The organism is Corynebacterium urinipleomorphum (assembly GCF_900155535.1).
Lineage (GTDB): Bacteria > Actinomycetota > Actinomycetes > Mycobacteriales > Mycobacteriaceae > Corynebacterium > Corynebacterium urinipleomorphum.
The window spans coordinates 642,116-687,219 of the sequence record NZ_LT706965.1; the positions used below are offsets into that span (position 1 = coordinate 642,116).

The 45,104-nt window shown below is 64.1% G+C and carries 45 protein-coding genes and 1 pseudogene (1 of these 46 cut by a window edge); 14 read left to right on the top strand and 32 right to left on the bottom strand.

Features of this window, described 5'->3' with window-relative positions:
• The 3 genes from CZ338_RS10205 to CZ338_RS10215 form a co-directional block, all read left to right on the top strand.
• On the top strand, nucleotides 1–436 hold the 3' portion of the coding sequence (locus CZ338_RS10205) for an ABC transporter ATP-binding protein (protein ID WP_087118086.1). 632 nt of this gene lie to the left of the window's left edge; 436 of the gene's 1,068 nt are visible here — the last part of the coding sequence; its start codon lies beyond the left edge, outside the window; the stop codon is at nucleotides 434–436.
• Complete coding sequence (locus tag CZ338_RS10210; RefSeq protein WP_087118087.1) at nucleotides 433–1,494, top strand: ABC transporter substrate-binding protein; 1,062 nt, start codon at nucleotides 433–435, stop codon at nucleotides 1,492–1,494. The genes CZ338_RS10205 and CZ338_RS10210 overlap by 4 nt, the downstream gene beginning before the upstream one ends.
• 362 nt (nucleotides 1,495–1,856) lie before the next feature.
• A complete protein-coding gene (locus CZ338_RS10215; protein WP_204211919.1) occupies nucleotides 1,857–2,480 on the top strand; it encodes a Rib/alpha-like domain-containing protein in 624 nt (207 codons plus the stop codon).
• Between the two features lie 157 nt (nucleotides 2,481–2,637).
• Here the strand turns inward: CZ338_RS10215 and dapF are convergent, their stop codons facing one another.
• Genes dapF through CZ338_RS10230 form a run of 3 tightly spaced genes read right to left on the bottom strand, consistent with a single transcriptional unit; the run spans nucleotide 2,638 to nucleotide 5,121 of the window.
• Nucleotides 2,638–3,615, bottom strand: coding sequence for a diaminopimelate epimerase (dapF, locus tag CZ338_RS10220; protein ID WP_235839532.1), 978 nt, complete (start codon nucleotides 3,613–3,615; stop codon nucleotides 2,638–2,640).
• Complete coding sequence (gene miaA / locus CZ338_RS10225) at nucleotides 3,612–4,532, bottom strand: tRNA (adenosine(37)-N6)-dimethylallyltransferase MiaA (RefSeq protein WP_087118089.1); 921 nt, start codon at nucleotides 4,530–4,532, stop codon at nucleotides 3,612–3,614. Before miaA ends, dapF begins: the two co-directional genes overlap by 4 nt.
• The gene (locus CZ338_RS10230) at nucleotides 4,525–5,121 is read right to left on the bottom strand and encodes a hypothetical protein (protein WP_087118259.1); all 597 of its coding nucleotides are present in this window, start codon (nucleotides 5,119–5,121) and stop codon (nucleotides 4,525–4,527) included. Before CZ338_RS10230 ends, miaA begins: the two co-directional genes overlap by 8 nt.
• 193 nt (nucleotides 5,122–5,314) lie before the next feature.
• Here CZ338_RS10230 and CZ338_RS10235 point away from each other — a divergent pair, with 193 nt between their 5' ends.
• Both CZ338_RS10235 and CZ338_RS10240 read left to right on the top strand, forming a co-directional pair.
• Nucleotides 5,315–6,652, top strand: coding sequence for a DUF349 domain-containing protein (locus CZ338_RS10235; protein ID WP_087118260.1), 1,338 nt, complete (start codon nucleotides 5,315–5,317; stop codon nucleotides 6,650–6,652).
• A gap of 1 nt (nucleotide 6,653) precedes the next feature.
• Complete coding sequence (locus CZ338_RS10240) at nucleotides 6,654–7,715, top strand: GNAT family N-acetyltransferase (protein ID WP_087118090.1); 1,062 nt, start codon at nucleotides 6,654–6,656, stop codon at nucleotides 7,713–7,715.
• Here the strand turns inward: CZ338_RS10240 and CZ338_RS10245 are convergent.
• On the bottom strand, nucleotides 7,712–8,050 hold the full coding sequence (locus CZ338_RS10245) for a DUF3592 domain-containing protein (protein ID WP_087118091.1): 339 nt from the start codon (nucleotides 8,048–8,050) through the stop codon (nucleotides 7,712–7,714). The two genes, CZ338_RS10240 and CZ338_RS10245, sit on opposite strands and share 4 nt — an antisense overlap.
• 171 nt (nucleotides 8,051–8,221) lie before the next feature.
• On the opposite strand from CZ338_RS10245, the gene CZ338_RS10250 reads away from it, so the two are divergent.
• Complete coding sequence (locus tag CZ338_RS10250) at nucleotides 8,222–9,796, top strand: FMN-binding glutamate synthase family protein (protein ID WP_204211933.1); 1,575 nt, start codon at nucleotides 8,222–8,224, stop codon at nucleotides 9,794–9,796.
• On the opposite strand, the gene CZ338_RS10255 is transcribed toward CZ338_RS10250, so the two are convergent.
• Entirely contained in the window at nucleotides 9,793–10,425 is a 633-nt protein-coding gene (locus tag CZ338_RS10255) for an Rv2732c family membrane protein (protein WP_087118093.1), read from the bottom strand. The genes CZ338_RS10250 and CZ338_RS10255 overlap by 4 nt on opposite strands.
• Nucleotides 10,426–10,508: 83 nt before the next feature.
• Nucleotides 10,509–11,951, bottom strand: a pseudogene (miaB, locus tag CZ338_RS10260) (tRNA (N6-isopentenyl adenosine(37)-C2)-methylthiotransferase MiaB); the annotation flags it as partial.
• 261 nt (nucleotides 11,952–12,212) lie between these two features.
• On the opposite strand from miaB, the gene CZ338_RS10265 reads away from it, so the two are divergent.
• Entirely contained in the window at nucleotides 12,213–13,109 is an 897-nt protein-coding gene (locus tag CZ338_RS10265; protein WP_087118095.1) for a transporter substrate-binding domain-containing protein, read from the top strand.
• Between the two features lie 22 nt (nucleotides 13,110–13,131).
• Here the strand turns inward: CZ338_RS10265 and recX are convergent, their stop codons facing one another.
• The 3 genes from recX to CZ338_RS10280 form a co-directional block, all read right to left on the bottom strand.
• Nucleotides 13,132–13,761 carry a recombination regulator RecX gene (gene recX, locus CZ338_RS10270; RefSeq protein ID WP_087118096.1) on the bottom strand — a complete coding sequence of 210 codons (630 nt, stop codon included), beginning with the start codon at nucleotides 13,759–13,761 and terminating at the stop codon, nucleotides 13,132–13,134.
• Between the two features lie 6 nt (nucleotides 13,762–13,767).
• Nucleotides 13,768–14,889 (bottom strand): recombinase RecA, encoded by a 1,122-nt coding sequence (gene recA, locus CZ338_RS10275; RefSeq protein WP_087118097.1) that lies wholly within the window; start codon nucleotides 14,887–14,889, stop codon nucleotides 13,768–13,770.
• 164 nt (nucleotides 14,890–15,053) lie between these two features.
• On the bottom strand, nucleotides 15,054–15,269 hold the full coding sequence (locus CZ338_RS10280) for a DUF3046 domain-containing protein (protein WP_087118098.1): 216 nt from the start codon (nucleotides 15,267–15,269) through the stop codon (nucleotides 15,054–15,056).
• 93 nt (nucleotides 15,270–15,362) lie between these two features.
• On the opposite strand from CZ338_RS10280, the gene CZ338_RS10285 reads away from it, so the two are divergent.
• From CZ338_RS10285 to CZ338_RS10295, 3 genes are read left to right on the top strand one after another with little or no spacing between them, the layout of a single operon-like run.
• Nucleotides 15,363–15,947: a biotin transporter BioY gene (locus CZ338_RS10285; protein WP_087118099.1), complete on the top strand. Its 585-nt coding sequence runs from the start codon at nucleotides 15,363–15,365 to the stop codon at nucleotides 15,945–15,947.
• A gap of 9 nt (nucleotides 15,948–15,956) precedes the next feature.
• Nucleotides 15,957–16,691: an energy-coupling factor ABC transporter ATP-binding protein gene (locus CZ338_RS10290; protein ID WP_087118100.1), complete on the top strand. Its 735-nt coding sequence runs from the start codon at nucleotides 15,957–15,959 to the stop codon at nucleotides 16,689–16,691.
• 2 nt (nucleotides 16,692–16,693) lie between these two features.
• Nucleotides 16,694–17,311, top strand: coding sequence for an energy-coupling factor transporter transmembrane component T family protein (locus CZ338_RS10295; RefSeq protein ID WP_087118101.1), 618 nt, complete (start codon nucleotides 16,694–16,696; stop codon nucleotides 17,309–17,311).
• A 9-nt stretch (nucleotides 17,312–17,320) separates the two neighbouring features.
• Here CZ338_RS10295 and CZ338_RS10300 read toward each other — a convergent pair whose 3' ends face one another.
• The 4 genes from CZ338_RS10300 to pgsA form a co-directional block, all read right to left on the bottom strand.
• Complete coding sequence (locus CZ338_RS10300) at nucleotides 17,321–18,178, bottom strand: PspA/IM30 family protein (RefSeq protein ID WP_087118102.1); 858 nt, start codon at nucleotides 18,176–18,178, stop codon at nucleotides 17,321–17,323.
• A 106-nt stretch (nucleotides 18,179–18,284) separates the two neighbouring features.
• Nucleotides 18,285–18,680 carry a helix-turn-helix domain-containing protein gene (locus tag CZ338_RS10305; RefSeq protein WP_087118261.1) on the bottom strand — a complete coding sequence of 132 codons (396 nt, stop codon included), beginning with the start codon at nucleotides 18,678–18,680 and terminating at the stop codon, nucleotides 18,285–18,287.
• An 8-nt stretch (nucleotides 18,681–18,688) separates the two neighbouring features.
• Nucleotides 18,689–19,294, bottom strand: coding sequence for a CinA family protein (locus CZ338_RS10310; RefSeq protein ID WP_087118103.1), 606 nt, complete (start codon nucleotides 19,292–19,294; stop codon nucleotides 18,689–18,691).
• A complete protein-coding gene (gene pgsA / locus CZ338_RS10315) occupies nucleotides 19,291–19,848 on the bottom strand; it encodes a CDP-diacylglycerol--glycerol-3-phosphate 3-phosphatidyltransferase (RefSeq protein WP_087118104.1) in 558 nt (185 codons plus the stop codon). Before pgsA ends, CZ338_RS10310 begins: the two co-directional genes overlap by 4 nt.
• Before the next feature lie 45 nt (nucleotides 19,849–19,893).
• Between pgsA and CZ338_RS10320 the strand changes: the two genes are divergently transcribed.
• Entirely contained in the window at nucleotides 19,894–20,178 is a 285-nt protein-coding gene (locus tag CZ338_RS10320) for a YciI family protein (RefSeq protein ID WP_087118105.1), read from the top strand.
• On the opposite strand, the gene CZ338_RS10325 is transcribed toward CZ338_RS10320, so the two are convergent.
• The 8 genes from CZ338_RS10325 to dapB form a co-directional block, all read right to left on the bottom strand.
• Nucleotides 20,179–21,354: a TerC family protein gene (locus CZ338_RS10325; RefSeq protein WP_087118106.1), complete on the bottom strand. Its 1,176-nt coding sequence runs from the start codon at nucleotides 21,352–21,354 to the stop codon at nucleotides 20,179–20,181.
• A gap of 198 nt (nucleotides 21,355–21,552) precedes the next feature.
• Complete coding sequence (locus CZ338_RS11290) at nucleotides 21,553–21,675, bottom strand: hypothetical protein (protein ID WP_268875433.1); 123 nt, start codon at nucleotides 21,673–21,675, stop codon at nucleotides 21,553–21,555.
• Between the two features lie 64 nt (nucleotides 21,676–21,739).
• Nucleotides 21,740–24,937, bottom strand: coding sequence for a DNA translocase FtsK (locus tag CZ338_RS10330; RefSeq protein WP_087118107.1), 3,198 nt, complete (start codon nucleotides 24,935–24,937; stop codon nucleotides 21,740–21,742).
• A gap of 72 nt (nucleotides 24,938–25,009) precedes the next feature.
• Nucleotides 25,010–25,636 (bottom strand): TIGR03085 family metal-binding protein, encoded by a 627-nt coding sequence (locus tag CZ338_RS10335; RefSeq protein ID WP_087118108.1) that lies wholly within the window; start codon nucleotides 25,634–25,636, stop codon nucleotides 25,010–25,012.
• Nucleotides 25,637–25,715: 79 nt separating this feature from the next.
• Nucleotides 25,716–27,842 (bottom strand): ribonuclease J, encoded by a 2,127-nt coding sequence (locus CZ338_RS10340; protein ID WP_087118109.1) that lies wholly within the window; start codon nucleotides 27,840–27,842, stop codon nucleotides 25,716–25,718.
• Nucleotides 27,843–27,844: 2 nt separating this feature from the next.
• Nucleotides 27,845–28,753, bottom strand: coding sequence for a 4-hydroxy-tetrahydrodipicolinate synthase (dapA, locus tag CZ338_RS10345; protein ID WP_087118110.1), 909 nt, complete (start codon nucleotides 28,751–28,753; stop codon nucleotides 27,845–27,847).
• Between the two features lie 43 nt (nucleotides 28,754–28,796).
• A complete protein-coding gene (thyX, locus tag CZ338_RS10350) occupies nucleotides 28,797–29,549 on the bottom strand; it encodes an FAD-dependent thymidylate synthase (RefSeq protein ID WP_087118111.1) in 753 nt (250 codons plus the stop codon).
• A complete protein-coding gene (gene dapB, locus CZ338_RS10355) occupies nucleotides 29,550–30,311 on the bottom strand; it encodes a 4-hydroxy-tetrahydrodipicolinate reductase (protein ID WP_087118112.1) in 762 nt (253 codons plus the stop codon).
• Nucleotides 30,312–30,519: 208 nt separating this feature from the next.
• Here dapB and CZ338_RS10360 point away from each other — a divergent pair, with 208 nt between their 5' ends.
• Together CZ338_RS10360 and CZ338_RS10365 are read left to right on the top strand one after the other, a co-directional pair.
• On the top strand, nucleotides 30,520–31,185 hold the full coding sequence (locus tag CZ338_RS10360) for an AMIN-like domain-containing (lipo)protein (RefSeq protein WP_143341303.1): 666 nt from the start codon (nucleotides 30,520–30,522) through the stop codon (nucleotides 31,183–31,185).
• A gap of 24 nt (nucleotides 31,186–31,209) precedes the next feature.
• Nucleotides 31,210–31,599, top strand: a complete 390-nt coding sequence (locus CZ338_RS10365) for a cupredoxin domain-containing protein (RefSeq protein WP_087118114.1) — start codon at nucleotides 31,210–31,212, stop codon at nucleotides 31,597–31,599.
• Here CZ338_RS10365 and CZ338_RS10370 read toward each other — a convergent pair.
• The 5 genes from CZ338_RS10370 to CZ338_RS10390 form a co-directional block, all read right to left on the bottom strand.
• Nucleotides 31,596–32,792, bottom strand: a complete 1,197-nt coding sequence (locus CZ338_RS10370) for a hypothetical protein (protein ID WP_087118115.1) — start codon at nucleotides 32,790–32,792, stop codon at nucleotides 31,596–31,598. The genes CZ338_RS10365 and CZ338_RS10370 overlap by 4 nt on opposite strands.
• A 100-nt stretch (nucleotides 32,793–32,892) precedes the next feature.
• A complete protein-coding gene (locus CZ338_RS10375; RefSeq protein ID WP_087118116.1) occupies nucleotides 32,893–35,199 on the bottom strand; it encodes a polyribonucleotide nucleotidyltransferase in 2,307 nt (768 codons plus the stop codon).
• Nucleotides 35,200–35,366: 167 nt separating this feature from the next.
• Entirely contained in the window at nucleotides 35,367–35,636 is a 270-nt protein-coding gene (gene rpsO / locus CZ338_RS10380; RefSeq protein ID WP_087118117.1) for a 30S ribosomal protein S15, read from the bottom strand.
• Nucleotides 35,637–35,809: 173 nt separating this feature from the next.
• A complete protein-coding gene (locus tag CZ338_RS10385) occupies nucleotides 35,810–36,766 on the bottom strand; it encodes a nucleoside hydrolase (RefSeq protein WP_087118118.1) in 957 nt (318 codons plus the stop codon).
• 43 nt (nucleotides 36,767–36,809) lie between these two features.
• Nucleotides 36,810–37,796, bottom strand: coding sequence for a bifunctional riboflavin kinase/FAD synthetase (locus CZ338_RS10390; protein ID WP_087118119.1), 987 nt, complete (start codon nucleotides 37,794–37,796; stop codon nucleotides 36,810–36,812).
• Between the two features lie 31 nt (nucleotides 37,797–37,827).
• Here CZ338_RS10390 and truB point away from each other — a divergent pair, with 31 nt between their 5' ends.
• Nucleotides 37,828–38,736, top strand: a complete 909-nt coding sequence (gene truB, locus CZ338_RS10395) for a tRNA pseudouridine(55) synthase TruB (RefSeq protein ID WP_087118120.1) — start codon at nucleotides 37,828–37,830, stop codon at nucleotides 38,734–38,736.
• 1 nt (nucleotide 38,737) lies between these two features.
• On the opposite strand, the gene CZ338_RS10400 is transcribed toward truB, so the two are convergent.
• From CZ338_RS10400 to infB, 6 genes are all read right to left on the bottom strand, one after another.
• Nucleotides 38,738–39,400 carry a 4'-phosphopantetheinyl transferase family protein gene (locus tag CZ338_RS10400; RefSeq protein WP_235839534.1) on the bottom strand — a complete coding sequence of 221 codons (663 nt, stop codon included), beginning with the start codon at nucleotides 39,398–39,400 and terminating at the stop codon, nucleotides 38,738–38,740.
• Entirely contained in the window at nucleotides 39,397–40,197 is an 801-nt protein-coding gene (locus CZ338_RS10405) for a metallophosphoesterase family protein (protein WP_087118121.1), read from the bottom strand. The genes CZ338_RS10400 and CZ338_RS10405 overlap by 4 nt, the downstream gene beginning before the upstream one ends.
• A 31-nt stretch (nucleotides 40,198–40,228) precedes the next feature.
• Nucleotides 40,229–41,566, bottom strand: a complete 1,338-nt coding sequence (locus tag CZ338_RS10410) for an MATE family efflux transporter (protein ID WP_087118122.1) — start codon at nucleotides 41,564–41,566, stop codon at nucleotides 40,229–40,231.
• Nucleotides 41,563–42,558 (bottom strand): DHH family phosphoesterase, encoded by a 996-nt coding sequence (locus CZ338_RS10415; protein WP_087118123.1) that lies wholly within the window; start codon nucleotides 42,556–42,558, stop codon nucleotides 41,563–41,565. The genes CZ338_RS10410 and CZ338_RS10415 overlap by 4 nt, the downstream gene beginning before the upstream one ends.
• On the bottom strand, nucleotides 42,559–42,993 hold the full coding sequence (gene rbfA, locus CZ338_RS10420; RefSeq protein WP_087118124.1) for a 30S ribosome-binding factor RbfA: 435 nt from the start codon (nucleotides 42,991–42,993) through the stop codon (nucleotides 42,559–42,561).
• Between the two features lie 128 nt (nucleotides 42,994–43,121).
• Nucleotides 43,122–45,104 (bottom strand): translation initiation factor IF-2 (gene infB / locus CZ338_RS10425; protein WP_143341309.1); only part of this gene is annotated, 1,983 nt, incomplete at its 5' end.

Below are 45,104 nucleotides of genomic sequence, written 5' to 3' on the forward strand. Positions count from 1 at the left end.
TGAGCTGCAGCAGGTGGCCTCCCCCGATGAGCTCTATTCTTCCCCCGCCTCCGCGTGGGTGGCCCAATTCTTCTCGGACGCGACAGTTCTCACCGCACGCCGCGACGGCTTCGAGTATGTTTCCGCCGACCCCTCCATGACCTTCCACCGCTCCAATTTGGTGACCGCCGACGGCACCGCCGCGCGGGACCTCGGCGAGGAGATCGACATCGCCGTGCTCCCCTCCGCCGTCCGCATCGTGGACGCCTCCGATCCCTCCGCCGCGCGCGGCACCGTCGAGTCATCGCTGTTCGAACTTGACGGCCACTCCGTCACCGTCGACGTGGACGGCACGACCTTCCGCGCCAAGGTCAGGGGCCGCCGCCCCCGCATCGGCGACACTGTCGGCGTGCGCACCGAGCGTGTCCTCGCCTACCCGAAAGAATCCCGCCCATGACACGTCCGTCCACACAACACTGCCGCGGCGCACGCGCCCGAATCACCGCCACTATCGTTGCGACATCCCTTCTCGCCCTGACCAGCTGCGCCGAACCGCCCGCGGAAGGCGAGCGCTCAGCGAACAACAAGAACGGTGTCACCACCATCACGCTCTACACCTCCGAACCCGAGGCGAAAGCCGACATTGCCATCCGGGAGTTCGAGCAGCTCAACCCTGATGTGAAGGTGAAGATGTACCGCGCCGGCACCGGCGAGCTAGTCGCCCGCATCGCCTCGGAGAAAGCCACCGGAAACATCGAGGGCGACGTCCTCTGGTGCGCCGACGCCCCCACGTTCGAGGTGTACAAGCAGGAGGGCGACCTCGCTGAACTGACCAACATCGACCTCACCGCGATCCTCCCCGCGGCTATCGACGACGACGGCTACTACGTAGGCACCCGCATGATGCCCACCATCATTGCGTACAACACCCAGCGCATACCCGAAAGCGACGCCCCGAAGTCCTGGGCCGACCTCACCGACCCCAAGCACAAGGGTGAGATCGTGCTCGGCGACCCAGCCGTCTCCGGCGCCACCGCCTTCAACGCCGCCGTCTGGCTCCAAGACCCCAACCTCGGTGAGGACTGGGTGACCAAACTCGGCGCAAACCGTCCCATGATCGCCCAATCCGCCGGCCCCGTCGCCGAAGAAGTCGCCGCCGGCGGCCACCCCATCGGCATTGTCACCGACTACCGGGTGCGCGACCTCGCCGACGAAGGCTCCCCTATCAAAGCCATCTACCCCACCGACGGCGCCCCCTACATCACCCAGCCCGCCGCCGTCTTCGCCTCATCTCCTAGCCAAAGCGCCGCCCAACGATTCGTGGCTTACCTCGTCTCCCGCCAAGGCCAAACCACCGCAGCCGACCTCAACTACCTCCCCGTCCGCACCGACGTGGACAGCCCCCACGGCGCCCCCACCCTCGACGACATCAAGCTCCTCGAGGCCGATCTCAGCAACATCACTCAAGAGAAGAAGGATGCCGTCGCCTTTTTCCAGAAGGCGATACGGAAGTAAATTGAGGCTGTATTTTAAATTTTCCAACATGAATATTATAAATTCTTATGGTTTTTAAGTGACACAGGTGGCGACATTGAGTTAAACAAAAGAAACTCACGATGAACTACAGATGAATACTTGGGTCCGCCTACATAAAGTGCAGTTCACCTTAACCGAGTGATCCCCTGGAGTTTCTGTTAAACCCATTCGCGACGGATTGAAGTGACATCAACTCCAATCTAAGGTTCATCCCCTTCGTAGACAGGTTTCGTGCACGTGCGCAAACATTCTCCGATCCGCTATGCCATCGCGGGTCTAACTGCTCTCAGTCTGGTGGCTGCCTCAGTCTCGCCAATCCCTGGTGCCAATCCGTTGACCAGGTGGAGGTTGTAATTCCGGTTAAGGACGACTCGGATTCCTACACCCCGACGCCCAAGCCGGCCGACCAACTCACACCGATCAAGGTCAACGACACACCGGACCCGAAGGACTACATCAACCTTCCCGCCGACGTCCCCGCTGACGCCAAGGTCACCTTCAAAGACCGCGTCGACACCTCCGCCGAAGGCGACAAGGACGCCACCGTCGTGGTGACCTACCCCGACGGCACCACCGACGAAATCGAAGTCAAGGTCCCGGTCGAAAGGAAGCCGGCCGTTCCGAACCCGGGCACGAGCACAGGCTCCAGCTGGAAGGACCTGAGCGAGAAGTGCCGCGGCTCCATCATCGGCACCAGCGTGCTGGGCGGTCTCGGGTTGTTGCTGGGCCTGATCTCCCAAATCCGCATCCCGGCGATCGAGAACGCGAACACCGAGATCCAGAAGCGTCTGGGAATCTTCAACCCGCAGGCCGCAGGTCGCGCGCAGGAGTTCAACCAGACTCTGCCGCTCATCGGCGGTGCACTGGGTACGCTCGTCGCACTGATCGCCATCGGCACCACCGCCGGCCTGTGCGCACCGGATGCAAAGAACAGCAGTGAAGGCAGGTCCGGCAGCTCTGACTAATCACTTAGAGCGGACAAGTTCTTGTCGCTGAAAGGAGGGCTCGGCTTCGGCCGGGCCTTCCTTGGGTTTTGCTTGTCTCATGTGGCTTCGTGGTGTTTTTCGCCGTGCGTCGCTGGTCGCGTGGTTTACGTGTTTGCTTCTGTTTCCGGTTGCTTCGCTAGCGCAGGGCGTTCAGGTTGACTTCACCGCGGGCCACGATGACGGAGGGGCCGGTCATGGTGGCCTCGTTGTCGGTGATGGTGATGGTGAGCGCGCCGCCGGGGACGCGGACGGTGACGGTGCCGTTTTCAATACCGGCGTCCGCGAGCGCGGCGCGGGCGGCGGCGACGGTGCCGGTGCCGCAGGAACGGGTCTCTCCCACTCCGCGTTCCCATACGCGCATGTGCACGGTGTCGTCGGTCATCTCGGTGAGAACTTCCACGTTGACGCCGTGGGGGAAGAAGTCGTGGTCGAAAGCCGGCTGGGTGAAGTCCATTGCGGCGAGCTCGCTAGGAGTCAGTCCCGGAATGACCGCCGCGAGGTGCGGATTGCCCATATCCACCCCGAGCCCAGCGAAATCGAACTCCCCCATGCGCGCTGTTGATACCCCGGTGACCTCAACGGGACCCATGCCTACTTGGACCACTGCGCGGGACGGTCCGTGCGGGCTGTCGCCCTCCAACTCGTGGAGCACGATGTGCTTGACCCCGGCGCGGGTGTCCACATCGAATTCGCGTTCCGTCTCAAGCCCCTGCGATGCCAGGACGTGGGCAAAGACGCGAATGCCGTTGCCGCACATCTCGGCGATGGAGCCGTCCGCGTTGCGGTAGTCCATGAACCAGCGGGCGGCGCCGGCACCCTGTGCACCGTCGGCGCTTGAATCAGCGCCTGCAGCCTCAGCGCTTACCGCGTCAGCGTTGTCACCGGCAGCGTCTGCACGGCCCGCGTCTGCGCGCACAACGCGCAGGAACCCGTCGCCGCCGATGCCGGCGCGGCGGTCGCAGAGGGCTGCCACGAGGTCGTCGGTGAGGACGCCGAGGGATTCGAGCTGATCGTCGACGTCGATAAGCACGACGAAGTCGTTCTCCGTGCCGTGCGCCTTGATGAACGGCAGGGAGGACAGGTGCGGTTCGGTCTCGTTGCTGTTGGTGCTCACGCGAGCGAGTCTAGCGCGGCGCGCAGGAGCTGATCCGGGGACTGATCCGCGTCGATCCACGTGATGCGCTTGTCCCGGTTGAACCAGGAACGTTGACGGCGGACGTACCGGCGCGTTCCGGTGATGGTGGATTCCACTGCGTCGTCGAGGGAGATGCGTCCACCCAAGTAGTCGAGCACCTGGGCGTACCCGATGGCGCGGCCAGCGGTGGAGTCCGCGACGAGACCATGCCCGATCAAAGTCTCCACCTCGTCGACGAAGCCTCGCTCGAACATGAGATGCGTGCGCTTCTCTATGCGCGGGTTCAGCCAGTCCGCGTTCGTGCGCAACCCGAGGATCCGTGTGCCCCAGCGAGGCGGGGCATCCTTCGGTGGCTGCGACGCCTGGAACGGCTGCCCGGTCAGCTCGATCACCTCGAGGGCGCGGACGGTGCGGCGCGGGTCATTGTCCTCGATGATGGCAGCCGCCTGAGGGTCGACATCCGCCAATTCCGCGTGGAGCGCCTGCACACCGATCTGGGAGAGCCGTTGTTCGTACTTGTCGCGGACGGAGGGGTCGGTGGGAGGGAACTGCCAGTCGTCGATGAGCGACTGCACGTACATCATTGACCCGCCGACGAGGATGGGGACCTTGCCGCGCGCGGCGATGCGCGTCACCGCCTCCACCGCGAGCTTTTGGTACTCCGCCACCGATGCCGTGCGCGTGACGTCCCAGATGTCCAGCAGATGGTGCGGGATGCCGCCGCGTTCTGCCAGCGGGAGCTTCGCTGTGCCGATGTCCATGCCGCGGTAAAGCTGCATCGAGTCGACGTTGACCACTTCCCCGCCGAGCTCGCGAGCGAGTGCGATCCCTAGGTCCGACTTGCCGGACGCCGTCGGGCCGACGACCGCGATGGGGGTGACAGGCAGATCAGGCATGATCCACCTGCCATACTGCGACAAACCTCCCGACGCCCAGAGACGCGTCCTGCGCGACAAGTTCGCATCTCGACGGGCGCAATGACGCCAGCTCATGCCAGAGCTCAGGTTCGACGACGCCGTGCTCTTCGAGACTGCCCGGCAGATCGCCGCGACCCGCCAGGAAATCCGCCATCTGCTCGTGCGCGCGGTTCGCGCCGTCGATGAGCGCCAGCGGCGCGCGGGGCGTCAGGCCCGCTGAACCGTCAAGGACGACGACGGTGAGCGCGTCCGGGTCGAGAGGGGCGAGCGCCACACGTGACGCTTCGACACCCGCCTCAGCGTCCCCCAGGCAGTACCTCGCGACGAGCTCCGCCAGGAAATTCCCGCCGCCGACGGTCACCTGCGGTGCACCCCACGCCGCGAACGAGCCGGTGAGCTCCGTGCGCCACCGCGCGTCCCGCGAGCCGACAATGTGGATCGGGCGGGCATCCTGCGCAACCAGGTCGCGGACCGCGCACACCATGGCATGCCCGGGGGTGTCCTGCGGCGCGAGCTCCGCGACGAGCGCCGGGGAGCCCGGAACGACGATCACATTGAACTGGTTCACGCCCACCACCCTATCCAGACCGCGCCGGGGCACCGCACACGCCTCCAAGGGCTGACAACTCTGCGCGCGGGCCGGTAAAGTTTCAAAGCATCACGGCAGCCGTGTCGCGCGGCACACATATGAAAGGACGTTCACCATGACGCAGCCCACCGACGGTCAGAAGCCCACCACCCCGGTCCCCTCGCCGGGTTCGATGCCTACGCGCGCGCCCAAGCCGGGGCCGCGTCCGGGGGCTCGTCCGGCCCAGCCGGGTGCTGCGTCCACTCTGTCGCCGGTTCCTGCGGCAGCTGCCGCGTCTGTGGCTCCCGCGGACACTTCCGAGGCGAAGAAGTTCGGCCGCGTCGACGAGGACGGCACCGTCTACGTCACCCGCGGCGGCACCGAGCGCGCTGTCGGTTCCTGGCAGGCCGGCACCCCGGAGGAGGGCCTCGAGCACTTCGCCCAGCGTTTTGGCGACCTGTCCACCGAGGTGGGGCTGCTGGAGAACCGCCTCGCGGCACGCCCGGAGGACGCTAACTCTGTACGCACGCAGGCGCAGCAGCTGATCGACTCGCTGGATGAGCAGGCCGTCGTCGGTGACCTGGATGCGCTGGAGGCCCGCCTGAAGGAGCTGCTCAACAACGCCGACGCCGCCGGCGAGAAGGCCAAGGAAGCGAAAGAGGCCCGCCGCGCCGAGGCCATCCAGCGCAAAGAAGCCCTCGCAGCGGAGGCTGAGGACCTGGCGGAGAACTCCACCGAATGGAAGGCCGCCGGCGACCGCATCCGCGCGATCCTGGACGAGTGGAAGACCATCCGCGGCATCGACCGCAAGACCGACGACGCGTTGTGGAAGCGCTACTCAAAGGCGCGTGACTCCTTCAACCGCCGCCGCGGTGCCCACTTCGCGGAGCTCGACCGCGGCCGCGCCGCCGCGAAGGCAGCCAAGGAAGACATCATCGAGCGTGCGGAGAAGATCAAGGATTCCACGGATTGGAACGACACCGCCCGCGCGTTCCGTGACTTGATGAGCGAGTGGAAGGCCGCCGGCCGCGCGCCGCGCGACGTGGACGACAAGCTGTGGGAACGTTTCCGCGCAGCCCAGGAACACTTCTTCGCTGCACGTAACGCGGTCAACGACGAGCGCGACCGGGAGTTCGAGGCCAACGCCAAGGCGAAGGACGATCTCATCGCGGAGTACAGCCCGCTGATCGATCCGGAGAAGGGACTCGGCGCCGCGAAGTCCAAGCTGCGCGAGCTGCAGGAGAAGTGGGAGGAGATCGGTTACGTCCCGCGCGGCAAGATCCGCGAGTACGAGGACAAGATCGGCGAGATCGAGCAGCGGGTCTCGGACGCCGAGGAGAAGCAGTGGCGCAAGTCGAACCCGGTTCAGCAGGACAAGGCGAACCAGTTCCAGGTGAAGGCCGACGATTTCCGCGCCAAGGCTGAGGCAGCCGAGGCGAAAGGCGACGCGGCGAAGGCTGCGGAGCTGCGCGCACAGGCTGAGCAGTGGCAGGAGTTCGCCGACGTCGCGGCGAAGGCGCTCGACGACTAGTTTGCAGTCCCTCCTCTACTCCCCCGCCAGCCCCGACGCCGACGACATCGTCGGGGCGTACGCCTTTTCGGCGACGCTGGCTATCCAGGACATCACCGGCGACGCGCATTCCGGGCTGACGGCTTCGCACATGAGCAAGCGCCTCGAGGGGTCCGCGGAATCCGAGGCGCTCCTGTTCGCACTCACCAGCGTGCGAACGCCTCGGCCGCTGGGTGCGCGCGGCTACCCGGAGCTGCGCGTCGAGGACCTCGGGGACATCGACGCATGGGTGTTCGTCTCGCTCCCGCTTCTCGAGGACACCGGCATCCTCGAAGCCACCGTCACGCTCGATGCCGCCATTGCGCCACTGCCCGGCGACCCCGTTCCGGAAGAGCCGTGGGAGAGCGCTTTATCGCTTATCGACGCCTTATCCCACTCCTTTTCCCGCCCCACCCGCCACATCTGGGAGACCCATGCCCCTGGCACCGGCTCCCCTGCCACCGAAATTCTGACCGCCGCCGGCTACACCCCCGCTTACCGCGAGGAGCAAGCCACGTTCGCTGTCGACGCGTGTGCGCGCCCCGCAGCCGTCGACCAGCTCCCCGTCGACTCCATTGACGTGGTGTTCAATAACGAGATTTCCGCCGACGATCTCACCTTGTTCCGAGCACTTCTCACCGCAGCGTCCGAGGGGTACCCGCGCGGGGACTTGAAGCTCGACACAGTCGAGTGGACCGAGCAGCGCCTCCGCGACGCCCAGGCGCGGCTGCTCGACCGCGGCGGCAACCAATACACCGCGATCGCGTACAGCACTGCACCCGACAGCGAGCGTCTCGCAGCCGGTCTCGCCGAAGCCGTCCACTTTGATGCCGACGAGGACTCGCTCATCGAGCTCGGCCTCGTGTACGTCTTGCCCGCCTACCGCCGCGCAGGTGTCGGCACCGCACTGGTGGAATCCGCATTGGCTGCCGCAAAGAGCCGGTGGCCGGAGGTGGAGACGGGGTACAGCTCATATCCGTCGATAAGCGGTGCTGCGCGCACAACCCCGATCTCCGCGACGACCGCCTGGCAGCGATCCCGCTAATCGACGACGAACTGCTGCGGATCCGCCGGATCGTAAAACACAGTGACCGACTGGTTGAGTCGCGGACTCTTCGACGCATTCGACGCAGGTGCCGTGATTACGCGGCCATCGGCGGTAGTGAACTCGACCACCTCGAAGGTGCGCGTCGCGTATTGCTGAATCTCGCCTGAAATCATCTGCCTGCGCTTATCTACATCCACGACGCGCCCCTGAACCTTGACTCCGTTGGCGTGCATCTCGTCGACGCCGCGTTTACGGTACGAGCGCGTATACGCGATGACCCCGATAATGACGGCAACGACTGCGACCGAAACGATGATTGATGTAGCGCTCATACCTTCATTATCGCTTCCTTGGAACCTCTCCGCTCGCCGCGAACCCGTTGTTTCCATCACGTCTGAGCTGGAACTACGGCGAGTTTCCCCAGTTTAACAAGACGTATTTTTCACGGCACCCTGGGAATTGTTTGTGATTTTCATGCAACGAGTGAATTGGTGATGTCTGGAATGAAGAAGGCCGTGTCGTCGTTTGGAAAATTCGTGGCGAAGAAACCGCGGGCAGCGATCGCAGGAACAGCCGCAGCCGCGACAGCGTCCCTGGCGGTACGAGATCTGCGTCAGAAGGACAACGCGATCTTCCGCAACTACCCGGTGCTGGGCCACGCCCGCTATCTCGCGCACCGCATCCGCCCCGAGATCCAGCAGTACTTCGTGGAGAACAACTGGGACGGCCGCCCCTTCAACTTCCAGACCCGCCAGATGATCAACCAGCGTGCCGACGGCACCGAGGGCGAAATGTCCTACGGCACCGAGCGCGACGTCATGGAGGCAGGTTTCGAATACCTCGTCCACTCCATGATGCCGGCTGAAATGCCTGCAGAACCGCCCCGCGCCCACATCGGTGGCAAAGACTGCACGAAGCCCTACGACATGTCGCTGATGAATATCTCCGCCATGTCTTTCGGTGCGCTGTCCGCGAACGCCGTCCGCGCACTCAACAAGGGTGCAGAGCTCGGCGGTTTCGCCCACGACACCGGCGAAGGCGGTCTGAGTAGCTATCACATGGAAAATAACGGGGATCTCGTGTGGGAAATCGGCACCGGCTACTTCTCCGCCCGCACCGAGGACGGCCGCTTCGACCGCGGCAAGTTCGCCGAGCTCTCCGCCATCGACCAAGTGAAGATGACGGAGCTCAAGATCTCCCAGGGTGCCAAGCCCGGCATCGGCGGCGTTCTTCCGGGCGCCAAGGTCAGCCCCGAAATCGCCCGCGTGCGCGGTGTCCCGGAAGGCAAGACCTGCGTGTCCCCGTCCCGCCACTCGGTGTTCTCCACACCGACCGAGCTCATCGAGTTCATTGCCGAGATGCGCGAGCTCTCCGGCGGCAAGCCCGCGGGATTCAAGATGTGCGTCGGCTCAATGATCGACGTGCTGTCCGTCTGCAAAGCCATCCAGAAAGTGGGCACCGCCCCCGACTTCATCGTCGTCGACGGCTCCGAAGGCGGCACCGCCGCGGCCCCGCTCGAATACGAAGACCACGTCGGGCTCCCGCTGACGGAGGGGCTCATGATGATGCACAACGCGCTCGTCGGCACCGGCCTGCGCGACCAGGTCAAGATTGGCGCGTCCGGTAAAGTCGCCGCCGCCAACGACATCGTCAAACGCCTCATTCAGGGTGCGGACTACACCAACTCCGCCCGCTCCATGATGATGGCCGTCGGCTGCATCCAAGCCCAGAAGTGCCAGACAGGTAAATGCCCGTCCGGCGTGGCCACCCAAAGCAACTGGCGCCAGCGCGCCCTCGACGTGGACTCGAAAGCTCTGCGGGTGAAGAATTACCACGACGCGACAGTCCGTCAAGCCGTGTCCATGATGGCGTCCTGCGGCGCGACCTCCCCCGAAGATCTCACCCCGAACATGCTGCGCCAGGTCATTGCGCCGGGTGTCACCCGCTCTTACGAAGCACTCTACGAGTGGCTGCAGCCCGGCGAACTGCTCGCCCAGGCGCCCGCGGCGTGGGAAGAAGCCTGGGACCAGGCGAGCCCCGATGAATTCCGGTTGCCGGTGATCACTCAGGTGCGCTAGTCCTCGCGGGCGAGGCGGTGGCGTTCGGCGGCGCGGGCGCGGCGGTCGTCGATAAGTTGGCCCGCGTCTTCGGCGCGGCGGACCGATTGCTTCCTTGCTGCGGCTTGTGCTTCGGCGACGGGGTTGAAGTCCGTCTGCTCGCGGCGCAGCGCCTCCATTTTCTGCTGTTCGGCGTCGCGGCGCATCCAGGCGGCCGTGAGGAATGGCACGGCGACGAGAACGCACGCGATGGCCAGGTACATGCCCGCGCCCGTGGAATCTCCGGTGGACCCGGTTTGACGTAGCCAGAGCCCCAGCAGCGCGGCAACGAGAGAGACGCAGCCGGCCATCCAGCCGAACAGCGCGAACGACGTGCGGCGCATGATCACCAGCAGCAGCGTGAACACCGGCAGGCATACAAACGACAGCACGGCGAAGACACGCTCGCCGATGGCCACGTCGACGGTCTCCGGCTCGGTGAACGTGAGCATGCGCCACCCGGCAGCGTCGCCGGCAAAAGGAAGCAGCAAGGCCAGCACATAGAGCGCGACGAGTGCCGCAAGCACCCAGCGGCGCGCGCCCAGGTCCACGGTGCCGGCACGCTGCTTCTCCAGCGCGGCGAGGTCAGCGGTTGCGGTGCGTTCAGTCATGGGTGCTCCTTATCCGCACGAGCCGCAGGCGCTGGCGGCGGGGGCGGGGGCTGGCGCGGGGGCGCCGATCGTCGGGATGCCCAAGCCGACGNGGGGGCGGGTGCTGGCGCGGGTGCGCCGATCGTCGGGATGCCCAAGCCGACGCCGACGGGCGCGGTGGTGGGAACCTGGCCGGCCTCGGCGTTGTCGCCGGCGAGCGTGCGGCGGTGGGCGTGGATGCCGGAATCCGCGATGAGGTAGTGCGGGCGCGAATCGGTCACCGTGACGTGCACGATGTCGCCGGGGCGCACCGAGCGGTCGATATTGCCCTCGACGGTGAAGTGGACGAGGCGGCCGTCGCGCGCGCGGCCCGACATGCGGCCGGTGTCCTTCTTGTCGTGCGTCTCCTGGACGAGGAGCTCCTGCTCCGTGCCCACGAGTTTCGCGTTCTCTTCCCCGCTGATGCGCTCCTGCAGCTCCAGCAGGCGCTCGAAACGCTCCTGGACGACCTTCTTCGGGACCTGCTCCTCCATCGTCGCGGCCGGTGTGCCCGGACGCGGCGAATACTGGAACGTGAAGGCCGAGGTGAAACGCGCCTTTTCGACGACGTCGAGAGTCGCCTGGAAGTCTTCCTCCGTCTCCCCCGGGAAACCGACGATGATGTCGGTAGTGATCGAGGCGTGCGGGAGTTTCTCGCGCACCTCGTCGAGGATGCCGAGGAATTTCTTCGAGCGGTACGAACGGCGCATGTCCTTGAGCACCTTGTCGGAGCCGGACTGCAGCGGCATGTGCAGCTGCGGGCACACGTTCGGGGTCTCCGCCATCGCGTCGATCACGTCGGAGGTGAACTCCGCCGGGTGGGGCGAGGTGAAGCGGACGCGCTCCAGCCCCTCGATGTCGCCGCAGGCGCGCAGCAGTTTCGAGAACGCCGAGCGATCGCGCTTCATCTCCGGGTCCACGAAGTTCACTCCGTACGCGTTGACGTTCTGCCCCAGCAAGGTCACCTCGGTGACACCCTGGTCGACGAGCGCTTTGACCTCCGCGAGAATGTCGCCCGGCCGGCGATCCTGCTCCTTGCCGCGCAGCGACGGCACGATGCAGAACGTGCACGTGTTGTTGCATCCCACGGACACGGATACCCAGCCAGCGTAGGAGGATTCGCGCTTAGCCGGAAGAACGGACGGGAAGTGCTCAAGGGACTCGACGACCTCGACCTGCGCTTCCTCGCTCACGCGTGCTCGGTCAAGCAGTGCGGGCAGTGCCGCCATGTTGTGGGTGCCGAACACGGCGTCGACCCACGGCGCTTTCTCAATGACCGTGTCGCGGTCCTTCTGTGCCAAGCAGCCCCCGACGGCGATCTGCATGCCGGGGTGGTTTCGCTTCACTTCGCGCAGCTGGCCGAGCGTACCGTAGAGACGCTGGTCGGCGTTCTCGCGTACGGCACACGTGTTGAAGACAACGAGGTCCGGTTCCGCGTCTGCGGCGGCAGCCTCGTACCCCGCGTCCTCGAGCAGACCGGACAAACGCTCGGAATCGTGAACGTTCATCTGGCAGCCGAAGGTGCGCACCTCGTACGTGCGCGGGACACCGTCTGCCCCGACCGCCGCGTTCACGGCGGATTCCGGGGACGCCGAGTGAGCAGTTGCTGTCGCCTGTGTCGCTGTCGTCGCTGAAGTCGCTGTCGTCACGGTGCACAAGTGTATTGCCCGCCATGGCCAAGACATAACTGCTTGAACATGAGTGGAGCACGGTAATCTGAAGTCCAGTCCTAGGGTGCCCGAGCACCAGCCCCGCAAAGGGAGGCAGCCATGTCCATCACCACGCGTCGCCGTGCAGCGTTCATTCTCTTCGGAGCGGCGGCGAGCGCCACGCTCGCAGCATGCAGCGCTTCTCCCGCAAGCGATTCAAACGGGAGTTTGCTGGAGAGCATCGAAAACGGCGACGTGACCGTCGGGGCGGCGTTCACGAACCCTGGCTTGAACTTCCGCAACGAGAACGGCAGCGTCGCGGGTTTGGACACGGACGTCGCCGAATACGTGATCAACACGATTGCCGACGAGAACGGCTGGCGCCACCCCCAAATACAGTGGCGGCACGTCCCCAACGGCCAGCGCGCCGACATGCTCAACCATGCGTACGTGGACATGGTCGCTTCGACCTACTCCATGAATCAGGAACGCGCTGCGAGAACAGCATTCGCCGGCCCCTACCTGCTCACCCACCAGGCGCTACTGGTGCGCGACGGGGCGGACGAGTTCTCCGACGTGGAATCGTGGGGCGGACGCAGCTTGTGCTTCGTCACCGGCACAACAGCGGCTGGGACGATCAAGACGAAACTGCCAGATGCCGTGCTCGAGGAGTACGACTCTTACGATGCCTGTTTGAACGCCCTGCGCAACGGCCACGTCGAGGCGGTGACAACCGACGCGGCGATCCTTGAAGGCTTCGAAGCACGGGAGCCGGACGTGTTCAACGTGGTCCCGCTCGAGGTGGACGGGCACCCGCTTACCGACGAGCACTACGGCCTTGGCCTCCGCGACAACGACGAGGCGACGATCAGGGCTGTCAACAACGCCCTGAAGCAGATGTACGAGGATGGTTCTTTCGACAGGTTCGTCACCCAGAACCTGCAGGCAGACCCTGACTCGATGAGGGATACGCCTGGTGATGTTTCTTTCCTAGACGCCGAGAACGACAAGAAATAAGCGGGACCGCGTGACGCCGGCGCTACGGCTCGGCGAGTTCCTCGCAGCGTGAGTCGAGGGCTTCCCGTGCTATCTGAAGCGCCATCGCCTGCGGGAACCCACGGCGCGCCAGCACCCCGACGATGCGGCGCAATTCCTTGTCGCGGGCCGACCTGTCAGCAGGAACAGTCTTAACGCTGCGCGCCTTCTTCCGGGCTAGTTCTCGGGCGAGCTCGCGCTCGTCCGACTCGTCGATCTGCTCAAGGGCGCTTTCACGGTCGGCGGCGGAGACGCCTTTGTCCTGTAATTCGCGTCTGAGCACCGTCGTGGATTTCCCCCGGCGTTCGAAACGCTGGCGCACCCATTCGCGGGCGAAGGCTTCGTCGTCGATCAGGCCGGAACGCGTAAGGGAGTCGAGAACATCGTCTACGAGATCAGGGTCGGGACCGTCCTCCCCTTCTTTCACCCGACGGGGATCAAGGAGGCGTTCCCGGAGCTCGTGGCGCGAGCGGGAGCGCTGGTCCAGCAGACGCAGGGCTCGCTCCCGCACTTTCGCGGCGGCCTTCTCGTACTCGTGGTCGATCAGGCCCGGTCCCTCATCGGCCGCGTACGCGTCGAGAGCTTCTTGTAGTTTGCGGAGTTTCTCCGGGTCCGGTTCACGCCGCTGCGGCATAAGTGGTTAGCTCTCTGCCCCTGCGGCCGCGTCATCGTCTTCGTCGTCGAAGTCGATGTTGGGCACCATGTCGATGGCTTCGTCGCTCAACTCGTCGTCCTTGCCGGCGAATTCGCCGACGCCGAGCTTTTCAAAGATCTTCTGCTCCAGCTCGTTCGCCAGATCTGGGTTCTCTTTGAGGAAGAGCCGGACCTTCTCCTTGCCCTGCCCCAGCTGGTCGCCTTCGTACGTGAACCAAGAACCGGATTTCTTGATCACGCCGTTGTCCACGCCCATGTCGATGATGGAGGATTCCCGCGAAATGCCCTCGCCGTACATGATGTCGAACTCGGCGATCTTGAACGGCGGCGAGACCTTGTTCTTCACCACTTTGAGGCGGGTGCGGTTACCGATCGAATCTTGACCGTCCTTCAGTGTCTGGATGCGGCGCACATCGCAGCGCACCGACGAATAGAACTTCAGTGCCTTACCACCGGTGGTGGTCTCCGGGGACCCGAACATGACGCCGATCTTCTCGCGCAGCTGGTTGATGAAGATGGCTGTGGTGCCGGAGTTGTACAGCGCACCGGTCATCTTGCGCAGCGCCTGGGACATGAGGCGCGCTTGGAGGCCGACGTGGCTGTCGCCCATCTCACCCTCAATCTCGGCCTTCGGTGTCAGGGCGGCCACCGAGTCGATGACGATCATGTCGATCGCGCCGGAGCGCACGAGCATGTCGGCGATCTCGAGTGCCTGCTCACCGGTGTCCGGCTGGGACACCAGCAGATTGTCGGTGTCCACGCCCAGCTTCTTGGCGTACTCGGGGTCGAGCGCGTGCTCCGCGTCGATGAAAGCGGCGATGCCGCCCGCCTTCTGCGCCTGCGCGATGGCGTGCAGCGCCACCGTGGTCTTACCGGAAGATTCCGGGCCGTAGATCTCCACGATGCGGCCGCGCGGCCAGCCGCCGATGCCTAAGGCGACGTCGATCGCCGTGTTGCCGGACGAGATGGACTGGATCGGCGGGCGCTTCTCGTCGCCCAAGCGCATGATGGCACCTTTACCGTAGTCCTTCTCGATCATCGCCATTGCCGCGTCAAGCGCGTTTTGGCGGTCATTCGCAGCGGAGGCAGCTTTCTTCTTCGTTGCCATGGCGTGGTTCCTTTCCTTTCGTGCGTACCCGGACGTAAGTGGGGCGAATCAGTCTCATTGAATTAGACCGCGTTCACCCGCGCCCGGTTCCCCATTCACTGAAAATCACACTAGTGGGGTCCGCGACACCACCTTCGAACATACACGCACGAATGTTCGAATAGTTATTCGCTCGGACGGTCGATCCCCAGTCGACGCTCCTCGGGGATGTCGAAGGCATCGCACAGGCGGTCCCACACGATGCGGGGGTCCACGCCGGCGTCGATAAGCTCGCCTGCCGTCTTCCCCTCACCGGGGAAAACGTGCGAGGACACGACCCATTGCCCTTTCGCGTCGCCGAATTCGTCCTCGACGAGTTGGTGGAATTCCGTCAAACGCATGCGCCCCAGCTTACGCGCGCCTGAAGCACGCTTATCGACGCCTCACCCAGCCCCCAATTGAACACCGTTCAATTGGGGGCTACTGTTTCCTCCATGACTACTTCACGCACTTCGGGCGCACGCGGTACAAGCGCCGCTACCGATATCGCTTACATCGCGGTTTTCGCCGCCCTCATCTGTGTGCTCGGTTTCGTGGCCATCCCGGTCGGCTCCGCTGGTGTGCCGATCGTGCTGCAAAATGTGGCCACGATCCTCGCTGGCCTCGTTCTTGGCGGACGACGCGGATTCCTGGCCACCGGCCTCTTCCTCCTCATCAGCGTTGCTTTCCCCGTCCTCGCCGGCGGCCGCACCCTCATCCAAGCCTTCTCCGGCCCGACCATCGGCTATCTTCTCGGCTATCTGCTCGGAGCAGGTGCCGCCGGCTACATCGCTTACCGTGCCCCGCGCAACAACAAACTCGCCATGGTGGGAATGTTCTTCCTTGGCGGCATCGTTGCTGTGCTGCTGCAATACTTCTTCGGCGCGCTAGGACTCATGTGGCGCGCGGACATGGGCTTGGGCCCGGCCATTGCAGCTCAGCTTCCCTTCATTCTGCCGGGCATCGCCAAGCTCGCCGTGATGGTCGCGATCGCGTTCGCCGTCCACTCGGCGTTCCCGCAGCTGCGCAACACGCGGTAGCCTCGCGCTGTGCCCAACATTTCCTTCGACCGCGCCAGCGTCGCATACGATTCCGACGTCATTCTGCAACCGCAGACCTTCGAGTTGTCTGAGCAGCGCATCGGGATCATCGGGTCGAACGGCTCCGGGAAATCCACACTGGTGAGGATGATCAACGGCCTCATCGAACCGTCCTCAGGCACTGTCCGTTATAACGGTCTCGACGTAGCCAAGCACGGCAAAGCGGTCCGCCGTAAAGTCGGATTCATTTTCTCCGACGCCGAAGCCCAGATTGTCATGCCGCGGGTGCGCGACGACATCGCGTTTTCTCTGCGCCGGTTCAAACTGCCCAAGGCTGAGGTGAATGCGCGCGTGGACGACATGCTCCACCGCTTCGGTCTCGCGGACCGAGCCGAGAACTCGCCTCACACCCTCTCCGGCGGGGAGAAACAAATGCTCGCTTTGGCCGCTGTGCTGGTGATCGAACCGGAGACGATCATCGCCGACGAGCCCACCACCCTGCTGGATATGCGCAACCGCCGCCGCATTATCCGTGAGCTGACGTCGCTGGAACAGCAGGTCATCGTCGTCACCCACGACATTGAGATGCTCGCGGATTTCGACCGCGTCTTGTGCGTCAACGACAGCGACATCGTGTTCGACGGTCCCCCGCGCGATGCCATCGCGTTTTACACAGACCTCATGGACCGTCTCGACGCAGAAGGCACACCTGGTGGCAACTACACCGACGGACCGGGGTTCTGACAGTGCGAATCCGAGAGCTGCCCATGGGCGTGTACGTACCCGGCTCCACGCTCATCCACCGGACACCGCCATCGGTGAAATTCGTGGCACTGCTCCTGTTCATCGTCCTGATCACAGCATTGCCCACCCGCCCCGTGCATACGATAGCTGCGGCAGCGAGCGTAGGAGTCCTGTACGCGGTCGCGCAGATTCCGTTCCGCACTGCCGTCAGGCAAGTCGCGCCCATCCTCCCTTTCATGGTGTTCATCGGCGCCTTCCTGTGGTGGCAGAACGGCTTTGACAGCATGCTCGTCACCGTCTTCGGCCTCATGGCGGCGCTCATGGCGGCAACCCTGTTCACGCTGACCACGACGATTGAAGCTCTCATGGAGGCCCTGGAAACCAGTATGGCCCCGTTACAGCGCATCGGCGTCCCCGTGGACACCGTCAGCCTGGCAATCGCGCTGACCATTCGGCAGATTCCCGTGCTCCTCGGCACAGCTAACGAGTCCCTGGACGCGCGAAAGGCCAGGGGCGCGAATCTGTCGCTCCTGGCCTTCGGCACACCGCTGGTCATCCGCAGCGTACGCCACGCTCAATTGACGGGCGAAGCGCTAATGGCGCGCGGTGCGGTGGATTAACGCACCGTTTTAGCGCTCGCCGCGCAGCTCGCGCATGCGGGCCGCCACAGCGTCCTTATCCACCTCGGAGTAGCTCGCGGCGGACGCGGAATCGCTGGAGGAAAAGGAGTTGCCCTGCTCGATCGCCGGCTTCTGGCCGGATTCGAGCTGGCCGCCCATCTCGGCGCGGATCTGCTCGAGGCGGTTGTGGCCGGCCATCTGGATACCTGCCTGCTCCACCTCGGCCATGCGGCCCTGAACGGAGTTCTGGGCGAGCTCGGCCTGGCCGAGAGCGTTGGAGTAGCGGCGCTCGATCTTCTCGCGAACCTGGTCCAGGTTCGGCTGGTTTCCACCCGTGATCGAGTTCATGGACTGCAGGGACTCGGCGACTTTCTCCTGCATCTTGGCCTGCTCGAGCTGGGACAGAAGCTTGGAACGCTCCGCGACCTGCTGCTGCAGCTTCATGGAGTTGCGCTCCACAGCCTGCTTCGCCTGCTCCGCCTGCTGGAGAGCCTGGTCGTGGAGAGCCTTCGTGTCCTCCACGCCCTGCTCCGCGGTGACAAGCTGAGCGGCGAATGCCTCGGCGGCGTTCTCGTACTCGGTGGCCTTAGCATTATCGCCCTGGGCACGGGATTTATCGGCGAGCTGCAGCGCCTGCTTGGTGTTGGCCTGCAGCTTCTCCACGTCGGCGAGACGGCGGTTGAGCTGCATCTCCAGCTGACGCTGGTTGCCGATCACGGCGGCGGCCTGCTGGGAGAGCTCTTGGTGCTGGCGCTGGGCCTCACCGATGGCCTGCTCGATCTGAATCTTCGGATCGGCATTCTCCTCAATCTTGTTGTCGAAGAGGGCCATCAGGTAATTCCAGAATTTGCTGAACGGATTAGCCATGGTCGAGAATTTCGCCTTTCTACAGCGTGGAGTTTCACCACGTCACATGATTCGTCGCTAACGGTTCAATGGTAGCGGAGCAGGGCAGGCCGTGTGGGGCGGCCGCTTAGACCTCGGCGGCCGCTGGAGGGGTCTGGGCCAGCTCGTCCTCCATCGCCTGAAGCGAGAGGTTGGCGGCTGCTTCCAGCAGCAGTTCCGACACAGTGGTGTCCAGCGCGACGCACACGGCAGCGAGGAGCTCTGACGAGACTTCCTTGCGGCCGCGTTCCAGCTCAGAGATGTAGCCGGGCGAGACACGCGCCTCGGCAGCGAGCTCTCGCAGGGTCACGCCCTTATCCGCGCGGAAAGCACGCAGTGACATCCCGAGAGCCTCGCGCAACAGCGGCTCGCGCACCCGTGTCTTCGTTGCAGGAGTAGCAGCCGACGGGGCGTTGTTCTGGGCAGAATCCGCAGAGCGGGTCGCCGGGGTGGGCTGGTAATTGAGCGTCGTTGTAGTTGCCATCACGTCGTTCAACGGTTGTCCCCTCCATTTTGTTCCCGAGCGGCGTCACGCTCGACCTCGTACAGCACCGCGTGGAGAGCAGCAGCCACCGCCAATTCGCGGATCTGCTGCCGCTCCCCGACCAGCACTCGCACGGGTTCCCGAGCCCCCGGGACAAGTGCGAACTGTGACAGCTCCGGGGCTACCGCGATATCGGCGAGGATCTCCGCGGCCGGGTGGGACACAGTGCGCGACGGGCCAGCCACCGCAATGTGCACTTCACCCACCGGGTGTCCGTCCTGCGGGTCGGGTCCAGCAACACCGGTCAGTGCCACCCCCCACGTGGCACCGCAAACGGACTGCGCGCCGCGGGCCATATGGCGCGCAGTCACGGAGGAGACCGGGCCGTGCCGGTCAAGAACCGCTGCAGGAACACCGGCCAAAGAGCCCTTCAGATCAGTCGCGTACGTGACTAACCCGCCGCGCAGGACTTTGGATGCGCCGGGCACAGTCGCCGCAGTGGCGCTGGCCAACCCCGCCGTCAGGGATTCACAGAACGCGAGGGTCTCGCCGCGCTCGGTGAGGGTGCGGACGAGGGAGGGGGCAGAGGAGACGTCGATAAGCGGGCCCGTCATGCAGTTGCCTTGTTCGCTTTAGCGCCGTCGACGAGGTACTGCACGCCGGTGACCACGGTGACCACGACCGCGATGAGCATGACCACGAGCGTCGGGATGTCCATCCAGGCGGGCAGCGGGCATAAGTACATGGCAACACCCACGGTCTGCAGGACGGTCTTGAGCTTGCCGCCCTTGGAGGCCGGAACGACCTTGCCTCCGCGCAGGAGAACCATGCGCCACAAGGTGATGCCCAGCTCGCGCACGATGATGACCACCGTGATCCACACCGGCAGCGGGCCCGCAATGTTGAGCGTGACCAGCGCAGTGATCATGAGCGCCTTATCCGCGATGGGGTCCGCGATTTTGCCAAAGTCCGTGACAAGGCCGCGGGACCGGGCGATGTCGCCGTCCAGCTTGTCCGTAATCATGAGCGCGACGAAGACGCCGAACGCCCACCACCACCGCTCCGACAGAACGAGCCACGCGAAGACAGGGATGAACAGGATGCGCAACGAGGTCAGAATGTTGGGCAGATTCCAATTCGACGGCTTTTGCTGGGTCGGAGCGTTCACGCCCTCAACCCTACATACTCGCGCCAGGCGCTAAACTTCGCGCCCATGACCTATTTCATTGTCACTTACACATACGGCGAGAAATCTCTCATCCAGGACACGCGCCCCGCGCACCGCGACTTCATCACAGGCCTCAAGGACAACGGCGATGTGATCGCGGCGGGCCCCTTCGCGGGCGACGAACAGTCCGTGATCATTGTCCGCCTGCCGGAGAACGCGACACAGGCCGACGCCCAAGCATTGCTTGCCGACGACCCCTACCTCGCCGCCGGCGCCCTCGCCGACCGGGATTTCCGCGAGTGGAACCCGGTCATCAACGTCTGGGACTAACTAGTCCTTGCGTCCGCCGCGGGCGACGTCGAGGTGATCCGTCTCCCGCGAGCCTGTGGCGGTGTGGTCGCCCTTGCCGGACGTGGCCGGGTCGTCGATCCACTCGATGTGGTGGCCGTGGTTGTCCACCTTGCGGCGGTTGCCATGGTCGTCGTAGTCGATGTGGTAGCTCTGCTCTTCGCGGGTAGAGCGGCCCGCCTTCACGTCGGCGCGCTCCTTGATGATCGAGGCGACTGCGGTGACAGCCAAGACTCCGACGATTACAAGCAGGGACGTCACAGTTCCGATCTCGGGCACATTCAGACCCTCGCCTCCGTTGATGAACGGCAGGTTGTTCTCGTGCAGGGCGTGCAGAAGCAGCTTCACACCGATGAAGCCCAGCACCACGGCCAAGCCGTACGGCAGGTAGACCAGCTTGTCCAGCAGGCCGTTCAGAAGGAAGTACAGCTGGCGCAGGCCCAGCAGTGCGAATGCGTTGGCAGTGAAGACCAGGAACGCTTCCTGGGTGATGCCGTAAATGGCCGGGATGGAGTCGAAGGCGAACATCACGTCGATGAAGCCGATGGACAAAAGCGCGACGAACAACGGGGTGACGGCCTTCTTGCCCGCCTCGGTGGCGGAGATCAACCGGTCACCGTGATACGACTTGGTCACCGGAATGACCTTGCGCAGGGTCTTCACCACGAACATGTCGTTCGGGTCAGGATCCTCCTGGTCAGTAGCCTCGTCGTACACCAGCTTAATAGCGGTGTAGAGCAGGAACGCGGCGAAGATGTAGAACACATCCGACCACGCCTCGATGATCACCGCACCGAGCAGGATGAACAGCAGACGGCACACCAGCGCGATGACAATTCCGATGAGCAGCACCTTCTGCTGATACGCGCGCGGGATCTTGAAGGAGCTCATGATCAGCGCGAACACGAACAGGTTGTCCACGCTGAGCGAGAGCTCCGTGATGTAGCCGGTGAAGAACTGCACACCGTGTTCAGCGTCCCACAGCCACCACACGATGCCGCCGAAGACGCACGCCATGGCCATGTAGAACAGAGCCCAGCCACCTGATTCTTTCATGGTCGGCTCGTGCGGGGTACGCACGTGTGAGACGAAGTCGAAAATGAAAAAGCCGAGGATGACCACCGAAGTGATCAACCAAATCGATACAGGCACGTGCATGTAAAAGACCTCCGGTTGAGATGACAGGTAACCGGAGGTCTCCCCCACCTGCCACCGCGGCGGGCCGCCTGGACCGGGAACCGAATGCGGTTAGCCGTGTTGACGATCCGAGGCACTTTCGGGGTACTCCCCTCCAACGAAGAGCAACCCTACTTGATCGCGCTAGCGACCACACATCTCGCCTCGCGGCACCGGCGTTTAAACGGCGAAAGGGTCGTCGTCGGCATCGAGGTTAAGCCGAAGCTCAATCGAATCAGCGATGTCAGCGACGAGCTTTTCGCCGTAACGGTCCGCGATGAACGCTGCGGGGGCCGGCCACATCGAGCAGCTCAACATTGTCGAAAAGAACAACAGAGAACCGGAACCTGGGAGTACTGCCCATCGGTTAGAACGCGCCGCCGGTCGGGTTGTAGGTTGCCTTGACGGTCTGAGTGCCGCTATCTGCCGGAGCGGACTCGTCGCCGGTCGACGATTCGTCGTCAAGCGATTGCTCCTCGAGGACTTCCTTGGGTGCTTCGGCCGGATCGGCGCCCTTGATCATCCACTGGATAGTCTCCAGCTCCTCGGGCTTGACCAGCACCTCACGCGCCTTTGAGCCTTCGGACGGGCCGACGACGCCGCGGGATTCCATGAGGTCCATCAGGCGGCCAGCTTTAGCGAAGCCGATGCGGAGCTTGCGCTGCAGCATCGACGTGGAGCCGAGCTGGGAGGTGACAACGAGCTCGACGGCCTCGAGGAGGTCGTCCATGTCCTTGCCGATCTCCTCGTCGATCTCCTTCTTCTCCGGAGCCTTCTCCTCGGTGACACCCTCGGTGTAGTGTGGCTCGCCCTGCGCCTTGACCGCTTCGACGACAGCCTGGATCTCCTCGTCGGAGACGAAGGCGCCCTGAAGGCGCTGCGGCTTGCCGGCGCCCTGCGGGATGAACAGCGCGTCACCCATGCCGATGAGCTTCTCGGCGCCGCCTTGGTCGAGGATGACGCGGGAGTCAGTCAGTGAGGACGTCGCGAACGCGAGGCGCGACGGCACGTTCGTCTTGATCAAGCCGGTGACCACGTCCACGGACGGACGTTGCGTCGCCAGGACGAGGTGGATGCCCGCCGCGCGCGCCTTTTGGGTGATGCGGACAATAGAGTCCTCGATCTCTTTCGGGGCCGTCATCATCAGGTCGGCGAGCTCGTCGACGACGCAGACGATGAGCGGGTACGGCCGCATCTCGCGCTCCGACCCGGGAGGCGCGGTGTACTCGCCGTTGCGGACTTTCTTGTTGAAGTCCTTGATGTGGCGCACGCGCGCGGACTTCATGTCCATGTAGCGCTGCTCCATCTCCTCCACGAGCCACTGCAACGCAGCCGCTGCCTTCTTCGGCTGGGTGATGATCGGAGTGATCAGGTGCGGGATGCCCTCGTACGGCGTGAGCTCCACCATCTTCGGATCCACGAGGATCAGGCGGACCTCTTCTGGAGTCGCGCGTGTCAGCAGTGACACCAACATGGAGTTCACGAACGCGGACTTACCCGATCCGGTCGAACCCGCCACGAGCAGGTGCGGCATCTTCTGCACGGATGCGGAGACGAAATCGCCCTCGATGTTCTTCCCCAGGCCGATGAGCATCGGATCCTGCTCCGCGCGCACCTTCGGCGCGTCGAGCACATCGCGCAGACGGACCATCTCACGGTCCGCGTTAGGCACCTCGATGCCCACGGCGGACTTTCCGGGAATCGGGGTGAGCAGACGCACGTTGTCGGTGGCTACGGCGTACGCGAGGTTGGACTGCAGATTTGTGATCTTGGAGACCTTCACGCCCGGACCGAGCTCGACCTCGTACCGCGTCACTGTCGGGCCGCGGGAGAACCCGGTGACCGCGGCGTCGACCTTGAACTCCTCGAAGACATCAGTGATCGCCTCGATCATCCGATCATTGGCTTCGGTGCGCGTCTTCGGGGCATTGCCCGGGATAAGCAGGCTTGTCGACGGCAGGTTGTAGTCCGTCGCCGTCTCCGGCTCCCGTGCGGCCGGAGGCGCGGTATCGGTTGTCGCCTGCTGCGCTTTGTCCTTCTCGGAATTCGGTGTGGACGCAGGGATTGCGGACGCGTCGATACCCGAGCGGGCGATGATCTGCTTGCGCATTTCCTCGCGCGCCTGACTCACAGCATCCGCGGGCTCTTCGGCCGCTTCTGTGGTGCTGCCCTGCTCTGTGTTTTCAGCCGCTGCGCGGGTAACAGGTATCGGAGCTGTGTCAGACGGCTTCGGTGCAGCTGCCTTCGCAGGGCGTTTGCGGACCTTGCGCTCTGCCTGAGCGGGAGCCGCAGGCATCTCCTCGGTGAACTGAGGTTCCCCGAGTTGTTCCTCGACGGCACCCTCCTGGTTGCCGGAACGGGAGAGCGTGCGGGTCTCGTTCGCAGCAGCAGGAGGACGCGGACGGGACCGGCGGGGAGCAGGTGCAGGTGCGGGTGCGGGATCCGCTGGAGCGTCGAAAATCGTCGGATCTTCCGCTTGCTCGTCGACCGGGTAATTGTCCATCGGCGAGCGTGGACGTGCGGCCGGGCGGGAATGGACTCGCCCCTGGACGCGCTCGCGCGGACGGCGCTCACGGCCCTCAGCGATATCGTCGAGGTCGCTTTCGACGTGACCGTACATGTCGTCGTCTTCATCATCGCCTTCAACCGGGTCCGGCGTTTGGGCGTTGGACGCAATGCCGCGGATCAGGTTTCGGATGTAGTCGAAAGACTCGCGGACCGTGATTCCGGTGGCGAGCAAAGCAGCGTACAGGATCACCAATCCCAGCAGCGGGACAGCGACGTACGGCGTGAAACCTGCGCTCAGAGGTCCGCCGACGACAGCGCCGATAGCACCGCCAGCAACCTTTCTTTCCGCCCAGCTGCCGGGCGTGCCCGCAAAAATGTGGATCAATCCGAGCATGCACACCGCAATGATCGTCATCCCGGCACCGCTGTGCGCACGTTCGGAGGAGCTTCCACCAATACCGAGCATGATCGCAATGGCAATTCCAACGAGCACCACCGGCAGAACCAGAGCACCCGCTCCGATGACCCAGTGGACACCGCTGGCGATAGCCGCACCCACTGGCCCTGCGATATCGAGCCACACGGAGGCACCCAGCACAGCAGCGAGACCGATGAGAAGCAGTCCAACTGCATCGGCTCGACGACCGCGGTCGGTCATCTTTTCGTCGTCATCGAAGTCGCCTCCGATGACACTGTCATCTACGTCATTCGTGGTATCCGGTTCGATTTCGGCCTGCTCCGGTGCCGCGGGCCGGTTCCTTCGGCGGCGAGGAGTAGCCTCCGCAGCGTCGTCGAGAAGATTATCGCTCGACCGCTTGTGCGAGCTGCTTTTCCTGCCGACAGACGAGAAGGCTTCCGTCACTTCTCGCGCGGCATTCCCCATGCCACGACCAACCGCGCCGACTGCAGAGCCGACCCGCTCATCGGCGGTGTCCGCCGCGACGGTCGTGCCCGATGCGGACGAGCGCGAATACCCGCTTGCCGTGCGGGAATCGCGGCTCTTCGGACCGGTCTTCGGTCGGCCATTTTGGCGGCGCTGGGTACTCGTGACAGACATGGCCACAACTGTAATGCCCAGTTGCACCTTAAGTCACATGCGCCACACCAGCGCCACTAAATTCAAATGTGTCTAGAGTCGACGCTTGACTTTGTTGGTATCGGCCCGATCCCCGTCGATCTCCACCTCGACGGCATCGCGCCCCGTCACCCACAGCAAAAGCTCGCCCGGATCGCCACTGACCCGGACCACACGGTCGCCTTGATCCGCCACACCCCGTTTGCCCCCGAGAGTCAGCGGCGGGTGGTTCGGAGGGGTGAGAACTACCGGCACATCTACCTTGCCCAGTGAGAGATGGCCCATCAGTTTCGCGGCCTTGAGCAGATCACCTTCCACCGCACGGGAGAATTCCCGGGGAACTACCTCTCCCCCACCGCGGCGAACATCTTCATGGTGAATGAAGTGCTCCGACGTATTCATCGCCTTGTCCACCGGTTTAAGGAAGACAGGCGGGCCAGCGGCCCATTCATCAACCACATCGCTGTACTGGCGCTGCTTCACCTTTGCTTGCGCCTCGTCTGTCAGAGATTTCAATGCTGGGAGGAAGTAACCGCCGGCAAGATAGGGTTTGCGCTCGCGGAGGTACAAATGCGCGGCCAAGTCAGCCGTAGTCCACCCCTCGCACAGCGTGGGCGCATCCGGCCCTACTTTGAGCAACAAGTGGGCTAGCTTATCGCGCTCTTTCTGCTCAAACGACATAGGCCCCAGCCTAGCGTGGCTGGGGCCTAGCGTCCGGTGACACCGTCAGGCGCTAAGGAACGTCGGTGTCTGAAGTTTCCTACAACGACTCGCGGGAGGACTCGACATCCTCGTTACTGAGCGGCGCAGTATCGTCGGCGCTCATCGGAACCACCGTCGGGAGAATGACCGGCTCGCGCTTGTACTTCTGCTCGATCGTGCGGGACACGCGGCGACGAATCTGCTGCACCATGCGGTACGGGTCGTTCTCGCCTTCAGCCGCAAGATCGAACATGGTGTTTTCCACCAGCTCGACGAGGTCCGGCAGGACACCGCGGTCATCGTCGACAAGACCCGTCGTGGACACTGCCGGGCGCTCGATGAGGCGGCTGGTACGGTCGTCGATCACGCAGGTGATGGAGATAACGCCGCCGGCGGCCAGGTTGGTGCGGTCCGCCAAGACATCCGGGTCCACGTCGCCCATGGTGGTGCCGTCGACGTACAGGTTGCCCACCTGGTACTGGCCAGCAACCTTGATTTTGCCGTCCACCATGTCGACCACCACACCGTTTTGCGCGAGCACGGTGTTCTCCGGCTTCACGCCGGTGGCGATAGCCAGCTCCTTGTTAGCACGCAGGTGGCGCCATTCGCCGTGGACCGGCATGGCGTTGCGGGGGCGCGCCATGTTGTACAGGAACAGCAGCTCACCGGCGTAACCGTGGCCGGACGCGTGGACGTGGGCGTCGTCACTGGTGATCACGTTAGCGCCGATCTGGGCGAGGTTGTTGATCACGGCGAAGACAGCTTCCTCGTTACCCGGGATGAGTGACGAAGACAGGATGATCGTGTCGCCGTCGCGGACAATGATCTGGCGGTGCTCGCGGCGGGACATGCGTGACAGCGCAGCCATCGGCTCACCCTGCGTACCGGTGGTGATGAGCATGACCCGGTGGGGGGCCATCTTGGCAGCCTCCTCGATCGGGATGATCGTTCCCTTCGGGGCCTTGAGCAAGTTCATCTTTTCGGCGATTTCCATGTTGCGGATCATGGAACGGCCATTGAAGGCGACCTTGCGCCCCGAGGCGACAGCGGCGTTGACCGCCATCTGCACACGGGACACGTTCGATGCGAAGGATGCCAGCACGACGCGCTGCTTCGCTGCCTGAACAAGGCGGATGAGGGTCTCCTCGATGCCTGCCTCCGACGCGGAGATGCCCGAAATCGTGGCGTTCGTGGAATCGCAGAGGAACAGGTCGATGCCTTCGTCACCGTAGCGTGCCAGCGCCGGAAGGTCCGTCGGCTTGTTGTCGTACGGTGTCATGTCGACCTTGACGTCACCGGTCATGCACACTGTGCCAGCGCCAGTCTTGATCACCACACCAAGGCAATCCGGGATGGAGTGGCCGACATGGAAGAAACGCAGGTTATACGGCCCGACAGTGATCTCGGACTTGGCATTGACCTCATGCAGCTTCGGACGCTGGCGGTGCTCCCGCGTCTTCGCAGCGATGAGCGCATTGGTGAACTTCGCCGAGTAGATCGGGATATCCGGGCGCAACTTCAGCAGCCACGGGATAGCACCGATGTGGTCCTCGTGGCCGTGGGTGACCACGAGAGCCTCAACTTTGTCCAGCTTGTTCTCGATCGGCCCGAAGTCCGGAAGGATCAGGTCCACACCCGGCTCGTCGGACGACGGGAAGAGGACACCGCAGTCCACGATGAGCAGACGGCCGTTGTACTCGAAGACCGTCATGTTGCGGCCGATCTCGGAAATACCGCCGAGGGCGTAGATGCGCAGACCGTTCTGCGGGGGCTTCTGGGGCGCAGGCAGACGCTTCGTCAGGTCCGCACCCTGCATGCCCTTCACCGGGTTACGGCGGTTGTCGCCGCCCCGTCCTCCGCGGCCGCGACCACGTCCCCGTCCGCGGCCACGATTGTTGTTGCCGCCGCCACCGTTGTTACCGCCACGGTGTCCGCCGTTACCGCCATTGTTGCCGTTACCGCCGCGGTTGTTGCTGCCGCCGTCGTGGTCAGCGTGGTTGCCGCCATTGTTGCCGCCGCCGTTGCTGTGGTCGGGGTTGCGGCCGTTATTCCCGTTGTTGGAACCGTTGCCCCCGTTGTCGCCGGGTTGAGTCTCCGCGGCCCGGAAGACCGGTTGCTGGTCTCCGGCCTCGGGCGGGCCCGCCTTGCGGGTCACTTTACGGGAGCGATTGCGGGGTTCGTTCATGCTTATAGGACTCCAGCCTTTTCCATGTCTCGGCGCAGAGCCTCCATCTGCTTGTCGTCTGCTGCGACAACGGGCAGGCGGGGGTCTCCGACCTCAAAGCCCTGCAGGCGCAGGGCTGCTTTTGCAAATGTCACTCCACCAAGCACAGCCTGCTGTCCAGCAAGCACACTCATGGTGGTGGCGTTGATTTCCCGCGCACGGGCGAGGTCGCCTTCCTCGAAGCTTGTCACCATTTCTCTCATCAAACCTGGGGCTGCGTGGGCGATCACGGAGATCACTCCTGTCGCACCAATGGAGAACCACGGCAGGTTGAGAACGTCGTCGCCAGAGTACCAGGCCAGACCGGTCTCATTGATAATCGCGGTGGCTTCCAGCATGTCGCCCTTAGCGTCTTTGACAGCCTTCACTGTCGGCAGCTCAGCCAAGGCGCGGATCGTGGAACCGGCGATAGGAATGCCGGAGCGACCCGGAATGTCGTACAGGCAGATCGGTAGATCGGTAGCTTCCGCCACGGCGCTGAAGTGCTTCAGCAGTCCGGCCTGAGACGGCTTGGAGTAGTACGGAGTGACCACCAGGAGGGAGTCGGCGCCGGCATCGCGCGATGCTTCGGCCAGCGCGACAGTGGAGCGCGTGTCGTTGGTACCCGCGCCCGCCATGATCTTCACCCGGTCACCGAGCTCCTCGCGCACTGCCTTGATCAGGGCGATCTTCTCGTCCGCGGATGTTGTGGGCGACTCACCCGTAGTGCCGCCAAGGATGAGAGAGTCGACACCGTTGTCGACTAGGTGGGCAGCCAACTTTCGCCCGGCTTCTAGGTCCAGCTCGCCGTCGCGGTCGAACGGGGTGACCATTGCAATACCGACAGTGCCGAATTCTTCTGCACCGATTTGTGCTTTAGTTGAAATGCCCATGGTTATACAGGGTACATTCTCTTCCCCGCCAAGCTGCGTAGCCCTATCCGGCGTAGGGGCTGGTTGCCATCACGGAGCCGTCGGCAAGCGTGCTGATGAGGAAGTCGTCGAAAAGCGCGGGCGCTTGTTTCTTGAGTATTTCCAGGCATGCAACGGCAAGTTCGCGGATTTCGGTGTCGGCGTGCTCGCTCGCGCGCGCCGCGATGAATTCGCGCCACGCCCGGTAGTTTCCGGTGACCACGAAGCGGGTCTCGGTGGCGTTGGGCAGGATTGCGCGGGCGGCTTGACGCGCTTTTTTCTTGCGCAGAAGAGCGTTCGGCTCGGCATCAAGGTTGCTCTCCAGCGCCTGAAGGAGCTCTTCGTAGACGAACCGTGTCTCGTCGACGGCGGCCAGGAACATACGCGCGAGTTCCTCGTCGTCCGCGATCGCGGCGGGCACGACGACATCCGATTCGCCCGCCGGCACAAAGCGCTGGGAAAGCTGCGAGAACGATAGGTGGCGGTGCCGGAGAAGCTCGTTGCCCGCCGCGCGCGAAAGGCCGCGCACGTACAGCGTCGCGGTCGCGTGCTCGAGCAGCGCGTCGTGGCCCACCTCGAGAATGTGGCGCAGATACGCCTCGTTGCTCGCCGTGTGCGGGTTCGGTTTGTCAAAGGTCTCGTAGCAGGCGCGCCCGGCAAACTCGACGAGCGCTTCCGCCTCCGTGGCTACGGAATCCTGTTCCCACTCCACGTCCGCGGGGGCCGCGAACGACGTCGCTGCAATGAGCTGCACGTCCAAATTCTTGCTCTGTGTCATTTAAAGACCCAGGTAGTTATCCAGGCCCACCGTCAGGCCGGGGTGATCCGCGACCTGGCGCACGCCTGTGAGCACGCCCGGCACAAAGGACTCACGGCCGTACGAATCCTGGCGGATGGCCAGCGATTGATCGGTGGTACCGAAGATGATCTCCTCGTGCGCGACCATTCCCTGCATGCGCACGGCATGCACCTTGACACCGTCGACATCGGCGCCGCGGGAGCCGTCGAGGGCTTGTTCCGTCGCGTCCGGCATCGCGCCCATTTTCGCTTCTCGACGAGCCTCCGCAATCCCCTGCGCCGTCTTCACCGCCGTGCCCGACGGGGCGTCGAGCTTATTCGGGTGGTGGTACTCGACGACCTCAGCCGAGTCGAAAAACGGAGCTGCTTGGCGCGCGAACGCCATGGCCAACACCGCAGAGATGGCGAAGTTGGGGGCAATCAGCACACCGACGCCGTTGCCTTCTCCCCCGTTCTTGGCTTCAAGCCAGTCGCGAACCTGGTTGTAACGCTCCTCGTCAAAGCCGGTGGTGCCCACGACAGCGTGGATACCGTTGTTGATGCAGAATTCCAGGTTATCCATGACAACACCCGGGGTGGTGAAATCAACGACAGCTTCCGCACCGCTTTCCACCAGCAGGTCAAGAGAGTCGCCAGCATCCACTTCTGCTACGAGTTCCAAGTCGTCCGCCGCGTTGACACCTGCGACTACTGCCGATCCGACCCGGCCCTTCGCTCCGAGCACTCCCACCTTGATAGCCATGATTCGCCTTCCTGCCGGCTTGCTCGCGCCGGCGATGCATGTTCGCTTTAACCGATTACTGTTCGTTGAACGTTGTCCGTACCAACCATAACCCCGTGGTACGACAACGCCTGCCCGCCCCTCCCTCGGGCCTGTGCACAACCCATGCACAACCCACCGGGGTTCGCATTCCAGCCGCAGGCATGACAGCACAGCTATGGTAGGACTCATGAAACTCAAGTCACTCAGGGCAACAACAGTCACACTAGTGGCAGGTGTGGCCTTCACCGCGCTCGCCGCATGTGGCTCCGACGACAATGTCGCCGAGCCCGCCATGACAGTGAACGCACCTGGCTCCTCGACTGGGGAGCAGCAGGTGATTGAGTCTTCCAGCCCTGGCACGGCTACGCCGCCTCCCAGCAACGACACCCGCGCCGCAGCTGTGGACGAACAGCTCACCGACGGGGAGTACAGCACCGGGCCCACAGAGGAATTCGGCGGTTCCTACGGCGAACTTCGCACGACCGACATCCGTGTCGGCTCCCACGACAACTACGACCGCCTCGTCTTCGAATTCGCCGGCCGCGGCGAACCCCAGTACCACGCCGGGTACAACGACGACCCTCGACAACAGGCATCCGGCTTCCCTCTCGAAGTGCCTGGAAACGCCAAGCTTGAGCTGATGATCCACGGTACTGCGGGCGACATGTCCACCGATGCGAAATACGCAGCGACTAAAGAACTCGGACTCGCCAGCGGCAATATCGTCGAGGTGTACAACGGCGGCACCTTCGAGGCGGATTCACAGTACATTGTCGGCTTAGACACCAAGCGCCCCTACAAGGTCTCGGTTTTGCACGAGCCGACCCGCCTTGTGGTCGACTTTCAAAAATAGACGTTGATGGGGTCACCGCAATCAATGTCGCCCTCCCGCGCGCAAGCCACGGCTTGGGTCATCGTTGCCCTCATTGTCACCGCTGCGGTCGCGGGGGCTTTGCTCGCTCACTCGCGCTCGAATGGTGCGGATAAGGTGTCGGGTCCGGTGATCCAAGACATCACCATCACGGGCATGCGGTTTTCTCCCGCACGCATCGAGGTGGACAATTCGACCCCGGTCGTTCTCAAGATCACCAATGAAGACGACCGCACACACGACCTGAAAATCGGATCGCAATACTCTGGCGTGATTTCACCGGGCGAGACGGTGGTGCGCGACTTTGGCACCTTCGACACCAGCATTCAAGGTTGGTGCACTATGGCGTCGCACAAAGCCCGGGGCATGGTCTACGACGTGGTGGTCACGAACTAATCCCGCATCCCCCGCGCAGCTGCGTGATCCGTGATCACCGCGCGCTGCGCCCGAACTCCCCGGGCCATGAGCGGGATGAACACAACCAGGCACAGGCACGCCACCAGGCTGCACACGATTCGCACAACCGACGACGGTGCGAAGAGCCACCCGAGCAAAGCCAGGTTGAACACAATGACACGCGTAACCCCAGCGCGGTTGAGCTCCGCCAGCCCCGCCCGCGTCGCTGCCGGGCCGCCGCCAATCGTTGTGGGCATCAGGTAACTCATCGTCCCAATGAGCAGCTGAGCGGCGAACCCTACGAGAAGAGGAAGGGTGGGAGGAGAAAGGGGATCGAGGAAGCCGTCGATAAGTAGGGCGGACGTGCCGAAAGCCACGAGCGATGCCACGAGCCACGCGACAGCGAGCAGAGCGGACAAAGAAGAATAAGTGAAGCGGTCGCGCGTCATCGCCGACAGCACACCCGCCAACCACGTTTGCAGCGCCCACACCCACGCGGAGGCGTAAACGAGGACACCGATTCCGAGCACTCGCCCACCCCCGGTCAGAGCGCCTGCGACTGCGAGGGCAAGACCCGCACCCACAACACCCAACACAATGCGCGGGTGTGCCGGCGACACCCTTATCCGCCACATTGCCGGGAGCAGCACCACTAACGACGCCATCGCGGCGAATCCGACGAACCCGCCGACGTTCATCAAGACGTGCGCCAGAAGAATTCTCTGATGCCAGGCTCCCCGCAGATCCAGCGCGAGAGCGGCACCGAAGCATCCGCCGACAACGAGGCTCACCGCCGATGCCACGTAGCCCCACGCAACCGGGCGAAACCGCTTACGGTGCTCAGATGAAGCAATGAGCTTGCCGACGCTCCACGCGTGCCATCCCACAGCACCGAGCATCAGCCCGGCGCCGCACCATGTGATGATCCAGTGCCAAGCGGTTGTGCTGAACAACTGTCCCACCAGGACCGCAACGGCACCGCCATTGACCAGGCGGGAGCGGGTCAGTTGAGCTGGTCGCGCCGACTCCGGGAGTCTCTGTTGAAGGAACCGTTCGGTGAGGTTTTGGGACCACACCATGATGGAATTCGTGAGAACGCCAAGGGTGAAAATGTGGATGAGCAGCCAGCGCGACTCCGGAACAAAGGGGTGCGCGAGGCCGACAAGGACGAAGACCCCCATCCACACCGACACGGGACGCGACACCTTGCGGTGCCACACACGAGGGTCCCAGCGGGACGACTCCGAGCTCCGCCCGTTCGTCGCCCCAGCTGATGTGTCAGAGGCTTGACGTTTACTCGTCGTCCTCATCCTCGTTGACCGGAACGAGGGAGATCTTGCCGCGGTTATCAATGTCGGCGATCTCCACCTCGATCTTGTCGCCGACATTGACCACGTCTTCGACATTCTCGATGCGCTTGCTGCCGCCGAGCTTGGAGATGTGCACCAGGCCGTCGCGGCCCGGGGTCAGCGACACGAAGGCTCCGAAGGCAACGGTCTTGACCACGGTGCCCAGGTAGCGCTCCCCGACCTTCGGCTGCTGCGGGTTGGCGATGGAGTTGATCTTCTCAATCGCGGCATCGGCAGCTTCACCCGTTGCGGCCGAAACGTAAATCGTTCCGTCGTCCTCAATGGAGACATCAGCGCCAGTGTCCTCGGTGATCTGGTTGATCGTCTTGCCTTTGGGCCCGATGACCTCGCCGATCTTGGACACAGGGACTTTGACGGTGGTGATCTTCGGGGCGAGCGGGCTCATCTCGTCCGGGCCCTCGATGATCTCGGCCATGGTGTCCAGGATCGCCTCGCGGGCATCCTTCGCCTGCGTCAGCGCGCCGGCCAGAACGTCGGACGGAATGCCGTCGAGCTTGGTGTCCAGCTGCAGGGCGGTGATGAACTCGGAGGTGCCGGCGACCTTGAAGTCCATGTCACCGAACGCGTCCTCAGCGCCGAGGATGTCGGTCAGCGCGACGTACTTAGTTTCGCCGTCGACCTCACCCGAGACAAGGCCCATGGCGATGCCGGCGACCGGAGCAGCCAGCGGAACGCCGGCGTTGTACAGCGACAATGTAGACGCGCACACCGAACCCATGGATGTCGAACCATTCGAGCCCAGCGCCTCGGACACCTGGCGGATCGTGTACGGGAACTCCTCCTTGGATGGGATCACCGGCACGAGGGCGCGCTCGGCGAGCGCACCGTGGCCGATCTCGCGGCGCTTCGGGGAGCCGACGCGGCCGGTCTCGCCTGTAGAGTACGGCGGGAAGTTGTAGTGGTGGATGTAGTGCTTGGACGTCTCCGGGTGGAGGGAGTCCAGCTGCTGCTCCATCTTCAGCATGTCCAGGGTGGTCACGCCGAGGATCTGGGTCTCGCCGCGCTCGAACAGCGAGGAGCCGTGGGCACGGGGAACCAGTTCGACTTCGACCTCGAGGTCGCGGATGTCGGTGACCCCGCGGCCGTCGATACGGAAGCCCTCGGTGAGGATCTTGTTGCGCACGATCTGCTTCATTACGGCGTTGTACGCGGCGCGGATCTGCTTGGATGCGTCCGCGTCATCCTCGCCTGGGAGGGAGTCGAGCAGGTCCGCCTCGATCTCTTCCATGTAGGCGTTAGTGGCGTCGTCGCGCTCGCCCTTGCCCTTGATGGTGAGCAGCTTGGAGAGCTTCTTGGACGCCTTCTTCTCCACAGCGTCGAAGACCTCGTCGCTGTACGGCGGGAAGAGCGGGAACTCCTGGGTCTCCTTCGCGGTGCGCTCCGCCAGGCCCTTCTGCGCCTCGCACAGCGTCCTGATGAAGGGCTTCGCAGCCTCGAGGCCTTCCGCGACCGTGGACTCGGTCGGCGCAGGTGCGCCATCCTCGACAAGCTTGACGACGTTCGCGCCAGCCCCCGCCTCCACCATCATGATCGCGACGTCCTCGACCTTTTTGCGGCCCTTCTTCTTCTCCACGATGCGGCCGGCGACGACCATCTCGAAGACGGCCTGCTCGTGCTGCTCGTGGTTCGGGAATGCCACCCACTGGCCGTTCGGGTGGTCCTCATCGGCGATGAGCGCCATGCGCACGCCGCCGACGGCACCGGAAACCGGCAGGCCCGACAGCTGCGTGGCAGCGGATGCGCCGTTGATGGCCACGACGTCGTAGTACTCCTCCGGGTCCCAGCTCATGACGGTGATGACGACCTGGACCTCGTTGCGCAGACCCTTGACAAAGGTCGGGCGCAGCGGACGGTCGATGAGACGGCACGCCAGGATCGCCTCGGTGGACGGGCGGCCCTCACGGCGGAAGAACGAACCCGGGATCTTGCCCGCGGCGTACATGCGCTCTTCCACGTCGACAGTGAGCGGGAAGAAGTCGAAGCCCTCGCGCGGCTGGTTCGATGCCGTGGTGGTGGCCAGCAGCATCGTCTCGTCGTCAAGGTAGGTGGTCACAGAACCGTCCGCCTGGCGGGCGAGCTGACCGGTCTCGAACCGGACGGTGCGCTCACCGAAGTCGCCGTTATCCAGGACGGCTACTGCGTCGGTGATTCCGTATTCCTCGTCGACGTTGAATTCGACTGAATTGTCCGGGGTGTGTTTCTGGTGCTTGCTCAACAGATCCCTTTCCATGGGGTTCTCGTCTTTATGGCGATCATCGGTGCCGCCGTTGGATGTTCCTAGATGCAACAACCAGGCATGCTACCAGCACACATGGAAAAACGCCCAGTTCATCCACAACGGCGGATGAACTGGGCGCTAAGGTGCCGGCTGGGCGGCAGCCACGCTAGCGCGCTGGACTAGCGGCGCAGACCCAGGCGGGCGATGAGCTCACGGTAGCGCTCAACATTGTTCTCGCGCAGGTACTTCAGCAGGCCGCGGCGGCGACCGACGAGCAGCAGCAGACCACGGCGGGAGTGGTGGTCGTGCTTGTGGTCCTTGAGGTGCTCGGTGAGGTTGTTGATGCGCTCGGTGAGCAGTGCGACCTGGGCCTCCGGGGAGCCGGTGTCGGTCTCGTGCAGGCCGTACTCCTTGAGGATCTCTGCCTTCTTCTCAGTGGTCAAAGCCATTGTTCAGTCTCCTTGGTTATTTCAGTTCGCATTCTGCGGATCTCCCCACTCAAGGGAAGCGGTGCCGGCGACTGCTGCGAACCACAGTCGTGCCACGCTGCACTGAGCACAGCGCGGAGCCGTTACCGAGAAAGTCATGCTAGCGCACGGGCACCGACAACTGTTAATCGCGCTTAGCTCGTCGCGGCGGCGAGGTCCGTCAGGCGGCGCATGAATTCGTCGAGGAAACGCGTCTTGTCCACGCCCACGGCGACCTTGGCGGTCTTCTTCTCGTCGTTGAGGCGGGTCTCGTCGCCGATGGTGCGGCCGCGGGTCTCGCCCTCGGTGTCGACCTTGAGGTTGATGTCCAGGGTGTCCACCAGCGTCGGGTCGATGGCCACGCCGACGGCCAGCGGGTCGTGCAGGCCGCAGCCGCCGAGGTGCGGCGCGGTGGTCTTGTAGGCGTCGATGTAGTAATTCGTCGCTGCCGCCAAAAAGTCGCCGCCCGGGGTGCCCAGCGCTTCCCACTTCGCGGTCTCCTCCACCGTCAGGAGGGTCTGCAGGGTGACATCCAGGCCGATCATGGTGATGTCGGTGAGGCGGCGGAAAATCGCGTCGGTGGCCTCAGGGTCCTGGTTGACATTCGCCTCCGCCCACGGGGAGACGTTGCCCGGAACGGTGAGTGCGCCACCCATCATGACAATGTGCGCGTTATCGGCGAACGTCTGGCTCACCTTCGCCGCAGCGGCAATCGTGGTAGACGGGCCGGTGGGCACAATGACCAGCTCGTCGCCGTACTGTTCCACGGACTCGACGAGGAAGTCCACGGCGGACTTCGTCTCCACCGAACGGGTCGGCTCCGGCAGCTGCGCCTCGCCCACACCGTTCTTGCCGTGAATGAACTCGGAGATCTCCAGCACCTCGAAGGACTCCTTCGCGCTGGCGTGGCCCGGCCCTGCGTAGACGGGAACGTCAGTGCGGCCGAAGAGCTCGAGGATGGCCAGGGTATTGCGCACGCCGGTCTCCACCAAGACGTTGCCGTACGTGCCGGTCACTCCGATGAGGTCCACTTCCTCGGAGCCGAGGGCGTATGCGAGGGCGAGGGCATCGTCGATGCCGGTGTCCAGATCCAGAATCATTTTGCGGGTCATGGCACACCACACTAGCCCGTCTCAACCAGCGGGCTGCGACAGGTTAAGACAAGATTTCCCGGACGCGGGCGACATCGCGGGCCATGTTCTCCAGCAGCTCGTCAACTGAGTCGAATTTCACCATGTCGCGCACCTTGGCAATGAATTCAACTCGGGCAACACGGCCGTACAGGTCGGCGTCCCGGTCGAGCACGAAAGACTCGATGCTGCGGCGGTGGTCGCCGAAGGTGGGGTTCGTGCCCACGGAGATCGCCGCCGGGTACCGGATGCCGGGCTCCATGTCGCCTTCGATGGACCCGAGAGCCTCCGAGTCCCCGGCCTCCGAATCTGGCAGCACAGTGAACCATCCGGCGTAGACACCGTCGGCGGGAACAGCGTCGGTGTCCGCTGCGTACTGGTTGGCAGTCGGGTACCCGAGTTCCCTGCCGCCGCGGCCCGCGCCGCGCTCCACCTCAGCGGTCACGGAGAATTCGCGGCCCAGGAACTCGGAGGCCGCGGCGACGTCGCCGCCGCGGAGGGCGTCGCGGATGGCGGTGGAGCAGACGCGCTCGGTGCCGTCGAAAAGCAGCGAAACGACATCGACGTCAACTTGGTACTTCTCCCCGAGCGCAAGCATTGTCTGCGCGGTGCCCGACGCACCCGCACCGAAAGTGAAGTTCTCCCCCACAACCACGCGCGAAGCGTGCAGCGTCTCCACGATCACGGAACGGAAATACTCCTCGGGGCTCACCCCGGCGAGCTCTTTCGTGAAGTCGATGACCAGCAGGTGGTCGACGCCCAGCTCGCCGATCAGACGGGCGCGCTCCGTGAGCGGCAGCAACGTGTCCGGGGTGCGCTCGGGCGCGAAAATCTTCACCGGGTGCGGGTCGAACGTCATCACCACGGAATCCACCCCAGCCTCGCGGGCGAGGTCAACCGCCCGCCGGATGAGCTTCTGGTGGCCGCGGTGCACGCCGTCGAAGACACCGATGGTGACAACGGGGTCGCGCATGTCGGCGGGAACCTGGCCGAGCCCAGACAAAATATCCACGCCGGAAAGCGTAGTGCATAGTGTGGTGACTATGAACGTGGGCCAAAACGCAGATCAGCTTTCACGCGCGGGCGTGGTCGTCGTGGATAAGCCAGCTGGCATGACCAGCCATGATGTCGTCGCGCGTCTGCGGCGCATTTTCGGGACGCGGAAGGTGGGGCACGCGGGCACGCTCGACCCGATGGCCACCGGTGTACTCGTGGCGGGCATCGAGCGCGGGACGAAACTGCTCGCGCACCTCGTCGCCGATGACAAGGTCTACTCCACCACGATCCGGCTCGGAGCCGCGACGAGCACAGACGACGCTGAGGGTGAGGTGCTCAGCGACACAGATGCCGGGCACCTCACCGACGACGAGATCATGGCTCAGGTCGACGCACTGACAGGCGAGATCATGCAGGTTCCGTCGAAGGTCTCCGCGATCAAGATCGACGGCAAGCGCGCACACGAGCTCGTCCGCGAGGGCAAGGACGTGGAGATTCCCCCGCGCCCCGTGACGATCTTCAGCTTCGGCGTCTCGCAGATCCGGCGCGACGGCGCATTCGTGGACGTGGACGCGCGCGTGCATTGCTCGTCGGGCACCTACATCCGTTCGCTCGCGCGCGACATGGGCGAGGCGCTCGGGGTGGGCGGGCACCTCACCGCGCTGCGCCGCGAGGCGTCCGGCCCGTTCACCCTCGAGCACGCGCGCACCCTCGAGGAACTCTCCGATCACCCCGCGTTGTCCCTCACCCTCGACGAGGCATTGACCACCGCGTGGCCCGTGCTCAACGTCACCGCCGACGAGTACGCGGCGCTCGCAATGGGCAAATGGCTGGAACCCCGCGGTGTGAAGGGCGTCCACGCCGCCGTCGGACCGGACCGCAGGGCCGTCGCGCTAGTCAAAGAAAAAGGCAACCGCTTATCGACGGTCTTCGTCGCCCGCCCCTCCACCCTCTAATTCAATGCGCCGCCGGCACGAATGTCGCCGCACAAACGTACCCCGACCGCACAAGCCACCGGCCCTCAATGAACGGCACCGGTGCCGGCCGGGCGAGCAGGTACGAAATGAACGTGCCGTCGGGGCGGATGTCGATCTCGGCGTCCTCGAATCCCAGCCACCGCATGGTCATGGGGAACCACGCCTTGTAGGTGGCCTCTTTAGCGCAGAACAGGAGGCGGTCGGCCCAGTCGTTGCCAGCAGCCTTCTGCAGGTCCACCCAGTGGCGCTCCGGCGAGCGGGCAATCTGGTCGAGCACGCCTTCCGGCAACGGTTGCGCCGGTTCTGCGTCGATGCCGACTGAGCGCAGCGCATCCGTTGGCGCCGCGACCGCCACGCGCAGACCGTCCGTGTGAGTGAGCGATCCGGTGTAGCCCTCCGGCCACAGCGGCATGCCCTTCTCCCCTTTAAGGATCGCGCTGGAGGCGTCCATCCCCAGTTCCTTCAGTGCCTCATGCGCGCACCACCGCGCATCACCGAACTCTCCCTTACGGTTGTCCACCGCACGGCTGACCACCACGCGTTCCGCCGGGTGCAGGTCGTTGTAATTCGTCAGATCCGCATTCGTATCCGTCCTCAGAAACACCACGCGGGCAGGGGCAGGAAACAGCTTATCGACGATCACCGTCCCACCTCCATCACCGGATACGGCCACGCAGGCGGATCAGTCCGCCGCTTCCACTCATCCGGGTAGCCCAGAGAGACTTCGATGTGGTCCACCCCGTCGATAGTCTGTACTCCCGGCATGTGCAGATGCCCGTAAATGACCGCCTGGGCGTTGTAGCGCGTCCCCCATCCACGGGTATGACGAGTGCCGCACCACAGCGCTGCCTCACGCAGCCACATCCTGTCGGTGGGTTCCTGCACGAGCGGCCAGTGGTTGATCAGGATCGTCGGCCCCTCGATCCGTGATAGCCGCCTCGTCGAATACGCCAGGCGGTCCCAGCACCACGCGCGGATATCCACGAATGGGGCGATGGCCACCTCATCGGTGAACATGATCTCTTTCTCCCGTGCCCGCGCTAGGGCCTCCTCCACCGTCGACGTGGGCTGCCGGAAGGAGTAGTCGTACAAGGTGAACAAGGGCACAATGGTCACTCCGCCGAAGACCGGATACGGGTCCTCGGGCGTGATCACGCCAAGAGAACGCAATTTGTTCACCAGGTCGGTGTATTTCTCCCGTCCCGTGTACCGGTCGGTGCCACGGGCGAACAACTCGTGGTTACCCGGCACCCAGATCACAGTGTCAAAGCGCTGGACTAGTGACGCCATGATCTGCACGATCAGTTCGGTGCGCTCCGCCACGTCACCAGCGACAATCAGCCAGTCCGACGAGTGCGCCGGGACGATTTCCTCAACGCGTGGGCGGTTCGCTTTCACCGCGGCGTGAAGGTCCGAAACGGCCCACAGTGTCGTCGTCATCCTCGCCCTTTCTCGCTGTGTTTCAGTGAGCCTAGTCGTCCGGCTGGTCCAGGCTCGCCCAGCGCATGGAGTAGAAGCGCCACACATCGCCCACCAGGCGCACCACAATCATGGCTGCCAGCCCGCACCAGATCCCCGTCAGGCCAGTACCCGCCCAGTACGCGATGGCGATCCCGGGCAAAAAGCCGACCAGTACCGAGCTGAGCGTGAGTGTGCGCAGGAATGCGGCATCACCGGCACCCAGCAGCACGCCGTCAAGGGCAAAGAGCACCCCGCCCGCCGCAATCATCGCGATGAGCAGCCACCACGGCACCGCCATCGCATCCAGCACCGCCTCATCGATAGTGAATAGACGCCGGATGAACGGGCCTCCGACCGCGAAGACCGCTGCCAGCGTGAGAGCGAACCACAGGGAAAGGCGGGTGACTTTCTCGCCTACCGCACGGGCTTCGCTGATCCGCCCAGTCCCTAACGCCGACCCGGTGAGCGTCTGCGCGGCGATGGCCAGCGAATCCAGCACAAGGGTGAGAAAGTTCCACAGCTGCAGCATCACCTGGTGCGCCGCCAACGCGGCGACACTCACCCGACCCGCGACGGCCGCCGCCGAGACGAACGCCACTTGGAACGACAGCGAGCGCAAGATCAGGTCGCGGCCGAGCACCAGCTGCCGGGCTATCACCCGGCCGTTCGGTGCCCAGGAACCGGAGTGCGCCACGACGAGTGCCACCAAAAAGCCAGCCGCCGTGAGACCCATGCCGATGACGTTGGCTACCGCTGAGCCCACGAGCCCGAACCGGCCCACCAGGAACGGCAACGCGACCGCGCCGGGAACCAGCCCGCACAGAGTGAGGTAAAACGGCAGCTTTGTGTTCTGGATCCCGCGCAACCACCCATTTCCAGCCATGATGATCAATGTGAGGGGGATCGCGAACGCTGCCACCCGCATCCACTGCACCGCCATGTCAGCCGTCCCAGCGTCGTTGGTGAGGAAGAGCGCGATCGGCCGCGCGAAGATCCACACCACCGTAGCCAGCAGGAGGCCCACCCCGAGTGCGACCCAGGTTGCCTGCACTCCTTCAGCAATGGCGCGCTGTTTCTTGCCCGCACCGTAGAAACGCGAGGAACGCGCCGTGGTGCCGTATGACAGGAAAGTCAGTTGTGTCGTCACGGTGGACTGAACCGTAGCACCCGCGGCGAGAGCTGCGAGTTGGCCAGCACCGAGGCGGCCGATAACGGCGGTGTCGAGCAGCAAGTAAAGCGGATTAGCTGCCAGCACGCCGAGCGCCGGTAACGCGAGGGCGAGAACGCGGCGCAGAGTCACAGATGACTCGGACGCAGTGTGAGGGGGCTGCTCCGTCGCTCCTGTCACTGCGCCGGTGCCATTTCCGCGATCGAGCGCTGCAGGGCCCTGATAGCTTCTTCGACGGGTCCGGCAACGGAGTAACCTGCCGCGGGAATGTGCCCGCCGCCGCCGTGCACAGCTGCGACCTCGGCCATGTTGAGCACGGTCGAACGAAGCGAGACCGACCAATAGCCCGGGTGGATCTCTTTGAACACCACACCGATATCGCTTCCGGTCAAGGCGCGCGAGTATTCGATGATGGATTCCACGGCGGTCTGGTTCATGCCATCGAGATGCGCGTCGTCGATACGCAGCACCGACAGCGTGAGGCGGCCAGCGGCAAGTGTTTGCATTCCGGCCATCACCTCGCCCATGAGCTTCAAGTCATTTGGGGACACCGCATCCATGAGGTCCATGCCCGCGGCGCGCGGTTCTACCCCGTTGTCGAGCAGCTCCGCCGCCAGGATGTGCATGCGCGGCGTCCCCCACCGGAAACTTCCGGTGTCCGTGACCAAACCCGCGTACAGGCAATACGCGATCTCAGGGGTCAGGCTCACACCCAGGTACCGCATGAGCTCGCGGATGATCACCGTCGTCGACTCAGACGGGAGCACAAGATTAAGTCCGCCGAAGCCCGGGTTCGACGCATGGTGGTCGATCACCACGACGCGCGACGGGTCAGCTTCCAGCGCCTGCCGGAAACGCCCCGTGCGGTCGAGGGAAGCGCAGTCTGTAGTCACCACGAGTCCGTCCGCAGGCAACTCCTCGCCGAGAATGACCTCGTCCACTCCCGGAATAGAGGCGAGGTTCTCCGACCACGGCTCACTTTGCCCGATGTGGACATCCGCCGCGATCCCCAACTCGCGCAACGCGAGCGCCAAGCCGGAGGCTGATCCCACCGCATCCGCGTCTGGACGGATGTGAGTGACAATGTGCACGACGTCGGCCGATGTGAGCCGCGCCGCCACTGCCGCGAAATCCCCCTCACCGGGAGCGAAAAGAGTGGCCGGGGACGTCATTTACTCATCCCTCGTTTTGTACGGATCCGCTTCACCCGCCGGAGTCGCGTTCCGCTTCAGCTCGGCGAGTTCTTCGTCGCGCGCGCGTGCGCGGGCAAGCAACTCTTCCATGCGTGCCGACGCCTCCGGCACCGTATCCAGCTCAAAACTCAACGTCGGAGTGAACCGGACACCCAGCTCATCCCCCATAATTTTTCGCAGCTGTCCGCGGGCACGGTGCAATGCTTCCGCAGCCTGGTCGAGGTCGGGTTCGTCATCGATCCCGGCACCGCGAACGGTGTAGTACACAGTCGCGTCGTGCAGATCACCGGTGACCCGGACATCGGTGACAGTGACCAGCTCCAGCCGGCGGTCCTTGATCTGCCGCTCAATCGCGGTGGCCACGATCGTTTGAATCCGCTTGGCCAAGCGCTGCGCGCGGGTGTTGTCAGCCACTGTGATTCCCCTTCCTGCTCTTCAAATCAGCTTCCTTAGTGTAGCGTCCCCCACCAACACCCACGCCCCGCGGGCGGGTGCCTGCGGGGCGTGGGTGCGACAGAGTTTCGTCGATAAGCGATTACGCGTTAGGTGCGCGGAACCTCGACCATCTCGTAGACCTGGATCTCGTCGTCGACCTGGATGTCCGGGTACGACAGGACCATGCCGCATTCGTAACCCTTATCCACCTCGGTGACGTCGTCCTTCTCCCGGCGCAGCGAGTCGATGGTCGCGTCCGGGGTGACCACGTTGCCGTCGCGCACGAGGCGGACCTTGGCACCGCGGCGGACCTTGCCGGAGGTGACCATGCAACCCGCGATGAGGCCGACAGCGGACGCCTTGAAGATCTGGCGGATCTCCGCGGAACCGAGGTCGCGCTCCTCGTAAATGGGCTTGAGCATACCCTTGAGAGCAGCCTCGACATCGTCGATGACCTGGTAGATCACCGAGTAGTAGCGGATCTCCACGCCTTCCTCGTTAGCTTCCTCGGTGGCCTTGCCCTCGGAGCGGACGTTGAAGGCCACGATGACGGCGTCCGACGCCGCAGCCAACGAGACGTTGGTCTGAGTCACAGCACCGACACCGCGGTCGATGATGTTGACCTCCACCTCGTCGTCCACCTCGATCTTGAGCAGAGCCTCCTCGAGGGCCTCCACCGAACCGGCGTTGTCGCCCTTGAGGATGAGGTTGAGCGAGTTGGTCTCCTTGAGCGCCTGGTCCAGGTTCTCCAGGGAGACGCGCTTCTTGCGGCGTGCCTGCATTGCGGCGCGCTGACGTGCGTCACGCTGTGCGGCGATCTGGCGTGCCACGCGGTCGTCCTCGACCACCAGCAAGTTGTCGCCGGGGCCCGGGACACCGTTGAGGCCCTGGACCTGAACCGGGCGGGACGGGCCCGCTTCCTCGACGTCGTTGCCCCACTCGTCGACCATGCGGCGCACGCGGCCGAAGTTGCCGCCTACGACGATGGAGTCGCCGACGCGGAGCGTGCCGCGCTGGACGATGACGGTGGAAACCGGGCCGCGGCCGCGGTCCAGGTGGGACTCGATGGCCAGACCCTGTGCATCCATGTCCGGGTTTGCGGTCAGCTCGAGAGCCGCGTCTGCCGTGAGCAGGACTGCCTCGAGCAAGTCGTCGATGCCCGTGCCGTTCTTCGCCGAGATGTCGATGAACATGGTGTCGCCGCCGTACTCCTCCGGGATGAGGTCGTACTCGGTGAGCTGCCCGCGGATCTTGTCCGGCTGGGCGTCTTCCTTATCCACCTTGTTCACGGCAACCACGATGGGCAGCTCAGCTGCCTTGGCGTGGTTGATCGCCTCCACGGTCTGCGGCATGACGCCGTCATCCGCCGCCACAACGAGGATGGCCAAGTCCGTCGACTTCGCACCGCGGGCACGCATGGCGGTGAACGCCTCGTGGCCCGGGGTATCCAGGAACGTGATCTTGCGCGGCTCGTCCTCCAGGGTGACCTCGGTCTGGTACGCACCGATGCCCTGGGTGATGCCACCAGCCTCGCCGCGGCCCACGTTCGCATTGCGAATCGAGTCCAGCAAGCGGGTCTTACCGTGGTCGACGTGGCCCATAACGGACACCACCGGCGGGCGCTGCTCGAGTTCCTCGTCGCCACCCTCGTCCTCGCCGAACTGGAGGTCAAAGGATTCGAGAAGCTCGCGGTCCTCGTCCTCCGGCGAGACGATCTGCACCTCGTAGTTGATCTCAGCACCGAGCAACTGCAGCGTCTCCTCGGAGACAGACTGCGTTGCCGTCACCATCTCGCCCAGATTGAACAGAGCCTGGACGAGGTTCGATGCCTCGGTTCCGATCTTCTCAGCGAGGTCCGACAAGGTCGCACCCTGACGCAGACGCACGGTCTTGCCGCCGCCGTCGGGCAGGCGAACGCCGCCGACGACGTTCGGTGCGTGCATCTCCTCGTACTCGTGGCGCTTCTGGCGCTTGGACTTACGGCCCTTGCCAGGTGCGCCACCCGGACGCCCGAATGCGCCTGCGGTTCCGCCGCGGCGGCCACCGCGTCCACGGAAACCGCCGCCACCCATCGGACCGCCGGCACCGCC

Coding starts and splice junctions, on each gene's coding strand:
- CZ338_RS10335 (WP_087118108.1), bottom strand. CDS start 25,636: ATGTCGTTTGAGCAGAAAGAGCGCGATAAGCTAGCCCACTTGTTGCTC.
- CZ338_RS10360 (WP_143341303.1), top strand. CDS start 30,520: ATGAAACTCAAGTCACTCAGGGCAACAACAGTCACACTAGTGGCAGGT.
- CZ338_RS10340 (WP_087118109.1), bottom strand. CDS start 27,842: ATGAACGAACCCCGCAATCGCTCCCGTAAAGTGACCCGCAAGGCGGGC.
- CZ338_RS10300 (WP_087118102.1), bottom strand. CDS start 18,178: ATGGCTAATCCGTTCAGCAAATTCTGGAATTACCTGATGGCCCTCTTC.
- CZ338_RS10265 (WP_087118095.1), top strand. CDS start 12,213: ATGTCCATCACCACGCGTCGCCGTGCAGCGTTCATTCTCTTCGGAGCG.
- recA (WP_087118097.1), bottom strand. CDS start 14,889: ATGGCAACGAAGAAGAAAGCTGCCTCCGCTGCGAATGACCGCCAAAAC.
- CZ338_RS10415 (WP_087118123.1), bottom strand. CDS start 42,558: ATGACGTCCCCGGCCACTCTTTTCGCTCCCGGTGAGGGGGATTTCGCG.
- truB (WP_087118120.1), top strand. CDS start 37,828: ATGAACGTGGGCCAAAACGCAGATCAGCTTTCACGCGCGGGCGTGGTC.
- CZ338_RS10235 (WP_087118260.1), top strand. CDS start 5,315: ATGCCTACGCGCGCGCCCAAGCCGGGGCCGCGTCCGGGGGCTCGTCCG.
- CZ338_RS10330 (WP_087118107.1), bottom strand. CDS start 24,937: ATGTCTGTCACGAGTACCCAGCGCCGCCAAAATGGCCGACCGAAGACC.
- miaA (WP_087118089.1), bottom strand. CDS start 4,532: ATGCCTGATCTGCCTGTCACCCCCATCGCGGTCGTCGGCCCGACGGCG.
- CZ338_RS10285 (WP_087118099.1), top strand. CDS start 15,363: ATGACTACTTCACGCACTTCGGGCGCACGCGGTACAAGCGCCGCTACC.
- CZ338_RS10385 (WP_087118118.1), bottom strand. CDS start 36,766: ATGACCCGCAAAATGATTCTGGATCTGGACACCGGCATCGACGATGCC.
- CZ338_RS10405 (WP_087118121.1), bottom strand. CDS start 40,197: ATGACGACGACACTGTGGGCCGTTTCGGACCTTCACGCCGCGGTGAAA.
- rpsO (WP_087118117.1), bottom strand. CDS start 35,636: ATGGCTTTGACCACTGAGAAGAAGGCAGAGATCCTCAAGGAGTACGGC.
- CZ338_RS10325 (WP_087118106.1), bottom strand. CDS start 21,354: ATGCACGTGCCTGTATCGATTTGGTTGATCACTTCGGTGGTCATCCTC.
- CZ338_RS10255 (WP_087118093.1), bottom strand. CDS start 10,425: ATGACTGAACGCACCGCAACCGCTGACCTCGCCGCGCTGGAGAAGCAG.
- CZ338_RS10305 (WP_087118261.1), bottom strand. CDS start 18,680: ATGGCAACTACAACGACGCTCAATTACCAGCCCACCCCGGCGACCCGC.
- dapB (WP_087118112.1), bottom strand. CDS start 30,311: ATGGCTATCAAGGTGGGAGTGCTCGGAGCGAAGGGCCGGGTCGGATCG.
- CZ338_RS10375 (WP_087118116.1), bottom strand. CDS start 35,199: ATGGAAAGGGATCTGTTGAGCAAGCACCAGAAACACACCCCGGACAAT.
- dapA (WP_087118110.1), bottom strand. CDS start 28,753: ATGGGCATTTCAACTAAAGCACAAATCGGTGCAGAAGAATTCGGCACT.
- CZ338_RS10245 (WP_087118091.1), bottom strand. CDS start 8,050: ATGAGCGCTACATCAATCATCGTTTCGGTCGCAGTCGTTGCCGTCATT.
- CZ338_RS11290 (WP_268875433.1), bottom strand. CDS start 21,675: ATGTGGCCGGCCCCCGCAGCGTTCATCGCGGACCGTTACGGCGAAAAG.
- CZ338_RS10320 (WP_087118105.1), top strand. CDS start 19,894: ATGACCTATTTCATTGTCACTTACACATACGGCGAGAAATCTCTCATC.
- CZ338_RS10280 (WP_087118098.1), bottom strand. CDS start 15,269: ATGCGTTTGACGGAATTCCACCAACTCGTCGAGGACGAATTCGGCGAC.
- thyX (WP_087118111.1), bottom strand. CDS start 29,549: ATGACACAGAGCAAGAATTTGGACGTGCAGCTCATTGCAGCGACGTCG.
- CZ338_RS10310 (WP_087118103.1), bottom strand. CDS start 19,294: ATGACGGGCCCGCTTATCGACGTCTCCTCTGCCCCCTCCCTCGTCCGC.
- recX (WP_087118096.1), bottom strand. CDS start 13,761: ATGCCGCAGCGGCGTGAACCGGACCCGGAGAAACTCCGCAAACTACAA.
- CZ338_RS10250 (WP_204211933.1), top strand. CDS start 8,222: ATGAAGAAGGCCGTGTCGTCGTTTGGAAAATTCGTGGCGAAGAAACCG.
- CZ338_RS10365 (WP_087118114.1), top strand. CDS start 31,210: ATGTCGCCCTCCCGCGCGCAAGCCACGGCTTGGGTCATCGTTGCCCTC.
- CZ338_RS10210 (WP_087118087.1), top strand. CDS start 433: ATGACACGTCCGTCCACACAACACTGCCGCGGCGCACGCGCCCGAATC.